The sequence below is a fragment of the Saccharicrinis sp. GN24d3 genome, assembly GCF_052400645.1.
Taxonomy (GTDB): Bacteria; Bacteroidota; Bacteroidia; order Bacteroidales; family Marinilabiliaceae; genus Saccharicrinis.
The window spans coordinates 115,344-173,014 of the sequence record NZ_JBQTGI010000007.1; the positions used below are offsets into that span (position 1 = coordinate 115,344).

At 39.1% G+C, this 57,671-nt stretch carries 54 protein-coding genes (2 of these 54 cut by a window edge); 34 read left to right on the forward strand and 20 right to left on the reverse strand.

All coding sequences use genetic code 11. The features are described from left to right. Both ACT29I_RS10035 and ACT29I_RS10040 read right to left on the reverse strand, forming a co-directional pair. Window positions 1-555, reverse strand: partial view of a DUF6588 family protein gene (locus ACT29I_RS10035; protein ID WP_444793348.1) — the 5' portion only. The gene continues 360 nt to the left of window position 1, outside the view; the window shows 555 of its 915 coding nt (coding positions 1-555); the start codon lies at window positions 553-555; its stop codon lies beyond the left edge, outside the window. 233 nt (window positions 556-788) lie between these two features. Continuing rightward, the gene (locus ACT29I_RS10040; RefSeq protein ID WP_430932543.1) at window positions 789-980 is read right to left on the reverse strand and encodes a cold-shock protein; all 192 of its coding nucleotides are present in this window, start codon (window positions 978-980) and stop codon (window positions 789-791) included. A gap of 462 nt (window positions 981-1,442) precedes the next feature. Here ACT29I_RS10040 and ACT29I_RS10045 point away from each other — a divergent pair, with 462 nt between their 5' ends. Next, window positions 1,443-1,685 carry a Nif11-like leader peptide family natural product precursor gene (locus tag ACT29I_RS10045; RefSeq protein WP_430932542.1) on the forward strand — a complete coding sequence of 81 codons (243 nt, stop codon included), beginning with the start codon at window positions 1,443-1,445 and terminating at the stop codon, window positions 1,683-1,685. Window positions 1,686-1,744: 59 nt separating this feature from the next. Next, on the forward strand, window positions 1,745-2,059 hold the full coding sequence (locus ACT29I_RS10050) for a hypothetical protein (RefSeq protein ID WP_430932541.1): 315 nt from the start codon (window positions 1,745-1,747) through the stop codon (window positions 2,057-2,059). Between the two features lie 50 nt (window positions 2,060-2,109). Here ACT29I_RS10050 and ACT29I_RS10055 read toward each other — a convergent pair whose 3' ends face one another. Continuing rightward, entirely contained in the window at window positions 2,110-3,450 is a 1,341-nt protein-coding gene (locus ACT29I_RS10055; RefSeq protein ID WP_444793349.1) for a deoxyguanosinetriphosphate triphosphohydrolase, read from the reverse strand. Window position 3,451: 1 nt separating this feature from the next. Next, on the reverse strand, window positions 3,452-4,168 hold the full coding sequence (locus ACT29I_RS10060) for a M48 family metallopeptidase (RefSeq protein ID WP_430932538.1): 717 nt from the start codon (window positions 4,166-4,168) through the stop codon (window positions 3,452-3,454). A gap of 209 nt (window positions 4,169-4,377) precedes the next feature. Here ACT29I_RS10060 and ACT29I_RS10065 point away from each other — a divergent pair, with 209 nt between their 5' ends. Continuing rightward, entirely contained in the window at window positions 4,378-6,834 is a 2,457-nt protein-coding gene (locus tag ACT29I_RS10065) for an FAD-dependent oxidoreductase (protein WP_444793350.1), read from the forward strand. Between the two features lie 136 nt (window positions 6,835-6,970). On the opposite strand, the gene ACT29I_RS10070 is transcribed toward ACT29I_RS10065, so the two are convergent. Together ACT29I_RS10070 and ACT29I_RS10075 are read right to left on the reverse strand one after the other, a co-directional pair. Then, window positions 6,971-7,780, reverse strand: a complete 810-nt coding sequence (locus tag ACT29I_RS10070; protein WP_430932534.1) for an alpha/beta fold hydrolase — start codon at window positions 7,778-7,780, stop codon at window positions 6,971-6,973. A gap of 84 nt (window positions 7,781-7,864) precedes the next feature. Continuing rightward, window positions 7,865-8,584, reverse strand: a complete 720-nt coding sequence (locus tag ACT29I_RS10075) for a pyridoxine 5'-phosphate synthase (protein ID WP_430932532.1) — start codon at window positions 8,582-8,584, stop codon at window positions 7,865-7,867. Window positions 8,585-8,817: 233 nt separating this feature from the next. Between ACT29I_RS10075 and ACT29I_RS10080 the strand changes: the two genes are divergently transcribed. The 4 genes from ACT29I_RS10080 to ACT29I_RS10095 all read left to right on the forward strand — a co-directional run bounded on the left by ACT29I_RS10080 (window position 8,818) and on the right by ACT29I_RS10095 (window position 13,068). Beyond that, complete coding sequence (locus tag ACT29I_RS10080) at window positions 8,818-9,483, forward strand: CBS domain-containing protein (protein ID WP_430932530.1); 666 nt, start codon at window positions 8,818-8,820, stop codon at window positions 9,481-9,483. Between the two features lie 198 nt (window positions 9,484-9,681). After that, the gene (locus ACT29I_RS10085; protein ID WP_444793351.1) at window positions 9,682-10,932 is read left to right on the forward strand and encodes a hypothetical protein; all 1,251 of its coding nucleotides are present in this window, start codon (window positions 9,682-9,684) and stop codon (window positions 10,930-10,932) included. 48 nt (window positions 10,933-10,980) lie between these two features. Then, window positions 10,981-11,709 carry a DNA repair protein RecO gene (recO, locus tag ACT29I_RS10090; RefSeq protein WP_444793352.1) on the forward strand — a complete coding sequence of 243 codons (729 nt, stop codon included), beginning with the start codon at window positions 10,981-10,983 and terminating at the stop codon, window positions 11,707-11,709. A 225-nt stretch (window positions 11,710-11,934) separates the two neighbouring features. Then, on the forward strand, window positions 11,935-13,068 hold the full coding sequence (locus ACT29I_RS10095; RefSeq protein WP_430932524.1) for an aminotransferase class I/II-fold pyridoxal phosphate-dependent enzyme: 1,134 nt from the start codon (window positions 11,935-11,937) through the stop codon (window positions 13,066-13,068). On the opposite strand, the gene ACT29I_RS10100 is transcribed toward ACT29I_RS10095, so the two are convergent. Beyond that, the gene (locus tag ACT29I_RS10100; RefSeq protein ID WP_430932522.1) at window positions 13,065-14,660 is read right to left on the reverse strand and encodes an aspartate:alanine exchanger family transporter; all 1,596 of its coding nucleotides are present in this window, start codon (window positions 14,658-14,660) and stop codon (window positions 13,065-13,067) included. The two genes, ACT29I_RS10095 and ACT29I_RS10100, sit on opposite strands and share 4 nt — an antisense overlap. Window positions 14,661-14,993: 333 nt before the next feature. Here ACT29I_RS10100 and ACT29I_RS10105 point away from each other — a divergent pair, with 333 nt between their 5' ends. Beyond that, window positions 14,994-15,581: a hypothetical protein gene (locus ACT29I_RS10105; protein WP_430932520.1), complete on the forward strand. Its 588-nt coding sequence runs from the start codon at window positions 14,994-14,996 to the stop codon at window positions 15,579-15,581. Window positions 15,582-15,829: 248 nt separating this feature from the next. Here the strand turns inward: ACT29I_RS10105 and ACT29I_RS10110 are convergent, their stop codons facing one another. After that, window positions 15,830-16,297: a YehS family protein gene (locus tag ACT29I_RS10110; protein ID WP_430932518.1), complete on the reverse strand. Its 468-nt coding sequence runs from the start codon at window positions 16,295-16,297 to the stop codon at window positions 15,830-15,832. A gap of 266 nt (window positions 16,298-16,563) precedes the next feature. Here ACT29I_RS10110 and ACT29I_RS10115 point away from each other — a divergent pair, with 266 nt between their 5' ends. The 5 genes from ACT29I_RS10115 (at window position 16,564) to queA (ending at window position 20,562) form a co-directional block, all read left to right on the forward strand. Then, window positions 16,564-17,445: a cell division protein FtsX gene (locus tag ACT29I_RS10115; protein ID WP_430932516.1), complete on the forward strand. Its 882-nt coding sequence runs from the start codon at window positions 16,564-16,566 to the stop codon at window positions 17,443-17,445. A gap of 9 nt (window positions 17,446-17,454) precedes the next feature. Further along, window positions 17,455-17,706 carry a DUF3098 domain-containing protein gene (locus ACT29I_RS10120; RefSeq protein ID WP_430932514.1) on the forward strand — a complete coding sequence of 84 codons (252 nt, stop codon included), beginning with the start codon at window positions 17,455-17,457 and terminating at the stop codon, window positions 17,704-17,706. A gap of 33 nt (window positions 17,707-17,739) precedes the next feature. Then, a complete protein-coding gene (locus ACT29I_RS10125) occupies window positions 17,740-18,531 on the forward strand; it encodes an undecaprenyl-diphosphate phosphatase (protein ID WP_444793353.1) in 792 nt (263 codons plus the stop codon). Window positions 18,532-18,607: 76 nt separating this feature from the next. Further along, window positions 18,608-19,315 carry a tRNA pseudouridine(55) synthase TruB gene (gene truB, locus ACT29I_RS10130; protein WP_430932510.1) on the forward strand — a complete coding sequence of 236 codons (708 nt, stop codon included), beginning with the start codon at window positions 18,608-18,610 and terminating at the stop codon, window positions 19,313-19,315. 197 nt (window positions 19,316-19,512) lie between these two features. Beyond that, complete coding sequence (queA, locus tag ACT29I_RS10135) at window positions 19,513-20,562, forward strand: tRNA preQ1(34) S-adenosylmethionine ribosyltransferase-isomerase QueA (RefSeq protein ID WP_430932508.1); 1,050 nt, start codon at window positions 19,513-19,515, stop codon at window positions 20,560-20,562. Window positions 20,563-20,612: 50 nt separating this feature from the next. Here queA and ACT29I_RS10140 read toward each other — a convergent pair whose 3' ends face one another. Beyond that, window positions 20,613-21,908 (reverse strand): cryptochrome/photolyase family protein, encoded by a 1,296-nt coding sequence (locus ACT29I_RS10140; protein WP_444793354.1) that lies wholly within the window; start codon window positions 21,906-21,908, stop codon window positions 20,613-20,615. Window positions 21,909-22,068: 160 nt separating this feature from the next. Between ACT29I_RS10140 and ACT29I_RS10145 the strand changes: the two genes are divergently transcribed. From ACT29I_RS10145 to ACT29I_RS10160, 4 genes are all read left to right on the forward strand, one after another. Beyond that, a complete protein-coding gene (locus ACT29I_RS10145) occupies window positions 22,069-22,935 on the forward strand; it encodes a universal stress protein (protein ID WP_444793355.1) in 867 nt (288 codons plus the stop codon). A 354-nt stretch (window positions 22,936-23,289) separates the two neighbouring features. Further along, the gene (locus ACT29I_RS10150) at window positions 23,290-24,309 is read left to right on the forward strand and encodes a 6-phosphofructokinase (RefSeq protein WP_430932505.1); all 1,020 of its coding nucleotides are present in this window, start codon (window positions 23,290-23,292) and stop codon (window positions 24,307-24,309) included. A gap of 76 nt (window positions 24,310-24,385) precedes the next feature. Further along, window positions 24,386-25,111: a phosphoadenylyl-sulfate reductase gene (locus ACT29I_RS10155; RefSeq protein WP_444793413.1), complete on the forward strand. Its 726-nt coding sequence runs from the start codon at window positions 24,386-24,388 to the stop codon at window positions 25,109-25,111. Window positions 25,112-25,317: 206 nt separating this feature from the next. Next, on the forward strand, window positions 25,318-27,033 hold the full coding sequence (locus tag ACT29I_RS10160) for a S41 family peptidase (protein WP_430932504.1): 1,716 nt from the start codon (window positions 25,318-25,320) through the stop codon (window positions 27,031-27,033). 401 nt (window positions 27,034-27,434) lie between these two features. On the opposite strand, the gene ACT29I_RS10165 is transcribed toward ACT29I_RS10160, so the two are convergent. Together ACT29I_RS10165 and ACT29I_RS10170 are read right to left on the reverse strand one after the other, a co-directional pair. After that, window positions 27,435-28,148, reverse strand: a complete 714-nt coding sequence (locus ACT29I_RS10165) for a tRNA threonylcarbamoyladenosine dehydratase (protein ID WP_430932503.1) — start codon at window positions 28,146-28,148, stop codon at window positions 27,435-27,437. Window position 28,149: 1 nt separating this feature from the next. Beyond that, window positions 28,150-28,794: a TatD family hydrolase gene (locus tag ACT29I_RS10170; RefSeq protein WP_444793356.1), complete on the reverse strand. Its 645-nt coding sequence runs from the start codon at window positions 28,792-28,794 to the stop codon at window positions 28,150-28,152. A 323-nt stretch (window positions 28,795-29,117) separates the two neighbouring features. Between ACT29I_RS10170 and ACT29I_RS10175 the strand changes: the two genes are divergently transcribed. Together ACT29I_RS10175 and ACT29I_RS10180 are read left to right on the forward strand one after the other, a co-directional pair. Further along, the gene (locus ACT29I_RS10175) at window positions 29,118-29,273 is read left to right on the forward strand and encodes a hypothetical protein (RefSeq protein ID WP_430932497.1); all 156 of its coding nucleotides are present in this window, start codon (window positions 29,118-29,120) and stop codon (window positions 29,271-29,273) included. A gap of 413 nt (window positions 29,274-29,686) precedes the next feature. Beyond that, complete coding sequence (locus ACT29I_RS10180) at window positions 29,687-31,015, forward strand: sigma-54-dependent transcriptional regulator (RefSeq protein ID WP_430932496.1); 1,329 nt, start codon at window positions 29,687-29,689, stop codon at window positions 31,013-31,015. A gap of 38 nt (window positions 31,016-31,053) precedes the next feature. Here ACT29I_RS10180 and ACT29I_RS10185 read toward each other — a convergent pair whose 3' ends face one another. Further along, on the reverse strand, window positions 31,054-33,594 hold the full coding sequence (locus ACT29I_RS10185; RefSeq protein ID WP_430932495.1) for an ATP-binding response regulator: 2,541 nt from the start codon (window positions 33,592-33,594) through the stop codon (window positions 31,054-31,056). A gap of 326 nt (window positions 33,595-33,920) precedes the next feature. Between ACT29I_RS10185 and ACT29I_RS10190 the strand changes: the two genes are divergently transcribed. After that, window positions 33,921-34,190, forward strand: a complete 270-nt coding sequence (locus tag ACT29I_RS10190) for an acylphosphatase (RefSeq protein ID WP_430932494.1) — start codon at window positions 33,921-33,923, stop codon at window positions 34,188-34,190. 263 nt (window positions 34,191-34,453) lie between these two features. On the opposite strand, the gene ACT29I_RS10195 is transcribed toward ACT29I_RS10190, so the two are convergent. Continuing rightward, window positions 34,454-35,815 carry an MFS transporter gene (locus ACT29I_RS10195; RefSeq protein ID WP_444793357.1) on the reverse strand — a complete coding sequence of 454 codons (1,362 nt, stop codon included), beginning with the start codon at window positions 35,813-35,815 and terminating at the stop codon, window positions 34,454-34,456. A 422-nt stretch (window positions 35,816-36,237) separates the two neighbouring features. On the opposite strand from ACT29I_RS10195, the gene amaB reads away from it, so the two are divergent. From amaB to ACT29I_RS10240, 9 genes are all read left to right on the forward strand, one after another. Further along, window positions 36,238-37,824, forward strand: coding sequence for an L-piperidine-6-carboxylate dehydrogenase (amaB, locus tag ACT29I_RS10200; protein ID WP_444793358.1), 1,587 nt, complete (start codon window positions 36,238-36,240; stop codon window positions 37,822-37,824). A gap of 564 nt (window positions 37,825-38,388) precedes the next feature. Continuing rightward, the gene (locus ACT29I_RS10205) at window positions 38,389-38,931 is read left to right on the forward strand and encodes a dihydrofolate reductase family protein (RefSeq protein WP_444793359.1); all 543 of its coding nucleotides are present in this window, start codon (window positions 38,389-38,391) and stop codon (window positions 38,929-38,931) included. Continuing rightward, window positions 38,928-39,641, forward strand: coding sequence for a GNAT family N-acetyltransferase (locus ACT29I_RS10210; protein WP_444793360.1), 714 nt, complete (start codon window positions 38,928-38,930; stop codon window positions 39,639-39,641). The genes ACT29I_RS10205 and ACT29I_RS10210 overlap by 4 nt, the downstream gene beginning before the upstream one ends. Window positions 39,642-39,722: 81 nt before the next feature. Further along, window positions 39,723-40,319 carry a ribosome biogenesis GTP-binding protein YihA/YsxC gene (yihA, locus tag ACT29I_RS10215; protein ID WP_444793361.1) on the forward strand — a complete coding sequence of 199 codons (597 nt, stop codon included), beginning with the start codon at window positions 39,723-39,725 and terminating at the stop codon, window positions 40,317-40,319. A 146-nt stretch (window positions 40,320-40,465) separates the two neighbouring features. Further along, window positions 40,466-41,404 (forward strand): ribose-phosphate pyrophosphokinase, encoded by a 939-nt coding sequence (locus ACT29I_RS10220; protein ID WP_430932487.1) that lies wholly within the window; start codon window positions 40,466-40,468, stop codon window positions 41,402-41,404. 216 nt (window positions 41,405-41,620) lie between these two features. Continuing rightward, window positions 41,621-42,217: a 50S ribosomal protein L25/general stress protein Ctc gene (locus ACT29I_RS10225; RefSeq protein ID WP_430932486.1), complete on the forward strand. Its 597-nt coding sequence runs from the start codon at window positions 41,621-41,623 to the stop codon at window positions 42,215-42,217. Between the two features lie 140 nt (window positions 42,218-42,357). Further along, entirely contained in the window at window positions 42,358-42,921 is a 564-nt protein-coding gene (pth, locus tag ACT29I_RS10230) for an aminoacyl-tRNA hydrolase (RefSeq protein ID WP_444793362.1), read from the forward strand. A gap of 4 nt (window positions 42,922-42,925) precedes the next feature. Then, the gene (locus ACT29I_RS10235) at window positions 42,926-43,318 is read left to right on the forward strand and encodes an RNA-binding S4 domain-containing protein (RefSeq protein ID WP_430932484.1); all 393 of its coding nucleotides are present in this window, start codon (window positions 42,926-42,928) and stop codon (window positions 43,316-43,318) included. A 125-nt stretch (window positions 43,319-43,443) separates the two neighbouring features. Then, window positions 43,444-43,995 (forward strand): DUF4924 family protein, encoded by a 552-nt coding sequence (locus tag ACT29I_RS10240; protein WP_430932483.1) that lies wholly within the window; start codon window positions 43,444-43,446, stop codon window positions 43,993-43,995. A gap of 72 nt (window positions 43,996-44,067) precedes the next feature. On the opposite strand, the gene ACT29I_RS10245 is transcribed toward ACT29I_RS10240, so the two are convergent. Together ACT29I_RS10245 and ACT29I_RS10250 are read right to left on the reverse strand one after the other, a co-directional pair. Beyond that, window positions 44,068-45,381, reverse strand: coding sequence for an OmpA family protein (locus ACT29I_RS10245; protein ID WP_444793363.1), 1,314 nt, complete (start codon window positions 45,379-45,381; stop codon window positions 44,068-44,070). A 10-nt stretch (window positions 45,382-45,391) separates the two neighbouring features. Then, on the reverse strand, window positions 45,392-46,714 hold the full coding sequence (locus tag ACT29I_RS10250; protein WP_444793364.1) for an OmpA family protein: 1,323 nt from the start codon (window positions 46,712-46,714) through the stop codon (window positions 45,392-45,394). Window positions 46,715-47,011: 297 nt separating this feature from the next. Here ACT29I_RS10250 and ACT29I_RS10255 point away from each other — a divergent pair, with 297 nt between their 5' ends. Beyond that, window positions 47,012-48,121, forward strand: coding sequence for a M4 family metallopeptidase (locus ACT29I_RS10255; protein ID WP_430932480.1), 1,110 nt, complete (start codon window positions 47,012-47,014; stop codon window positions 48,119-48,121). Between the two features lie 84 nt (window positions 48,122-48,205). Continuing rightward, window positions 48,206-48,511, forward strand: a complete 306-nt coding sequence (locus tag ACT29I_RS10260; RefSeq protein WP_444793365.1) for a protealysin inhibitor emfourin — start codon at window positions 48,206-48,208, stop codon at window positions 48,509-48,511. A gap of 157 nt (window positions 48,512-48,668) precedes the next feature. On the opposite strand, the gene ACT29I_RS10265 is transcribed toward ACT29I_RS10260, so the two are convergent. Both ACT29I_RS10265 and ACT29I_RS10270 read right to left on the reverse strand, forming a co-directional pair. After that, complete coding sequence (locus ACT29I_RS10265) at window positions 48,669-49,550, reverse strand: NAD kinase (RefSeq protein WP_430932478.1); 882 nt, start codon at window positions 49,548-49,550, stop codon at window positions 48,669-48,671. 160 nt (window positions 49,551-49,710) lie between these two features. Then, window positions 49,711-51,267, reverse strand: coding sequence for an endonuclease (locus ACT29I_RS10270; RefSeq protein WP_444793366.1), 1,557 nt, complete (start codon window positions 51,265-51,267; stop codon window positions 49,711-49,713). 246 nt (window positions 51,268-51,513) lie between these two features. On the opposite strand from ACT29I_RS10270, the gene ACT29I_RS10275 reads away from it, so the two are divergent. The 3 genes from ACT29I_RS10275 (at window position 51,514) to ACT29I_RS10285 (ending at window position 54,580) form a co-directional block, all read left to right on the forward strand. After that, on the forward strand, window positions 51,514-51,837 hold the full coding sequence (locus ACT29I_RS10275; RefSeq protein WP_430932476.1) for a nucleotide pyrophosphohydrolase: 324 nt from the start codon (window positions 51,514-51,516) through the stop codon (window positions 51,835-51,837). Further along, window positions 51,837-52,736, forward strand: coding sequence for a deoxyribose-phosphate aldolase (gene deoC / locus ACT29I_RS10280; RefSeq protein WP_430932475.1), 900 nt, complete (start codon window positions 51,837-51,839; stop codon window positions 52,734-52,736). The genes ACT29I_RS10275 and deoC overlap by 1 nt, the downstream gene beginning before the upstream one ends. Before the next feature lie 329 nt (window positions 52,737-53,065). Continuing rightward, on the forward strand, window positions 53,066-54,580 hold the full coding sequence (locus ACT29I_RS10285; protein WP_430932474.1) for an oligosaccharide flippase family protein: 1,515 nt from the start codon (window positions 53,066-53,068) through the stop codon (window positions 54,578-54,580). A 6-nt stretch (window positions 54,581-54,586) separates the two neighbouring features. On the opposite strand, the gene ACT29I_RS10290 is transcribed toward ACT29I_RS10285, so the two are convergent. The 3 genes from ACT29I_RS10290 to ACT29I_RS10300 form a co-directional block, all read right to left on the reverse strand. After that, entirely contained in the window at window positions 54,587-55,441 is an 855-nt protein-coding gene (locus ACT29I_RS10290; RefSeq protein WP_444793367.1) for a sugar transferase, read from the reverse strand. 68 nt (window positions 55,442-55,509) lie between these two features. Further along, window positions 55,510-56,688, reverse strand: coding sequence for a polysaccharide pyruvyl transferase family protein (locus tag ACT29I_RS10295; RefSeq protein ID WP_444793368.1), 1,179 nt, complete (start codon window positions 56,686-56,688; stop codon window positions 55,510-55,512). 3 nt (window positions 56,689-56,691) lie between these two features. Next, on the reverse strand, window positions 56,692-57,671 hold the 3' portion of the coding sequence (locus ACT29I_RS10300; protein ID WP_444793369.1) for a nitroreductase family protein. Its footprint extends 88 nt past the window's final position; 980 of the gene's 1,068 nt are visible here — the last part of the coding sequence; its start codon lies off the right edge, out of view; the stop codon is at window positions 56,692-56,694.

The window sequence follows — 57,671 nt, forward strand, 5'->3', positions numbered from 1 at the left end:
CGGTAACTTTGGAATATACTGGTCGATACTATGGCGCAAACCCCAACCCAACAATTCAACATCACCAAAATCCTCAACGTTAGTAGAAATCAACCTAAGCGTAAAATCTGTTCCGTATAAGGAGCCAATGGTTAATTGGGGCATGGCAAGAGGAAAATAACTAACATCCAGTCCTGCAGGTAGATACTGGCTAAGTCCATTCTCGCTATTTTCAACCAAAACGCCCTCGGTGGGTCCAAAAACCGTAGGGGCATTGGGTACATCCCTAGGGCCTCCGAAGGCAGGGTCATCAATATGGGCGGTAAATGTTTTGGCACGGCCCGGAATGACAGCTACTTGACCTACAACTCCCATATAAAGCTGAAAGCCCATCTTTTTTATCTTGGCATTATGAAACAATCCGCTGTTTAAATCAGCAGAAAAGGCATCGGCAAATGGTTGCAGGTACATTTCGCCGTTTTGGGAAGTATACTTGGATAGATAATCTTCCAAATCTTGTGCTATCAGCCACAACGGACACAGCATCAAAATAAAAACAATTGCACATTTTCTCATACCGCATTTATTTACATGTTTTTGCATGTAAGAAGTTAATACCGAAACAAGAGCAAATCAATACCTACTTTGATAAATGGAGAAATTTACAAGATGAATGTGCCTGTAATTGTGATTTAAGGAATCGAACTTATTTTCAGGAAAGTTATGTAACGAAAAAAGCCCTGCTAAAATAGCAAGGCTTGGATAGTGCGTAATTACATTGAAATATCAACTCTATATTTTCTATATCGTTAAGCCAATTTAACGTTTACCGCATTTAATCCTTTTTTACCTTCTTTAAGCTCGAAGGTTACTTCGTCGTCTTCCTTGATATCATCAATAAGACCGGTTACGTGAACGAAATACTCGTTGTTAGATTCGTTGTCTTTAATAAATCCAAAACCTTTGGACTCATTGAAAAATTTTACTGTTCCTTCTTTCATAATAAATTGTAAATAATAAACCAATATTACAAATGTATCATTTAAAGTTGGATATCGACAAATAAAAATTAAAAAAACAGGCTATTCTACATTAAATTTATGCAAACTTCAAACTAGCTATATATCAGACTGATAAATATTACATTATTTTCTGTCTTATTTTTCCGAAAAAAAAGAATCCGGTGAAGTTTAGCGCTACCCCGGACAAGCTACAAACCAAACCAGTTTTGCACTACACTCCTATATTGTATAAATAATGATTTGGTCATTGCTCCTTTCAATAAAACTTTTTGGCAAGCTTAAGATTGCGGAATAGATCTTGTTTTAATTAAAACAGGTCTGTGCATTATTATTGGAAACCTTTGCCAAATAAAGGTTTTAGCCCATAAAGCTGCATACAAAATAGTAATAAGGCCGGTAAAAATGTTACAATTATGTAGGATGAAATGAAAAGGAGGTAATATGTCGATTCAAAATGCAAAAAAATTTATTGAACGGGTTAAGGATGATACTCACTTTAGAAAAGAGATGTACAAGGTAAAAGGCCTGGACGGTCTTAACCAGTTTTTAACAGAAAAAGAACTGACTTTTTCCGAAGCCGACTTTGAGGAGGCATACAGCATGATGATGTTTAAATGCCAATTGGCAGAAGAACATGACGAACTGGAAAATACAGTCAACCTGATTAAGTTGGTTGTAGTATGATATTTTTTAACGCGAGATTAATTTACAATTAATAGATTATTCATTTAAAATTCAATGCCATGAGTTTAAATTACAGACCATTGGGATATGTGATGGAAATTTTAGAGTCAGTCGGACTGCCCGTATCCTATAGTTACGACGATCTTGTTTTTGTGGAGAACAATTCAGTTTTAGTTAAATTTAACGATGAGGACGAAAAAATGCTATACTTATATTTTAACAAGGATTTAGATTTAGATGCCGCTTACGAAATAGAAAAAACATTGATGGAAGCCGGGCTGGATAAAGGATATTCGTTTGTTAATTCGGGAAAATATTCGGTACGTCAAAAAGAGGAAGCCAAGGAAGAGTTGGAATTAGTTTTTTTGAATTAGGGAATTAGAGATTAGCGATTGGCTTTTAGCTTGCAGCTAAGGGCTAATTGCTAAAACCTCTTATCCGCCAGGCCAATTCCATTAATTTTCCGGTACAAATCGAGCGCGTAAACATCGGTCATGCCGCTAATGTAATCCAGTACCGATTGCAGTTTTTGATAGGGGCTTGCTTCTAATCCAACAGAATACTGATTAGGTATAAACGGTAATAGCATCTTCGAATATTTATCTTGGGGGTTTAGCACGGCCTTGGAAAATTCGTGCAACAATGATCCTAATATTTTAAAACCTGACAGTTCTATTTCAACCACTGATTGATGCCTGTAAATATCATTAAAGGATATCTCGGAGCAATTCTCTGCGGCTTGTTTTGTTTTGCCCTCCAAATGATCGATCAAACTACCAGAAAAATTCCCCGACATGATGCGATCATAATTAGCCTTGAATATCTGCGTACAACAACCTACCAGTTTGCCGATAACCGAAGCCCGGATAAAAGAAATCTGTTCGTTGGTATCGGTCACCTCTGTGCTTACCTCTTCAATTCTATCTCTTGTAGCTTTATCCTCATCTTCTGCCAAAAAAGCCAATAATATTTCCTTGGTTTTTACGGTGTCTAAAATCCGAAGCTTATGGGCATCTTCCACATCCATTACTTGGTAACATATATCGTCGGCCGCTTCGACCAGGTAAACCAGAGGGTGACGACAATATACCCCCGGTTCAGTCTCAATTAATCCAAGCTCTTTTACTACCCGCTCAAACATTTCCTTCTCTGACTGGAAAAAACCATACTTCTTTTTAGATTCAAGGCCTGAGGCATAGGGGTATTTTAAAATAGAAGCCACCGATGAATATGTTAGTCCAAATCCACCTTTTCTTCTTCCTTTAAATTGATGGGTAAGAAGACGAAATGCATTGGCGTTTCCTTCGAATTCAATCAGGTCATTCCACTCGGCATCACTAATTACATATCCATCCTTCAGTTTTCGCCCGTCTCCTTTTACAAAGTATTGCGAAAGTGCAGACTCTCCCGAATGACCAAAAGGCGGATTACCCATATCATGCGCTAAGCAAGCAGTAGCCACAACACTTCCAATTTCGTTTATTAGGGTGTTTTTGAGCCCTTTATTCTCCAACAAAAACGCTGCGATATTATGTCCCAACGAACGTCCAACACTGGCTACCTCCAAACTGTGCGTTAATCGGTTGTGCACAAAGACGCTTCCTGGTAAGGGAAAAACCTGGGTTTTATCCTGCAGTCTCCTAAAGGGTGATGAAAAAACCAGACGGTCATAATCGCGTTGGAATTGAGTTCGTTGGTGCTGTACGGTATACACGCGTTCTTCCTGTCCGGTGCGCTTTGTCGATAATAATTGATCCCAGTTCATATTAATAAATTACTGTACGGTAATCCTTCATTTTTTTGTCGAGCATTTTTGCCTGTCCATTGGTTACCTTATCCATTAATGCCCAAAAGCCCTTTCCATGGTTTTTTTCAACGGTGTGACATAGTTCGTGCAATAAAACACTGTCGATTAAATGGTCCGGCAAGCGCATTAAATGAAGGTTAAGGTTGATGTTGTTTACATGAGAGCAACTTCCCCAACGTGTTTTTAAATTCTTGATAAATACCCTGTTGTACGAAAACCCATGCTGTTGGGCCAATTGATGCAGGCGCTTGGGTAAATAGTTTTTGGCCGATAATCGCAAAGCTTCTTCTATTGCATATCGGATATTGTCCTGAACATTAGCTGATTTAACATCCATATGGCCGGGATATTCCACCGATAAGATACCATCTCTTAACTGCATTCTCATCTGCGAAAGCGGGGATTTTTTGATACGCAATGCGAATGATCGGGTTCTGAAATCTGTTTTTTCATCAAATATGGTCAGATCGTTTTCTCTTTCCTTCACCTTGGCCATGTTCTGCAAAATCCATTGCTTATTGCTTTCGACAAACTTAAGGGCCTCCCGGGGATGCATATCTACAGGTACAACAACCTTGACAGGCTCGAATGGCTTTAGCTTAATAGACAGTCTCTTTGCCCTTTTGCTTGCCTGAAACAACACAGGCCCCACCCCTTTTATGTCTATTAATTCCATACTTGCAAAATAAGCGAAATATGAAAGGAATCCCAATTAAAACAATAAAGTATTACCTGCATTAAAACATGTTCAATAACATACATATCCATATTTGTAGATATTGCAATATGCATATATTTGTATCCTTGAAAAATAAATGTAGACATAAACCCTGCACGCATTATATATTACACTGATAATGAATATAAAAGATAGATAATTATAAAATGAAATACGTAATTGTAGGAGGTGTTGCCGGCGGGGCTACCACGGCAGCCCGATTAAGAAGAGTGGATGAAAAAGCCGAAATAATCATGTTTGAAAAAGGCCCACATATTTCATATGCCAATTGCGGCTTGCCTTACTATATTGGTGGCGTAATCAAAGAACGGGAAAAACTGTTGGTACAAACGCCTGAATCATTTGGTACACGTTTCAACATTGATATCAGGGTGTATTCCTTGGTTACCTCCATTAACCCAGATAAAAAACAAGTCACCATTACATCGGTAAAAACAGGCGATAGTTATACCGAAAGCTATGACAAACTGGTTTTATCACCTGGAGCTTCCCCGGTAAAACCACCTATCCCAGGAATTGACTTACCCAATATTTTTACCTTACGCAATGTTCTGGATACGGACAAAATAAAAGCTTTTGTTGATGATTCAACACCTCGCACTGCAGTTGTGGTAGGAGCAGGCTTTATTGGACTCGAAATGGCAGAAAACCTGCATCATCGTGGTGTAAACGTTTCTGTGGTTGAAGCGTCCCCGCAGGTTATGAACATGATGGACAGTGAAATTGCAGCTCCCTTGCATCACCATTTCAAAGATAAAAAGGTTGGTCTGTTTTTAAAGGATGCCGTTACTGAGTTTAAACAGGTTGGCGATATCATTCAGGTAGCTCTTTCCAGCGGGCGGATTATTCAGGCCGATTTTATTATCCTGTCTATCGGTGTTAAACCAGATACAACTTTGGCCAAAGAGGCCGGATTAAAAATTGGCGAAACAGGTGGAGTATGGGTAGATGAATATTTACAAACTTCAGTTAAGGATATCTATGCAGTTGGAGATAGCATTGAATTCCCTCATCCGATTACGGGCAAACCTACCATCGCGTTTTTAGCAGGCCCGGCAAACCGTCAGGGCAGAATCCTGGCCGACAATATGGTTTACGGACACAATAGAAAATACAAGGGTTCAATAGGAACTGCCATTGCCAAGGTTTTTGACATGACAGCCGGAATAACCGGGATGACACATCGAGGACTTAAAGCCCAGGGCATTAAACACGATTGCACCATTGTTCATGCAGGTTCTCATGCCGGTTATTATCCCGGATCTATGCAGATGATGCTTAAAATTAGTTTTGATCCGGAATCGGGTAAACTATACGGCGGTCAAGTAATCGGATACAAAGGCGTGGATAAACGACTTGATTTACTGGCAACCGTTATTAAGAACAACGGAACCATATACGATTTACAGGAAATAGAGCATGCCTACGCTCCCCCTTTTAGTTCGGCTAAAGACCCGGTAAACCAAGCCGGTTACAACGCAGAAAATATAATAAAAGGTTTATTTAAGCCACTTTCGCCTTTTAATTTTCACAAAAGAATTAAAAAGGATGTTTTTGTTTTAGACGTTCGTACTCCCGAAGAATATGCCATTGATGCCATTGAAGACTCGGTAAACATCGAATTAGATAAAATCCGCGAGAATCTGGACCGTATTCCTCATGACAAAAAAATAATGATTTATTGCGGGGTGGGGTTACGCGGATACGTAGCCGCCAGAATTTTAAAGCAAAGTGGGTTTGCGGAAGTCTTCAATCTTTCGGGAGGTTTAAAAGTATATAAACAAGCCATGGCTGAACAATCGAATGCTATCTTTTTTACCCATGACCAAATCCAAGCTGAAGATGTAAAAGCAGAAATGCCGAAGATCGAGGTCAAGTCGATGGCCGTTGATGCCTGTGGCTTGCAATGTCCCGGCCCTGTGCTAAAACTTAAAGAAAGTATTGATTCCATTGAATATGGAGACAGGCTGGAGGTAAAGGCTACTGACCCTGGATTTTACAATGATGTTGCTTCGTGGTGCAAGGTAACCGGACACCGCTTGGTGAAAAGGGAAAACAATGCAGGGGAAATTACTGCCATCATCGAAAAATTTAAAAAAGATTCCGAAAACAGCACGCTGCCAAAAGCAGGAACCGACCACAAAACCATGGTGGTGTTCAGTGACGACATGGATCGCGCATTGGCTTCCTTTGTTATCGCCAACGGAGCTGCCAGCATGGGCAAGCAAGTAACCATGTTCTTTACTTTTTGGGGACTTAACGTTATAAAAGATATTAATCGACCCAAGGTCAAAAAGGATATGATGGGCAACATGTTTGACAAGATGATGCCCGGGCATGCCGGAAAGCTGAAACTATCGAATATGAACATGGGTGGTATGGGTCGTCGTATGATGAAACTTCGCATGAAGGACAAAAACGTGGATGCACTGGAAACCATGATTCATCAGGCCAAAAAAAGTGGCATTAACATGATTGCCTGTCAAATGAGCATGGACATCATGGGTGTTCAACAAGAAGAGCTGATTGAAGGTGTTAATATTGGTGGAGTCGCCAATTACCTTGAAGAAGCTGAGCAGTCCAATTTAAATCTATTTATCTAGAACATTTTGGTACCTTATCCCCGATATTTTGCCAAAAAATGGCAGAATATTGGTGCTAAGGTACATACGTAAAATTGATAATATATTATTTTTTTACCAATTAACAGGCAACAATAAAGGGTTATCTTATCAGGATTTAAACATCCAAAAAATACCTTACTGTTTTTATAAACAACTCGGTTTGTTCTGCATGAAGCCAATGACCAGCATTAGGAATATCGGCCAATTGTGCCGAGGGGAAATATTTGCGTACCTGCTGCATGTCCTCATCCAGCACGTACGTTGAATTAGCACCCCGAATTAATACGACTGCCTTCTCTTCAGGAAACGCTTTGGCTGCTTCAAATTCGGCAACGCCATCCATTATTTTAACCAGGTTATTGGAGATAGCTTGAATATTCAATTTCCATTTCAATTGTTTATTCGGGTCTCTCCCGATATTTTTTAGCAAAAACGAACGTACCATTTGGTTTGGAATTTTGTCCTTCAAAGCTTTGTCGATCGAACTTCGCGATGTATATTCCGATGGATTAATCGAGAGCAAGGCATCAACAATAGATCTGTGATCATTAGTAATTTTCGCATAGTTGCTGAAACTACCATACGATTTTGGTGCAATGTCCAGAATCACCAGTTTCTCTACCAAATCCGGGTACTGCAAGGCAAAAGCCATAGCGGTTTTTCCACCCATGGAGTGTCCCATAATTATAGTTTTGTCCAGCTTTTGCTGTTGCATAAAACGCTTGATGTCATCCGCCATCAGCGAATAGCTCATATCATCGCAATGGGGCGATTGCCCGTGATTTCGTTGATCGATAATAAATATCCTGAACTTATCCTCCAACAACCTTGCTATGCTCAACCAATTGTCGGAAGACCCGTAAAGTCCGTGAATTATAACCAGGTTTGTATTTCCCTGTCCCAGTTCCCGAAAGAATAGTTCCATAATCGTATCATTAAAAAAACGGTTCTTCACTTGCACTATGCAAACAAACAACCGTTCCTGAATATTTTCTGTTTCAGAAATTCACTACAGCCTACGCAACTGCTGTTTGTATAGCTGTATCGTTTTCTCGAGACCCATATACAGTGCATCACAGATTAATGCATGACCAATTGATACCTCCGCCAAAAAAGGTATTTTCTCAGAGAAGAACTTCAGGTTCTCCAAGCTCAGATCATGACCCGCATTGATTTTCAGCCCTCCTTTTCTGGCCATTTCAGCAGCTGCAACAAAGGGGGCTACTGCTGCTTCCCTGTCTTTAGCGTACATAGCGGCATAAGGCTCTGTGTACAGCTCTACCCTGTCGGCATTGGTTTTGGGGGCATTAGCAATATTAACCAAATCGGTATCAATAAAAATTGAAGTACGAATACCGGCCTCACTAAATTCAGCAATAACCTCCTGCAAAAAAGATTGATTCTTTATAGTGTCCCAACCTGCATTTGAAGTAAGTGCTTCCGGCGGATCGGGCACTAACGTAACCTGATTGGGCTTAACCTTTTTCACCAAGTCGATAAATTTCGCTGAAGGATAGCCTTCAATATTAAATTCCGTTACAATAATAGGCTTAATATCAATCACATCCTGGTACCGAATATGTCTTTCGTCCGGTCTAGGATGAACCGTAACACCTTCTGCACCAAACTCCTGAACATCAATGGTAGTTTTTAGCACGTTGGGTTGATTACCACCTCTCGAGTTTCTTAAAGTGGCTATTTTGTTAATATTTACACTTAATTTTGTCATCTTATTCTATTCTATTTTGTCATCATCCACAGGACGTTAGTCTAAAAGTCATAAATAAACCAATCAATCATTTGATTGTTTCATATTATGCAAGTAAATTTATCCTGAGTACTATAAAAAAAGGAGAAATCAAATGCCTCTCCTTCGTTCCGTTTAAAATGGCTCCAGCTAAAAGGTAGCAGGAAACAATTTAAATAGAACACAAAGTTAAGAGTATTTCTTGAAACTGTTGTATGTTAGCAAAAGATTTGATATCAGATATAGTTCCCGCATTACGAACCTCAGATTCCGGCCTGGATGCCTTGAACTGGATGGAGGTTTTTAGGGTCTCGCACCTGCCCATTGTCAACAACAAGCAGTTGCTTGGCCTGGTGACCGATACGGATATTTTTGACCTGAACAAACCCGAAGAACCGTTGGGAAACCATCAATTGTCGTTAACCGCCCCATACGTAACTTACGATCAACATATTTACTCTGTGATCGAAGTGGCTTCGAGACTGCAATTGACAGTGGTTCCGGTATTGACCAACCAAAAAGAATATTTGGGTTTGATAACGCAAACCGATTTGTTAAAGAATTTTGCCGATTTAATTGCGGTTCATACGCCAGGTGGAATTGTGGAAATAGAAGTGCCCTCGTATGATTATTCAATTTCCGAAATAGCCAGGATCATTGAAGACTCTGATACCAAAGTATTAAGCTTCTACCTGAACCATGACGAAAAAAGCGATACCTTAAAAATTACCATCAAACTTAACAGGGAAGACATAACCCCTGTGCTTAGAGCTTTTGACCGATATGATTATACGGTGACAGCCTCATATTCAGAACATAATACTGTTGATGAAATTATTAAGAAGAACTATGATGCCTTGATAAGGTATCTGAATGTATAAAGATAACCTGTGTAGTTGACATATTTCTTAATATATAAAAAGTTTAAAATTTTACTGTTTTGTTTTTTTTGCCTTTTCGCAAGCCAGCTACATGCAAATAATAATACGGTAGCTATCGATCTTTCCAAGGCTGCAGACACCCTGCTGGTTGCAAAAATATATTTGGCGGGCAATAAAAAAACCAAAGCTAGAGTAATCTTGAACGAACTGCTATTCAAAAAAAACTCTCGGTTACCTACCTCCAAATTATACGATTTGGTTGGCGGATCGCGTCAGAACCTTCACAATACCTCTCTGTTTAATTTCGTGTACATCGACTATTGGCTGATCTCCAATAACGAGATCGCCTTTGAAGTAAAAGTGGACGAACGCTGGTATTTATGGGCTCTACCCATTTTTGAACACGCCGGCCGAAATTTCAGTTCCTTTTTGGAAAACGGAGACTGGTCGAGGATAAATTACGGCCTTTACCTTAAGCGGCTTAACTTCAGGGGCATGAATGAGACCTTTAAAATGAAATTGAGGCTGGGTTATTTGAACGAGGTTGTTCTATATTATAAGTCCGCCGATTATAACAATCGTATTAGTTGGGGCTCGGCACTGGGATATCACGTTAACAACCAAGTATCCTATGATATTATAAACAATGAGCCCGTATATATTAAATCGAACCATGCCATTCTGCAACAAAAATGGAAGTCACGTTTCATGTTAAATTATCGCCATAAATTCTATCATCGCCATAGGTTAACTCTGGGCCATGATGCCTTTCACATTAAAGACACGCTGGCAGCGCTCAACCCCGACTATTTACCTCACGGAAATACATCCTTAACCTATTTGAACCTGGCTTACACCTATAATTTTGATAAACGCGACAATAAATCTTACCCGATAAAAGGCAGTATGGTTGAAGGAACCATAATGCAGAATGGTCTGGGTATTATCTCCAACAGCTACTCCAATCTTACTTTTATCCTTAAATTCCAACATTACGGAATGATATCCAATCGACTATACTACGGTTGGAATATGGGAGGCATAATGAACACATCCGATAACAAGCCTTTAATTGTTAATTCCGAGTTGGGATACAACGAGTTTTTAAACGGTTATGAGTACAACGTTATCGACGGCACCAGTTTTGCCTATAGCAAACAGAAAATATCATTTGAACTGATCCCGACAAAAACAGCTTACCTCAATTTTATCGATCTTAATCAGTTTTCGAAATTCCATTACGCTCTGTATCTAAAAGCTTTTGCCGACGGAGGGTATGCCCATAAAGGTAATCCCGGCATTACCAATACATTAAGCAACTCTTTTTTATACAGTTATGGTATTGGATTAGACTTAGTTACCTACTACGACAAAGTTGTCTCACTTAATTATTCAATCAATAAATTTGGTGTAAGTGGTTTCTATATCCACCTGAATTTAGCGATGTAATATATTTTTTGGAAAAATTAATGGTATTTTTGTATTAAATATGCCTAAATGATTGAGTCAACCAAAGGAATAGTTTTAAACTACACACGATATGCCGAGTCGAGTATCATCTCCCACATTTATACCCAAAGATTCGGTCTACAGTCCTATATGATCAATCAGGTTAGGAGCCGAAAAAACAAGGGAAAAAATGTTTTCCTACAACCGCTTACGCTGTTAGACCTTGAAGTGTACCATAACGATAAAAAAACGGTGCATCGAATCAAGGATTTTAAGGTGAACACCCCATTTACGCAAATACCGTTTGAACCTGTGAGGCGAAGCCTGGCTTTTTTTATTGCCGAAGTGCTCAACAAAGCGCTAAAACAAGAGGACAAAAGAGAAGAAAGTTTATTTGATTTTTTGCATCAGTCTATATCCATCCTCGACAGTCATTTGCTTGGGGTCCAAAATTTTCATCTTTTTTTATTGTTCCGATTAACGCGCCCATTGGGTTTTTACCCACATTTCCAGAATATTGAGGGCTGCAAATATTTTGATTTGAAAAAAGGCTTGTTTCAGCAATCCGAACCTGCACACCCGCATTATATGAACCACTCCGAAACTGCTATTCTACTCCTACTGGAAAAAACCGGAATTGATGAGCTTGAGCGCATTCGAATTAGTCAGGATGAGAGAATAAATTTTATCGAGAAAATGTTGGAGTATTACCAGCTGCACCTTGCCGGTTTTTCCAACATAAAGTCACTTGAAGTATTAAAGGAATTATTCCGATAGTAGAAAAAAACATGCCTTTGGCGTAATATTAATGTAAATCCATCCCTTAAGGATTATTTATAGAAAAAACTTTTGTAAATTGCTTTGCCTTTGACTAAAAATTAGTGCGTAAAAACTATTTTAAGCCATGGTAAAACCCATAACAATAAAGCGTTAACTTTTGTATTTTCGAAAGATTGACGATTAAAACAAATAACCAAACTACGTACTAGAACTATAATTAATATGATTACACACAATACAGATAACCTGACATCGCCAAAGGCTATTATTGAATATGCCCGGGAAACGTCGTTGCTAAATTTAGCAGAAAGCCATTCGTATGTGAAATGCAACTCAAAGTTGGAGCAAATATTGCTTAACAAAGTTCTTCCTAATGCAAACTATCCTTCGCCCAGGTTTGGTTTGATGGACTTAAGAGCGTCCATTTCAGCCAAGACCTCCAAGTTATACGATCACAGATACGATCCGGAAACGGAGGTTACCATTACCTCCGGGGTTAAACAAAGTATTTTTGCTGCCATTATGGCCTTTCTGAAAGAAGGAGATGAGGTACTGGTGTTTGAACCCACCCACAGAAGCTACGAGCAAGCCATTGAAACGACAGGTGCACGTCCTGTAACCGTTACCTTACGTCCGCCCGATTTTCATGTGGAATGGGAAGAGGTACAAAAATTAATTTCCACCACCACCCGCATGATTATTATTAATTCACCTCACTTCCCTACTGGTTCAACCATGTCTGAATTGGACATGATACGTCTTCAGAAAATCCTGAACGGCACCAACATTGTGGTTATAGCTGACGAATCGTTCGAGCATATCGTGTTTGACGGTGAAATGCACCAGAGTATCGCACTTTACCCGTTGTTAAGGGAACGTAGCATTATTGTATCCTCGTTCAACGAAACGCTGAATATTCCCAATTGGCATATTGGATATTGCATGGCTTCGGCCAAACTAACCAATGAATTACGTAAAATAATTGACATTGTTGGGGAAGGCATTAATTTGCCTTACCAAATGGCAATCGCAGAATATATTAATCAGCAAAGTAGTTTCAATCAACTTGCAGCATTTTACCAAAAGAAAAGGGATTTATTTCTGTCTATCATAGAAGACTCCAAGATCAAAGCCATCCCTAGCAAGGGAACCTATTTTCAATTGATAAGTTTTGAAACGCCTATTGACAAAAGCGATGTGGACATGGCCTACAAATTGATTCGGGAGCAGGATATTGCTACAGTTCCCATCAGTTTCTATTATCGCGAGAAAAGCAAAAAGAAATTCCTGCAAATTAATTTATCATTAAGCGACGAACAAATTATTGATGCAGCAAATAGATTAAAAAGCATTTAACCCAACGAGGCTAATATTTGAACGCAAATAATCAACAACACCATTGCTACTGGATAAACCGTGGCATATGCTATGGATGGCGCATTGGTTTCTGTCATGGGATCCACGGCCGCCAACCCGGGCGTACTTGTCATTGATCCGGTTAATGCCCCCAACATTGAAAGAACATTAACCTTAAATGCCCATTGCGCAACCGCAGCCCCCAGTATCATGGGGATAAGTGTAAGTCCGCCCCCAACTAAAAACAAAGTGAAGCCATATTGATTAAACGTTTCGACAATATGAGCACCCGCTTTTGTTCCGACGCCAGCTAAAAAAAACATCAGTCCAAGCGTCCGCAGCAGTTGGTTAGCGCCCCCCGACATGGACCAAATGATCGGCCCTGTTTTTCCAATCCGGCTTAAAATCATGGCTACAGTTAGCACACCCCCTGTTAACCCTAACGAAAAAGTAAAGGAATGGCCGAAATTGAGCGAGAATTTACCCAGGAAGAATCCCAACACTATACCTGCGGCAATGGGAAAAAAGTTAGTATCTGATAGCTTTTTACTGTTACCTCCAAATATTTTGGTTACCAATTGCATATGCGCCTTGCTGCACGATATTTTAATTTTATCGCCCATTTGTAAGCGTAGGTTTGGGGTTGGTGTTATATCAATACCTGAACGTCGTACCCTGGTGATCGTAACATGGTAAGTAGCCGTCCACTGATATATTTCCTTAATGGTTTTGTTAACCACGTTGGCATTAGATACAAGTATCGACTGTATTTCGTAGCCTTGTTTCAAAGGAATTTCCTCTTTTGTTTCGCTTCCAATCAAAAGTTCCACTTTTTTTAGAGCCTCTTCGGTACCAACCACCTTGATAATATCTCCCTGGTGCAGTATAGTTTGGGAAGAAGGAACGTGTGGTTCCCCATTTGTTTTAACACGGGAGATCACACCTTGCGTCATCGTCCTAACCCTTAGCTCACCGATCGATTTACCGGCAACGTTATCGTTTTCTACCTTAAAATGTCTATAAAATATTTCGGGAAAGCTTTCTTCGGATGATTTCTCGTAATCTTCCTCTGCCTTTTGAAGATTAACCCTTGTAAATTTAGGGTACAGACGAACAAACAAAATTACACCAATCACCCCAAAAGGATAGGCGATACCATAACCAATGGAAACACCTGTGGAGCCCGTACTTTCGATGGCCGCAGCCAAACCTGGCGTACTTGTAAGCGCACCGGTTAAAAGACCAATGGCCACTGCCACTTCAATATCAAATAAAACTATAGCTAAATAAGTAAGTGCCGAAGCGGAAATAATTACAACGGCAGCCATTGCCACTAAGGTTCTGCCTTGTTTTTTAAAGGAATCGAAGAAACCCGGCCCAGCCTGAATACCTATAGTATACACAAAAAGTATTAACCCTATTTTTTCGATAATGGGCGGCATGACCAAGCCATAATGTCCGAACACAAGAGCTACAAAAATAATTGCTGAAATATCGAGTGATATTCCCTTAAATTTGGCATTTCCAATAATATAGCCCAAACAAATAATAACGAATAGGGCAAAATACCCTTGCTGCAAAAACTCCCACATAATTAAATCAGATTAGGCCGCCAAAGATAACTATTTATCAGGTATTCATTATAGAGCATACCTTTTTGTAATGTTTATTAACATTAGTTAAAAATTGAACATTGTAACATCTGAAAATATGTGCATAAGTTACATATTTTCATATCTCACTATATATCTGCACCTTAAATATTAGCTTAAAACACCAGGGAATAAATTTTTAACCATTAGCCGATCCGTCGGCATAGGTGGAGTGCTAATTATTGTTAACAAATATGGTGTGCAATAACACTTAAAAGCGATTTCTCTTACATTTGCCGTCCGTTAAATAAAGCCCCTATAAAAAAAATAAAAATGAGATTGATTAATTTAATTGCACTTAGCCTGGTTTTAGTTTCAAGCAACAATTTAGTTGCCCAACATCATGAGGGTGAAAATATTCACGTCGGTAAAAGCGGCCCCGAAAATGTTCACGGGAAACATAAAGTTGCCTTTTATGCCGGTTTTACCCATGTTGAAGCAGCATTTTACGAACACGAAACTCACCAGGAAAGCACCGGGAAATGGATCCCGACTATCGGAGCGGAATATTATTATACCTTATCCAAAAAATTTGACCTCGGTGTATTAGCCGATATTGAGCTGGATGAATATTACATACATACCGACCAACATAATGAATTGTTACGAAATAATATTCTGGTAACAGCAGCTGTTGCACGTTACAAGCCATTGCACAGGTTGGGGATTTTTGCTGGTCCAGGCATTGAAACCGAATTTATTGAAGGTGAAGATTCAGAAATGTTTATGGTGTTAAAAGCAGGTATCGATTTTGAAGTTGAGATTGCACAAGGATGGGAATTAACCCCTATTTTCTCTTATGACTTTAAAGAACATTACTCTTCCTATTCTTTCGGTGTTTCAATCGGAAAAAGATTCTAACCATATTAACAAAAGTTGTCCTAAATGCTAATAAAACCAGCAATAACCAGGGCAACTTTTAAACTTTTATATCTAATCCTATTTTTCATTGCATACCATTAGACCTAAAGCAAAGCAGTGCCTTAAATTGCTGGATGCCAATTGACAATTTTCTATCTCAACTTTCATAGCCAGGCTGCCTTGTAAAGCTACCTTGTAAAACCATGTTCCGCATTTTTTTACGACAACACAGAATTAAAAAATATTGGTTATTCGACTTTAGGCCTAAATTTTTTCTGTAAGCCAAACATAAACTTCCTCAATATCTGATCCTTACAAACCCTATACTGATTCTGTCCGGGTTTACGAAAAAAAGCGCTTAACTCATGCTTGCTTATTCTAAAATCCGACAAGGAAAGAATTTCAATCATATCAGCATCCTTTAACTGAAGGGCAATCTTAAGCTTTCGCAGGATTAAGTTATTGTTCAACCTTTTTTCGTTTACCGGTATTTCACCATCTTTTTTTCCTCTTTTTAAAATAATAAAACCATTTAAGAACGCCGAAAAAAATTCATCCACAATTGTTGTAAACGATTCGTCTTCTTCCTTCTTTAACCAATCGCTTACCTGAGCGCGGCTAACGGTAACGTTCGCCAAGGCAAACAACTTTATCATATTATCGTCGTCAATATCAAAAGTATATCTTAAACTTCTTAAAACGTCATTATTATTCATCCTGCCAACTTTATATTTAGCGCGCCAAGATAATAATAGATCAATAGATTTTAGAAAAAAGACCCGATAATTATCACATATACTTACAATATATGGCGCTCAAAATCTCACGAATTGCTTCAGTTTTTCAGCGAATCAGTAGGCGGAAAAACATAATATCCCAGTCCGCACAACTCAAATTACTCGCTATAAACAAAGATTGCCAAAACAAAAGAGAAAACCTTACTTTGCATTGGTTCTTTTTTTTATCTTTACGCCCAATTTTTATGATGAAAAAGAAAGATAGCCAACATACACAACGACAGCTTAGAAACTCATATTTTACCACTGTAATTAGTATTGCACTGGTATTATTTTTATTGGGGTCGGTGGGATATCTGATGTTGAACGCACAACGTCTCTCGACATATGTGAAGGAAAACATTGGTTTTAACATTGTATTAAAGGATAACGTCAGGGAAGTAGAGGTTCGAAGACTTCAGAAATATCTGGATGCCTCCTCCTATGTAAAATCCACCGAGTATATCGACAAGGAAAGAGCAGCCAAAGAGCTCCAGGATCAATTGGGCGAAGACTTTGTGGAATTTCTGGGATACAACCCACTCCTTTCTTCGATAGAGGTTAAATTATTTGCAGAGTACGCCAATCCTGACAGTATTAAAAATGTTGAGGAAATTTTCAGTTCGTTTTCACAAGTCAAAGAGGTTTTTTACCAAAAAAACCTGATCCAGAAAGTAAATGAAAATGTAAACAAAATAAGCTTGATATTACTAACGTTCAGTATATTGCTATTACTAATAGCAATAGCACTTATCAATAATACCATCCGTTTGTCGGTTTACGCCAAAAGGTTTCTGATTAACACCATGCAGCTGGTTGGCGCAACCAAAGGGTTTATCAGACAACCGTTTGTGAGCATCAGTGTTTTTCATGGCTTTATAGGCGCGGTTATCGCCAATGGCATGTTGGCCGGAGTCATTTATCTGTTGCACCAGGAATTAGGCGGTTTTATCGGATTCGATAATATTGAATTAATCGGGATATTATTTATTTTGGTTATCATTGTGGGAATCCTTCTTTCGTTGGTTTCAACCTATTTTGCGGTAAATAAATATTTGCGATTAAAAACTGACCAATTATATTTTTAACTTACAACTATGTCAAGCAACAAACAGGAAAAAAAATTTGAGTTTGCCCTATCTAGGGAAAACTATGTTTTAATGGCTATTGGTTTCGCCATTGTTATATTAGGTTTTGTTTTAATGATTGGAGGTAGAAGCGAGGACCCAAATGTTTTCAACGAAGAAATATATGGCTTTCAAAGGATTACTTTAGCCCCCATGTTGGTGCTGGCAGGTTTTGCTTTTGAAATTTATGCCATCATGAAAAAACCTAAGAAAAACGAATAGCCATTTCTCTTACCTATTTACCAAGAATACAAAATGAACTGGATAGAAGCATTAATCCTTGGCATAGTGCAGGGATTAACCGAATTTTTACCTGTTAGCAGCAGTGGTCATCTGGAAATTGGCAAACACCTGTTGGGTGTTGAAGCCACCGACAACCTAACTTTTACAGTGGTGGTTCATGGAGCTACCGTATTAAGTACGATTTTTGTTTTCAGAAAAGATATAGCCCAATTAATAGCGGGCTTGTTTGCGTTTAAATGGAATGAGGAAACCCAATATCTTTTTAAAATCGCGGCGAGTATGATTCCAATCGCGATTGTAGGTGTTTTTTTCAAAGACCAGGTAGAAGCACTTTTCGGTACCGACAATATAATGCTTTTGGTGGGATGTATGTTGCTCATAACAGCTACATTGCTGGCCTTTACGTTTTATGCTAGAGCAAAGGACAAGGACGTTTCGTTTAAAGATGCGTTCATCATAGGAATTGCACAAACAATTGCCGTACTACCTGGCATTTCCAGATCAGGCTCAACCATTGCTACAGGTCTGTTACTGGGAAACAAAAGAGAAGCCGTTGCCCGGTTTTCATTCTTAATGGTACTGATTCCAATTCTGGGCGAAAACGTGTTGAGCCTTTTAAAAAACGACTACTCAAGTTCAACTTCGATTGGAATCCTTCCTGTAATGGTGGGTTTTACAGGAGCGTTTGTGTCGGGTTTGTTGGCATGTAATGCCATGATTCAACTGGTAAAAAGAGGAAAACTGATTTATTTTGCATTGTACTGTGCCGTGGTAGGTGTAATTGCCATAGCCTTTTCATTGTAAAACACAACATAACAAAAAATAGCAATTGTCAGTGGACATTACCCCAGGCATTTGTTGCGTATAAAAAATGTTGAAAATGGAAGTGGAAAATATAAAACCCGGAGGGTACGATTTTAAAGAAGGGGAGGTTTTATTGTTTGATAAACCGTACGAATGGACATCCTTTGATTTGGTCAACAAAATACGGAAGCTGATCAGAAATGCATTAGGCGTTAAAAAAATAAAAGTTGGCCATGCCGGAACATTGGACCCATTGGCAACCGGACTTTTGATTGTTTGCACAGGAAAAGCCACCAAAACCATCGACAGCTATCAAGCCAAAGAAAAAGAATACATTGCTACACTTAAATTAGGCGCAACAACACCTTCCTTCGACTTGGAAACCGAAATTGATGCCGAATATCCCACGGAACACATCAACCGCGAACTTGTTGAAGAAACCTTACATGCATTCATAGGCGAACTGGACCAAATACCCCCGGCTTTTTCTGCCGTGAAAGTGAAAGGGAAAAGAGCTTATGAATTCGCCCGCAAAGGAAAAGACCCGGGGTTAAAACCGAAGAAACTAATTATTACCGAAATAGAAATTCTTGAATTTGATCAGAACCAATTGATATTAAGAATTGTTTGTAGTAAAGGAACATACATACGTGGTTTGGCACGTGATATTGGACAGGCGCTTAAAAGCGGAGCCCACTTAACAGCCCTAAAAAGAACCCGTATCGGTCTGTTTATCAACGAAAATAGCATGAATATCGAAACCTTTGAAAAAAAATTAAAATAATTTGTAACCTTTGGCAAATCTCTGCGTATAAGGTTGCTCCTATGCGCATATTTACCTTAAATAACACAATCTCAATTACATCAATAGGTTTAAATAGCATTTTTACCCAATAAGTTACTACGTATCAAACGACAACGCGTTTGTACCGTATAAAATAGAAAAGAACCGTTGTTGACTAAAATATAAAGCAAACACAAATGAAGTTATCGAAGTTTAAGTACAATCTTCCTGAAGAACTAATAGCCTTACACCCAGCCCACAATCGCGACGAAGCCCGCATGCTTGTCCTGGACAAAAAAACCGGAGAGATAGAACATAAGGTTTTTAAAGACCTGGTTACATATTTCGAAGACCAGGACGTAATGATCTTTAATAACACCAAGGTTTTTCCAGCACGGCTGCACGGAAACAAAGAAAAAACAGGAGCAGAAATTGAAGTGTTTTTACTTCGCGAATTGAACCGTGATCAGAAACTTTGGGATGTATTGGTTGATCCGGCACGAAAAATTAGGATAGGCAACAAGCTTTACTTTGGCGAAAGCGACGAAATGGTAGCCGAAGTTATTGACAACACTACCTCACGTGGGCGTACGTTGCGTTTCTTGTACGACGGCCCTTACGATGAATTTAAAAAAGCACTTTTTGGTTTGGGCGAAACACCACTTCCTAAAATTATCAACCGCAAGGTAGAACCTGAAGACAAAGAACGTTACCAAACCATCTACGCTAAGCACGAAGGTGCGGTTGCCGCACCTACTGCGGGCATGCACTTTAGCAGGGAGCTGATGAAGCGCCTGGAAATCTTAGGCGTTAACTTTGCGGAAATAACTTTACATGTTGGATTAGGAAACTTCCGTTCGGTAGATGTTGAGGATCTAACGAAGCACAAAATGGATTCGGAGCAAATATTTATCACCGAAGAAGCCTGTAACATTATTAACAAAGGGAAAGATGACCGCCAAAAAATTTGTGCTGTAGGAACAACGGTTATGAGAACCATCGAAAGTTCAGTCTCTACTTTTGGCCACGTTAAACCTTTTGAAGGATGGACAAACAAGTTTATTTTTCCCCCATATGAATTTAATGTTGCTAACTGCATGGTCTCAAATTTCCATCTTCCATTATCCACTTTAATGATGATGACCGCAGCATTCAGCGGTTACGACAATTTGATGAACGCCTACGAAGTAGCTGTTAAAGAAAAGTATCGCTTTGGTTCATACGGAGATGCCATGTTGATATTATAACCTTGTTAATAAAATATCCAAAGCCGCATTACATTGATAATGCGGCTTTTTTATTTCACTATTCCTTCTTTGTACGTCCTTATAGCCCTTTCCCTGGCCATGGCATGGTCCAACATGGGTTTAGGGTAATCCCCCGTCCCAAACTCCGGAATCCATTGCTTGATATAAATAAAATCAGGATCAAATTTTTCCTGTTGACTAGTGGGATTAAAAACCCTAAAATAAGGTGCCGCATCACATCCTGTTCCTGCTGCCCATTGCCAATTGCCTATGTTCGACGCCATTTCATAATCCAACAGCCTGGACGAAAAATAAGCTTCGCCCCAGCGCCAGTCAATCAATAAATGCTTGCACAAAAACGAAGCTACCACCATACGTGCACGGTTGTGCATATAACCGCTTTCATTTAATTCCCGCATTCCCGCATCTACCATAGGAAAACCAGTCTTCCCATTGCACCAAAGCTCAAATTCCATTTCATTGTTTCTCCAGGAAATAAAATCATATTGTTTTTTAAAATTGCGAGTTGCCGAATGAGGGAAATGATATAATGCCTGCATAAAAAACTCCCGCCAGATCAATTCCGAGAGAAACACCTCGCTTTTTCCCATCGCCACCTCCACCGCCTTTCGTATACACGTAGTACCATAGCGCAGGTGTGGCCCCAGGTTTGACCCTGAGTTTTTAAACGGGTAGTCGCGGTTTTTACCATAGTCTTCCAACCCTTCGAGGGTAAAATCCTTCACCGTTAACCTCCCCCTGTCAAATCCCAGCGAACGTAGGGATGGAAAAGGTAAAACCCCATCTAGAAAAACAGGCCTCCATTCGCTCCTTCGAATCGGCTCCATATCCTGATACCGCCTTAGCCACTGCCTTTTATACGGTGTGTAAACAGAATATGGACTTTGGTCTTTCTTGACCACTTCGTCCTTGGCAAAAATTACACGGTCTTTTAAGAGCTGAAATCCCACACGATGGGCTACACACAAATCTGCAATCATACCATCACGTTTTATTCCGTCCGGCTCATAATCTTCAGCTGCATAAATGGCATTTACGTTATATTTTTGAAAGATAGTTTTCCAAATCTCTACTACATTCCCTCTTGCTACCCAAAGCGAGCTACCGTGCCCTTTCAGTTCTTGATATATAATATTCAGCCGATCGTGAATAAATGAAATTCTGCTATCATCCGAATCCAGCTTGCAAACTGCCGACTCATCAAAAATATACACGACAAGAATGGGCTGTTTTTCCCTGGCAGCTCCTTGTATGACCGCATTATCGGCTAACCTCAATTCATTTCTGAGCCAAACGATGTTTATTCTGGTAGTTGTACTTTTCAATTTGTTAAATATTATATTATTCTATTTTTTTTTACGTTATTGTTTAAACCATAAACCTAACAGTTCCTAATATTTGAAACACAATTGGTACCATTCTGTTTAAATATTGATAACTTTATACAAACACAATATCAAGAAAAGCTGACTTGGAGGATTACTTATGATTAGATTTTTAATTCCAGTTAATTTTGCGCCGTACACCTTAAAGGCAATTGAGTATTGTACCGCAATAGCAGAACATGTGGGTGGTGAAATTACTTTACTTTATTGTTATACCAACTTTTTGAGTGAAAGCGACGGAGAAAGCGACAGCGAAACCGACAGTGGAAACGAAAAATCTGAAACCACAATACTTTCGCACCAAGATGCTTATACCGAACTTGAAAAATTAAAGGCACACGTTCTTAGCAATACCAGGAGAAGCAATAACCTCCAAATCAAGCTGCGGGTTTTAGATGGATATCCGGAGGTTGCGATTCAATTGTTTTGTAAGGAATATTACCCCGATTTAATTGTAATGGGAACAAAAAGCAAGGGCGAAACTATCAAGGAACTCCTGGGCAGTGTAACACTGGATATCATTAAAGGTGTGTCCTTTCCGGTTATGGCAGTCCCTATCAATTACAGCTTTAATCTTGACAAAATCAACAACATACTATTTGTAACCGATTTTGCGAAGTGCGAATACACCTCACTCCACAAATTAGTCCGACTAGTGGGTACTTTTAAAACCAAAATACATAATGTTCAATATTGTCCTGCTGGAAAAGAAAAAGTAGACGCAGAACAATTGAAAGAATACAGTGAATATTGTAAATCTACCTACAGGAACCAAAGCATGATTTGCGATTATATTTGCGGACACGATATGGTTGCAGCATCCATGGAATACATTGAAAACAACAATATTGATTTAATGGCTATTACGCGTAAAAAGCGTAACTTTATTGCTAAAATGATGCACCCCAGCCAAACCAGGAAAATTCTCTTTAGCGCAGAAATCCCTACCTTATTCTTTCACAAATAAACATAAATAATACTTAAGCGGAATAAATGCTTTAATACCATTTTTCTTTTCCCCTGGCAAGGAATACGCACAAAGCTTGTTCCGTCGCAATGAAAGCCCAAGCTAATGCGAAGAAGTTTAAGAAGGTGAATAAAAATAGCGTATAATCAGCCCGGAGAATGAGCAATACCCAACCTACTTATAAAAAAGTAAAGCTTTTTTATAACATCTGTGCAACATTAGTTCCTAAAAAGGGATTTTTAAATTAAATTTACCCGTCATTTTATGATGACTTTTATCATGGTAGTCCCGTGGTTTACCAAATAGATGTTTTGCTACAAGCAGCGAAAATCTCTTAATATCAAATTTTACGCAATGAAAGTAGGAATATTATCAGCAGGCGGGGACTGTCCCGGAATAAATGCAGCCATAAGAGGAGTAGGAAAAACAGCCATTGTTCAGTATGGTATGGAAGTAATTGGAATCTCAAACGGTTTTAGTGGGCTTATCGATATGGATTACGAACTGTTAACCGAAGATAAATTATCCGGTATACTCACATTGGGAGGAACCATCCTTGGCACTTCACGAATGAAACCCTTTAAACCGCAAGAAGGGGACACCGTGGAAGACAAACCTCAGGTAATCAAGGAAAATTACCATAAAATGGGATTGGATGCGCTGGTTTGTATTGGAGGTAACGGAACGCAGCGCACGGCCAACTTACTATCCAAGGAAGGACTCAACATTGTTGGACTGCCAAAAACGATTGATAACGACGTTTGGGGTACCGATGTCACATTTGGTTTTGATTCTGCGGTCAACATTGCCACCGATGCGATTGACCGACTTCATACCACTGCCAACTCTCACAAACGCGTTATGGTGATTGAAGTAATGGGCCACAACGCAGGCTGGATAGCATTGCATTCGGGTGTTGCCGGAGGCGGCGACATCGTGCTGCTTCCTGAAATAGAGTACGATATGGATGTGATTACCAATGCACTCCTTAGACGTTCCGAAAGAGGCAAACCTTATTCCATTGTGGTGGTTGGCGAAGGCATTAAGGTTCCGAAAAAAAAGAGCGCCGCCCGATTTATCGGAAAACAAATCCAGGAACGGACAGGTCTTGAAACACGCGAAACTATTTTAGGCTACACACAAAGAGGTGGCACTCCTTCTCCAGCCGACAGGGTTCTGGCAACCCGCTATGGTTCTTACGCAGCCAAAATGATCAAAGACAAAAATTTCGGCTCGATGGTTTGTGTTAAAAACAATCAAATCAACTCTGTTGCATTGGAAGAAGTAGGGGGGAAAACTAAATTAATTGAACCGAACAACCGGTTAGTCATGAAAGCTCGAAATATGGGCGTGTGCTTTGGCGATAAATTATAGTTAAACTTAAGTTAAAAAACTAACAGTTAAACCAATTGCGGTTGTTTGGTGTTAATTTTGCTGCATCAACAACCGCATTTTTAAGCTTAATAAGAGGATGACAAAGGAAGAAATTGCCGGACTAAATGCGCAATTTGCGGATAGCAATCCGGTTGAAGTAATCAGATACTTCGTAAAGAAATATAATGATAAAATAGCATTGGCTTCAAGCTTGGGTGCCGAAGATCAGGTATTAACCCAAATGATAACTTCGGTTACAGACCAGGCCCATATTTTCACCTTGGACACAGGTAGATTATTTTCTGAAACTTATGAGCTCATTGATCGTACTTCTAAGAAATACAAAACAAACCTAAAGGTATATTCACCGAAAGCAGAAGCCGTTCAGAAAATGGTTGAAGCAAAGGGGATTAACCTGTTTTACGACAGTATCGAAAACAGAAAGGAATGCTGTTACAACCGTAAACTGGAACCATTAAAACGAGCTTTTGAAGGATTAGAGGCATGGGTTTGCGGGCTGCGGGCCGATCAATCGGTAACACGTACCCATGTTCAGGTAGTGGAATGGGACGAGAACAACAATATTTTAAAGATCAACCCTTTGGCTAAATGGAGCGAGAAAGATGTTTGGGATTACATCAAAGAAAATGGTATCCCTTATAACCCGCTTCACGACAAAGGTTATCCAAGTATTGGCTGCCAGCCTTGTACAAGAGCTATTATGCCGGGCGAAGACATTAGAGCCGGCCGATGGTACTGGGAAAATCCGGATACAAAGGAATGTGGATTACACAAAAAGTAAGAAAAATTGTTATATCGGGGTATTCTTTCATACAGAAAACACGATATAGCAGATTAATATTTAAAACATGAAACCGGCATGGCCGGAGCAAATAATTAGGTTATATACCCTTCCAAATCAAGTTCGGAACAGGTCGTACCGTCAGAGCGGGAGGAGCATGACTGAAAATTGCACTGGTTATTAGAGTTTTGTTAAATTTTAAACAGATGAGTATTTTTAATAAACAAAGCCGACTTAGGTGGATAAGCGGAACACTGATTGTTTTGGTTGTTTCGGTGGGATTGGTAGGCTTTAACAACGACGATAACCGTAACTTCTCCATCGTTAAGAACCTCGATATCTTTTATACTCTTTTTCGTGAGTTGAACAGTTATTATGTGGACGAAACCAACCCGGAAAAACTGATTAAAAAAGGCATTGATGAAATGCTTGAATCGCTTGATCCGTACACAACTTATATCCCCGAGGATGATATGGAGGATTTTAAGTTTATGACAACAGGCGAATATGGAGGTATGGGTTCCCTGATTTCCAGACAAGGCGATTACATTGTTATTGCAGAACCATACGAGGGTTTTCCCGCTCAATTAGCGGGTCTAAAAGCGGGCGATAAATTAGTGGAGGTCAACGATGTGAATGTGGTTGGAAAATCCAGTTCCGAGGTAAGCGATATGCTGAAAGGTCCGGCCAACACACCGCTTAAACTGAAGATTGATCGTCCCGGCCAAAACAAACCAGTGACCATAGAATTGATCCGCAAAAAGATTTCCATCAATCCAGTTCCATATTACGGAATGGTTTCCGACAAAACAGGATTAATTATCCTGAATAACTTTACACAAAGCTGTTCAAAACAGGTAGCTAAAGCACTTATGGATTTAAAAGAGAACCACGGTGCCGAAAGCTTTGTGCTTGATTTAAGAGGAAACCCGGGCGGTTTGTTGGACGATGCTGTTAAGATTGTAAACTTATTTGTGAAAAAAGGAAGCGAAGTGGTTTCTACACGCGGTAAAGTAAGTCAGTGGGATAAAGTATATCGTGCTACTTCGGAACCTATTGACACAATTAGCCCGATGGTTGTCCTAATCAGCCGAGGTTCCGCTTCGGCATCAGAGATTGTTGCAGGTAGCATTCAGGATATGGATAGAGGGGTTTTAATTGGACAGCGCTCATTTGGTAAAGGACTGGTTCAAACCACACGCCCGTTGTCGTACAATGCCAAGCTTAAAGTTACCACAGCCAAATATTACATACCCAGCGGTCGGTGCATTCAGGCAGTTGATTACAGCCATCGAAACGAGGACGGTAGTGTTGGGTTAATTCCCGATTCATTGATTACGGAATTTAAGACCTTTGGTGGCCGTTCTGTTTATGATGGGGGCGGTGTTTCGCCTGACATTAAGGTTGAACCCCAAAAATATGGCAACATTGCCTATGCACTTGTAGCACAGAACATGTTTTTTAACTACGCTACCGAATTTGTTTTAAAACATGATGAGATTGCTAAACCTGAAAACTTTAAAATTTCGAATGAAATATTTGAAGAATTCAAGCAATTCGTAGCTGCGAAAAAAGATTTTAAATATAAATCGGCAACACAAGAAGCTTTAAAGGAGCTAAAGGAAACGGCCCAAAAGGAAGATTACTACGAAAAGTCAAAAACCGAATTCGAACAACTCGAGAAACTGTTGACATTAGATGTTCAAAAAGACTTAAATATCTTTAAATCTGAGGTTAGTGAGTTATTGGGTAACGAGATTGTAAAAAGATATTATTACCAAAAAGGGGCCATAAAATTCTCCTTGCAAAACGATGAAGAGTTGGAAAAAGCGCTTGAATTGTTGGGTGATGAAACTAAATATAGCGGTATTTTAAACGGTACTGTATTAAGCCACGCCGGCGACAAAAGAAGTATGAAGTAAATAAATAATTGAAATAAAATATTCAAAGGGCTTCACACGCAGTGGAGCCTTTTTTTTAACCCAAAATTGTCATCAAACCTCACCAAAAGGCCAATTCGATGATCAAAACCTAAACATTACCGAAACACAGCAATGTAAGATTTTTTAAATCGGGATTCCCTCGATACAGCTGATGCCTGCGATTATTAAGGAATTTTTCGAATGCCTAATGACAGATCTCTGTATAACCCCGAATATGCATCAGAAATCCTGTTGTGTAAATCAACTACTTCAAAACAAGGCGTTTCACTAACTTGCTTCAACTCACCGCAGCGGTACTATGCCTCGTTTCAGTAACCCCGATTTTTATGGTATTTTAAATACTCATTACTTACCTCTAATACATCATCCGGGTTTAACCTCTATTTCCCTGCCAAATCCTTGATAACCTTGCTGGCTGCAAAACAACCAAAAATCGCGGGCATATACGAGATGGTCCCAACCGTTGTCTTTTTATTCCTTTCACCTTCCGTTTTAATGATGTATTCCTTGGGCACCATTTCAGGAGAATAAACAACGGGCACACCCTTCCTGATGCCATCTTTGTAGATACGCTTGCGCACCATACGTGCCAAATTACAATACTTAGAATTTGAAATATCAGTGATCTCTACTTGTGAAGGATCGAATTTACCTCCTGCTCCCATGGATGAAACAATAGGAATTTGTTGTTGAACCGAAGCACGAATCAATGCTACCTTCGGTGAAAGGGTATCAATGGCATCCACCACATAATCAAAGTCGTTCTCTAATAGCTCCTCAAAAGAATGTTCATCTATGAATCGCGCAATAGCAGTAAGTTTTAAACTGGGGTTAATATCTAATAGTCTGGCTTCCAATACTTGGGCTTTTGACATGCCCAGAGTACTGCAAAGTGCCGGCAACTGTCGGTTCCTATTACTCTCGTTAATTGTATCACCGTCAATAATGGTCATTTTTCCAATCCCTGCCCTGGCAATCATTTCAGCGGCAAAAGCACCAACGCCACCAAGCCCGACTACCAACACATTTTTTTCCGATAACTCTTTAATTTTATCCTGACCTATAAGCAGTTCTGTTCTCTCTAACCAGTTCATCTTAACCAAATACACTATTAAAATTTGCTTCTATTTTATTCTCAAGTAATCCCATATCAAGGTTTAAAAGTTTCGCGGCTTGCCTATAAACGTCAACAATAGAAATATCGCAGTCATCGGTTTCAAGTAATACGAAATCCATATTTAGACGGCTTAAAATTTTTTGAAACTTATCAGGTCGTTTGATTAAATCTTGCCCAAAAGAAATAAAAATATTTTGCTTAACGAACTGTTGCCCCATTTCAATTGATCCATTAAAACCATGAATTATCCACGGTTGTTTCACATGGCATTTCTTTCTGATTTCGGATATCAAATGATGTGTTTTTACCGAGTGAATGACAACAGGCAGCTTATATTGTTCCGAAAGCCTTATTTGCGGCTCAAAAACGTTTTTCTGAAATTCAATATTTTCTATGTTTTTATCTAAACCACATTCTCCAATGGCTACAATCTTTTTTTGTTGGCAAAGTGTTACTAATACATTGAGCCAACTTTTAATTTTATCTTCCTGAATAAACCAAGGGTGAATGCCACATGAATATTTATGCTTTTCAGAATCAGATTTGAAATCGTAAGGATATTGATTGATAATGGCAATATCTGCCTTAGGTGAACGTTGATGTGTATGGCAATCAATAAGCATGGAATAATATTTCTCGCTAAAAACGTAAAGTTATGAAACGCAAATTACGACTTATATTTATGTTTTCTAATTTATATTTAGGTTACTCTCAACTTAACTGGTAGGTACACATAGGGAATTTCCACACTTTGGGGTATCAAAGTGTAGAATTATTTCCACACTTTTTAATTCGAATCAGCTTCTCCATCCTTAAAAAGACAACGTCTGCCAAATTTTAAAGCTGTATATCAACGCATTATAAAATAACGGCTCTTATACACACTTTTATGGCACAGTTTTCACATGTACAGTTATCGAATAACAATTAAAAAAGAAACAGATCAATGGATCAATCATTCATAAATAAACTAACAGCACTTATAATTACCTCTTTGGTTGTAGTGATCGGGCTGGTTCTGCTTAAAACAGCAGATCTTCCAGAAGTAACCTATCCATATTCTGAAGGTCAAGGTGTTACGGTTTATGACAATTTGAATTAGTAAGTTTCTCATATTACAATAGGTATCGGTATCAAGCAACACAACACACACAACACAACACAACACACACAACAAATTAAACGATACCACCCAACTCTAGACTATTGTTACCATATATAGTTAAATGTAGTTCTAGGCTAGCGGATCAAAACGTTGATCCGCTTTTTTTTGCCCTATTTTTTCTGTTAAATGATATAATTATTTTGTTTTTTAACAGTCAGCCTCCAAACCCAAATAGTTAAGTACCATGAATAACTCAACCACTTTCAGACAATAAATCACAAAAATCTTTTAAACTACCAGAAGATTTGCTCACTGCTCCCAGCATTTGATTAAAAAGTAATTTATTTCCTGTTATTCGTTATAATCAAAAAGATGTTTTATAAATTTAACAACTTTTGTAATTTTCGGTAATGGCAAAGATTTTAATTGTTGATGACGACACTTCCTTTGGATTGATGATCGAAGGCTTTCTGAAAAGAAAAAGCTTCGAAACCGTTTTTGTGAGTAGTTTCAGCTCCGCACTGGATGCTATAAAGACTTCATCATTCGACTTGGTTTTAACCGACTATAGGTTAGACAGCGGTACAGGATTGGATTTAATTCCCGAAGTCAGGAAGAAAGATCTTAAAACTCCCGTGGTACTCATTACCGCCTATTCCGATATTAGAGTAGCTGTAAACGCTATAAAACTGGGGGCATTCGAGTATATTGCCAAACCTGTTAATCCCGATGAGCTATTACACGTCATTAAAAGAGGTATCGCTAAAACTACTTCCGAAGCCAATAAGCCCGTACTGGCTCCTGTTTCAAATTACATTAAGGGCGTTAGCCGATTTGCGGAACAAATAGACCAGCAAATTGAATTAATAGCTGGCACCGAACTTTCCGTATTGGTGTTGGGCGAAAGTGGTGTTGGTAAGGAGTTTGTGGCCCAGCGTATTCACGAACTTAGCCACAGAAGCATAAAGCCCTTTGTGGCAGTGGATTGCGGCGCCTTACATACCGACATTGCCTCCAGCGAACTCTTCGGACATAAAAAAGGTTCGTTTACGGGTGCTTTGGACGATAAGGAAGGACATTTTGAGAACGTTAAGGATGGCACTATTTTCCTCGACGAAATCGGAAACCTGAGTTACGATGTGCAGGTAAAATTACTACGAGCCATCCAAGAACGTAAAGGTCGCCGATTGGGCAGCAACGAGGAATATCCCATCAATTGCAGGATAATAGCAGCCACCAACGAAGATTTGCGGACGACTTCGTTTAGTGGGAAATTTAGAGAGGATTTATACCATAGACTTAACGAATTCTCCATTAACCTATTGCCCTTAAGAGATAGAAAAGAAGATATACCCGTGTATAGCGATCGGTTTTTGCAGATGGCCTCCAATGAATTCAACAAGGAAAATATTTATTTTGGTTCTGAGGTGGTAAAAATTTTCCTGAGCTATGAGTGGCCCGGAAATTTAAGGGAACTGCGTAATGTGATCCGACGAGCGGTTCTGCTGGCAAAAAGTAACGAAATAACTTTGGCGGAATTACCTCCGGAAATTCAGTCACCTCTCGAACAACCCGATATACCGCTTCAATTAAAAGCTGCCAAGGAAAAATCAGAGAAAGAAATTATTGTAGAAACCTTGGAACAGACTCGGTATAATAAAGCCAAGGCAGCCCGTATTCTAGGGATTGACAGAAAAACCTTGTACAATAAAATACACAAATACGGTATTGATGCCTGAAATGGTGTTTTCGTAAGGTACAACAAGAATTTGCGGTTCTAGGCTACCAGTGATTGTATTTGGTTTTTAACTTCGTCCCAAAAAGTTTCCAATTCCTTCACTTTGGTTACTATTTCTTCTTTGGTAAGTTTTTGTTCCCGGGCTTTTTCAAGCAACGTAAGTTTCGCAATCCCTTTTTTAATTTTAAACTGACGGAACCCGGTCAGAAGTTTATGTGCCCTTTCCGATACAACATGGTAAAACTCCGGATCCTCCGAAAGCGCCTTTTTAATATCCCAAATTCCTCTATCTGAGTTCTCAACAAATGTTTTTATCACCGAGTTTAAAAATTCTTGATCATTGCCAGTAAACGACTTCACCCCATCTAAACTAAACAACTGGTCATTTTCTTCATCTTTTGGCGCCATAACTTTAGTATCTGCAACTTTACTCCTTTTCAAATTAAAAATCTCCGCCAATTTCTCCATAATCTGCTTTTGCGTAAACGGTTTGGCCATTACCCAAATATTGTCTTTTTTATTGGCTTCTTTCAGCTCTGAATTAACCATATCCGCTGTCAGGAACAAAACCGGTGTGGTCAGTTTCTTTTCGTTTCGAATAATGTTTAACAATTGTAATCCATCCACCTTGGGCATATGCAGGTCCACCAGAAAAAGGTCGTATTTCACATGCTCGATGGCCTGCATAGCTGGTTCGGACGAAGAAATTACATCCAAACGTTCAACCCTGTCGTGCAGAATACCGTCAATCAATTGGCAAATCATCTCATCATCGTCCACCGCCATTATCTTTTTGTCTTTAAACAGGTAAGTTACTCCCTCCATTGGATCGGCCTGCACAACTTCACATTTAATGTAAGGAATATCAAATGTAAAGGTACTTCCTTCGTTCGGTTTACTATCAAGGTGTATGCTCCCTCCCATGGCTTCAATAATTTGCCGGCTAATGGAAAGTCCCAAACCTGTTCCCGAGTATTTTCGCGACAAACTGATATTTACCTGGTTAAACATTTTAAATACCGATTTCTGTTTATCCTTCGGTATACCTATACCCGTATCTTCTACCGTAAAAACAAGTTTGTCTTTACGAATATTTACATCATAATATACCGAACCCTTAGATGTAAATTTTAATGCATTGCCAATTAGATTAATCAACACTTGCTTGAGTCGGAGATTATCTGACTCAAAACCTGTCAGGTCGGGGTCAATATTATACGAAAAGGTCAAGCCTGATTTTTGCGCTTCGAATTCAAAAAGCTGGAAAAGTTCATCCATCAGGGCTTTAGCATCAATCCTATCTTTATAAAAAGCAATATTTCCCGATTCCAGCATCGACGAATCTAAAACGTTATTTATAAGGCCGTTTAAGTGTTCGGCCGATAACAGTATCCGCTCCGAAACAAGTAGATTTTCTTTTTTACTAAGCATTCCGGATAATTGTTCCGAAAAACCGATGATGGATGTTAACGGGGTTCTGATCTCGTGACTCATGTGTGCTACAAACTGCTCCTTGACCCTTAGAAGCCGGTCAACTCGTTCTTTGGCTCTGATAATATCATTTTTAAGTTTCTGGCTTCGGGTGATATCCCTGCTAATCCAGAAAATAAAAAACAACATCATTATTACAGCGGTGCCCACCAGCAGCAAAATACGATCGATCATCTCGCTCCGTAAAACTTCAAGCTCCGATCGCTTGTTTTCGTTTCGCTTTATGGTAGTATCATGCAAATTAGTTACGATGTTTTTAATCTGGTCGGTCAAACGCCTGTCGAGTTGAATAAGTTCATCTTCATGTTTCTGAACAATAATATTCAATCTCTCTTCCCTTTTTTCGGCACGTTCTATTCTCGATTTTAATTCCCCGATATTTTCGTTGGGCCTGGTTTCCTGTATGACGGTGGAATCCACCTTTCTACTAACAACGGCCTCCAACTCCACGAGTGGTTCCTGTTTCTTTTTACTTCCTCCAAACAATTCGCCCATTCGTTTAAAAAAACCTTTTTTCTCATCTTCGGGTTGTTGCTGGATTACCAGCACGGTATCTTCTACAATCACATCTTGCTGCGCAGAATCAACCTGCAAACTGGTATAGGTAAACTGAGTTACTTCATAATTTAAAGAATCTGGAATAGAGGCTATTATTTTCTCTGCAGATTCGGCATACAACTTTTTAAGATTCATTTTAGTCAGTTGATCCATCAACTCTTTCTTCTGAAAATACAATCGTTCAATCTCCTTAATCCCACCTTGCGAAACCGTATCCGGGAAAAGCAGGTTTAGGTAATTAAGAACGGCTAGCACCGAATCGTGGTGTTGCAAATATTGTTCGTGGTATTCCTTTTTCCCTGTGATACCATAAACCCGGCTGAGTCCTTCTGTTTCGATGATCTCAAATATAAGCTGGTTCAAATATGTAAACTCATATTCGTGACTGTATTCCTCGTTCTGCACTTTTATAATGGAGATTACAGAAAAGTAGGTGATGGAAAAAATAACAATTGCAATAGCCACTATGATGATAAAACCTATAGCGACCTTTGTCTGAATCCATTTTTCCGGTAATATTTTATTGGACATGGTTTTACGTTGATTTTAGCGATACAATTTACCTATTTTTTGTGTGTATACCAGATTTGTTATTATAAAAATAGTATCTGTCCATCAGAGTGACGAAATTTTTGACATTCTAAACTTTCGTCAGGATTATTTCAAATCCAGATTGAAGGCTTTAATAATATTTAAGCTTACAATGGGGCAAGCGGCATAAAAAATATTATTGATATCGAAATTAAACCAATAGGTGATAAAAAACTAATAGTTCGAATGATAGAGTATAAATTAAGGGGAATTCTCTTTTATATTTGATTCTTTGCCTGTAAATTTATACATAAAAACTGAATGGGATGAGAAGGGTTAGAATGATAGTTTGCGGAAGGGTTCAAGGAGTAGGATATCGATATTTTGTTTTGGCCCAAGCGCAGGAACATGGCATTAAAGGCTATGTAAGAAACCTGCCTGGTGGCGAGGTTGAAGTGGATGCGGAAGGTGAACGTAATAATTTGGCCAATTTTATTTTGGGCTGTAAAAAAGGCTCCAGGATGTCAGATGTTCAGGGTTGCTTCATACACGACATTCCTTATTTTGGCTTTCAACATTTTAATATAAAAAGATAATAGGCTAGTGGATAAAACAAGAAGTAAAGCACGGTTTTTCTTTGTTATACGTAGATCAAGAACCCTTATTTTTTGATAAAATTTAAACTAACCCACAAAAACAATACATTTCAATGGCAAAAGTAAAAAACACTACATGGTATCTGCTGCCGCAGTACTCCGCCTGTTTATGACTTAATTTTTTCTTTCAACGAAAATAAAAAAGCCGGAAAACGGTGGGAAGTTTTCCGGCTCTCAGTAGTTGTGCAAGTGGAATAAAAAAATTATTCTTGGGCCTTAAATATACGACCATAAATTATTAAAGCAATAGCCGAAACCATGGCTATTGCACCAAAATAGTACCAGATATAATGCGCGTTGGCACTCACCGCATGCCATTCAGCTGTTCTACCACCAAACTTTATTGGGTCGGGACAATATTTATCCAGTAATACCCCTGACATCAAAAAGCCAACAATACTGGATAAAAACGAATGCAAGTGACTAAAGCCTAAATAAAGGCCTTCTTCACCTTTAGGAGCCTGAAACGAGAAATACTCCAGGAAACGAGGCGAAATAAACGACTCAGCCAAGCCTTGAAAAGCAATACCGACAATCATCATAAAGGCCACCGGATGCATTCCAACGATCGCTGATCCTCCATCAAAAAGATTTCCCGCCGCCATACAAAAAGCCGAAACAGGCATAATAAACATACCTACAGTCATCGAAAACAAGGCTGTTCGTCGCCTCATTAAAGAGGTAATTATTGCTACAGTGGAAAATACAACCAGTGGGTTAACGTTTGCATACCAGCTTGGCGAAGCACTCTCGCCTGCCATACGCAATACGTACTTTGGCATAGTAGCATATAACTGATGTTGCACTAACCAAAACCCGGTTACAATGAAAATCAAAACGATTAATCGAACATTGAATAGTACCTTTACAAAAGCTTTCCATATTTCACCGAAAGTCTTTCCATCCCGCTTTTGGACGGATGGCTTAAAAAAGAAAAACACTGCGATTAAAGCTAACAAAGTCATCCCGGCCGAGAAGTAACTAATGTTAATAAGACCCACATTACCCATGGCATCGCGCAAAGGCTTAACGATGGTTTTCCCCGAGAACGCCCCAATGTTCACAATGGTATAAAAAATCGAAAAACCTGTAGCCCTGTTCTCCTCGCTTGTTTCAAGAGAGACCGTGCCAGTGATAACCGATTTAATAAAACTTCCCCCAAGAATAATTAAAGCCATCACCGGTAGGATAGCGTACCTGAAATTACTTTTGTCAAGCCCTTTAAATACAGTTTCTGTGCCGTATTCTGCCAAACCTGCATTTTGAATAAACGTAGGTAATAAACCAAGGCCTAAGTAACCTAGCGTAAGCAAACTGAAAGCGACAATAAGGGATTTTTTAAATCCTATTTTATCGGCGTATGCTCCTGCAAATGTGGGTAAAAGATAAAGCAAGGCCGAGAATGTTCCTGCAATAGCCGCAGCCTCAATATCATCAAATGCTAAAATCCTTGATAAATAAAGGGTAATTACGATAAAAACCCCGTAGTACGCGGCGCGCTCCAACAACTCGGCAAAATTTGCTGTCCAAAACGCAGGTGTAAATTTCCTTTTACTGTTGCCCATGTAGTTATGTTTTTCTTTTGAAAGCGCATAGATATACATTGCAGCCAACATACAAAAAGACAAAAATCATAAAACAATCATCTTCAATTTCATTTATCCCTTATTTTTTACGAAAAACTACTGCTTCCAGCATCGATTATGTGTCACAACCAATTTTGATGATCCATAATTGGCACTACGAATCCTGCTTGGCACAACCTCCCAAAGTCATTCCGTCCAGTTGTTCCAAATTCTTACCGGACGGCTCTCGCCCATGACCAGCCTTACGCTTGAACTAGAAGCTTCGGCGCAGGCGCATAGCAATTAAAGGCTTAACACGCATCAACATTTATATCCTGGAAAATATATGAATTAGGTGGGCTCATCTCTTAAAAAAAAGCCGTAAATTGAATTATCGATCTAATCAGATAAAAAATATTACTATGCCACAATTTTATTTAAAATATCGTTCACACCACAAACAGGATTTCGGTATTCCGGAAATGTTGAAACATCTCGGCCTTAAAACCGACAATATGGGTTTATGCACAGGCTCCAAGTGGGTTAAAACAGATGGGCAGCTTCTAACATCACATTCGCCCATCGATGGTCATCCTATTGCAAAAGTTCATCAGGCCACCTCTTCGGATTACATCAACCTTGTTGACAATGCATCACATGCCTTTAATAGCTGGCGAACAATACCAGCTCCCAAACGTGGCGAAATTGTCAGGCAGATGGGGAATGCGTTACGCCACCAAAAGGAAAATTTAGGCAAGCTAATATCCTTGGAAATGGGCAAGATATACCAGGAAGGACTCGGTGAAGTCCAGGAAATGATCGACATCTGCGATTTTGCCGTAGGGTTGTCGCGACAGTTGTATGGTTTCACCATGCAAAGCGAACGCCCCGGCCACCGCTTGCTCGACCAATATCATCCACTGGGCATTGTCGGTATCATTTCAGCCTTTAATTTTCCCATGGCAGTTTGGGCCTGGAACGCCATGATCGCATTGGTATGCGGCGATGTTTGCATCTGGAAACCAAGTTCAAAAGTACCCCTTTGTGCCATAGCTGTTCACAAGGTTCTGGAAAAAGTGCTGAAGGAAAACCATGTTCCCGAGAGCGTATTAAACCTAATTATTGCACCATCATCCGAAATTGGCGACTTGATGGCCGAGGACAAAAGAGTTTCGCTGATATCGGTTACAGGGTCGACCCGGGTAGGTAAAAAAGTAAGCGAAAAGGTAGGCGCCCGCCTGGGCAGAACTATTGCGGAATTGGGTGGAAACAATGCCATTATCGTAACACAAACAGCCGATTTGCAATTGGCCATCCCGGCTATTGTATTTGGTTCCGTAGGCACTACCGGGCAACGTTGCACCTCCACTCGCCGCCTAATTATCCACCAAAGTATTTACACTGTGGTAATTGACATGCTGAAAAAAGCATACCGACAAGTTGAAAACAAAGTAGGGAACCCCCTGGATGAGAAAATGTTGGTAGGACCCCTTATTGATATTGGAGCGGTTGAGATTTACAAAAACACGATCAAAGCAGCCCAAGAGCAAGGATGCACAGTTTTATTTGGGAACAAGTTGATAACATCCGGCATACCCGATAAAGGCCATTATGTATTGCCCACCATTATACAGGCGGAAAACCATCTGCCCATTGTTCAGCACGAATCTTTTGTGCCTGTTTTGTATGTGATGAAATACGAAAGGTTCAATGAAGCCATTGCCATGCATAATGATGTCCCGCAGGGATTGTCTTCTTCCATTTTTAGCAGAGACGTACAGGAATGCGAAGCGTTTATCTCGGGTGTAGGAAGTGATTGTGGCATAGCCAATGTAAACATTGGAACATCAGGTGCCGAGATTGGCGGTGCCTTTGGCGGCGAAAAGGAAACCGGCGGTGGACGCGAGTCCGGTTCGGATGCATGGAAAGCCTACATGCGCCGACAAACAAACACCATCAACTGGAGCAAAAATTTACCTCTGGCACAAGGCATTAAGTTTGAGTTGTAAGAATCCAGTATCATTTACGAAATGCAACTGCATACATTTCCTAATATCACACCGGTTATCCAACTTTGATAGCCCTGAGATTATACATGGGTGCTGGAAAACCTAATTAATGTCTCATAAATAGATATTACCATGTAAATCTATTTTAATGTAACCCGGATTTTGCATTAGAGCTACATAATAGAACATTGTTTTCATGTGGAATTCCTGGAAATGCAATGCAGTTATTCAGCAACACCTAGTTTGTTCTTTTTAAAGGTATTGTTGAACTCCATAGTGACTTCGTAAAGGGAAAGAAAGCAAACTGAACGATCATTCTCATTATAAACTCCTTAGTTTATGGTTTACGAACACCTATGGGTTACAACCCAAGGTATTTCAAGTAAAAAAATATTGGCACATAAAGTCCGGCAGGTAATTGAACTAGATTAGAAATTCACTTATGGCTTCGTTACAAACAAGTGCTGAAGATGGTGTTCTGAAGATGGCGTAAATTTGTAAAATGATAAAACCCTGAACCCTTTTCTGTCAAAAACCCTTTCTTTGTAAAAAACGATACAAAACATGGAAAACAAAAATTACGTGTTTATAGCAAAAAGTTTGGATGGTTATATTGCCGATATAAATGGCGGAATTGATTGGTTGGAAAATACAGTTCCCAATCCGGCGGGTAAAGATTTAGGATATGTTGATTTTATTCATAAAATTGATGCTATAATCATGGGAAGAACAACTTTTGAAAAGGTGTTGAGTTTTAATATTCCATGGCCATACCATTTACCTGTTTTTGTTGCATCCCATACTTTAAAAAAAATTCCCGTGGGATATACGGAACATGTAGAATTGGTGAAAGGTGCACCAAACGAAATTGTTACGCAATTAAACAAACAAGGATACCATAAACTTTATATCGATGGGGGCAACACAGTTCAGGGTTTTCTAAAAGAGGATTTAATTGACGAAATGATTCTGACAACCCTTCCCATATTAATTGGAGGCGGCACACCGTTATTTTCGGAATTGCCAAACCCCATGTTGTTTAATCACGTTAAATCAGAAGTGTTTTTAAATGCGATAACCCAGGATACCTATACAAGAAAAAGATGAATCACTTGATTATAAATAACCTTTACGAATTCTGGTCCTACATAGGAATCCAGTCAAATTTGTTCATGGTCCGGGATGAATTGAAGGCTGTGGCTGTTTCAGGTTCCGATTGGCCCAAAAGAATATTTGACGTGTCCCCTAAAGCTGATTTTTCAGATATTCTTAAAAAAATACACCAGGGAAAATTGCCAAACCTCGTAACCATGCCCCAACCAAATAATCTAAACGAAAACCCTCAAACAGAACTAATATCCGGACAAAAGAATATGGCATTAAACTTAAAGTCATATGATCGGCATACTACTCCAGACCCAAACATTGTTCAGGTGAAGACCAAACAGGACGCTGATAAATTTGCCCAGACCGCATCGTTAGCTTTTGGTTATAATGTAGATGGTGAAATTGTGCATGCCATCTGCAATGACAACAAAAAAATACAACTTTACAATTACGTGTCGGACAGCCATTACCTTGGGTGCGGTGGTATCTTTTTTGATTCAGGAAAACTTGCAGGATTGCACATGATTGGTACCATACCGAATAGTAGAAAAATGGGAATCGCTAAAAGTATGACACAATACTTAATACAAATCGCTAAAATTAATGATTGCGATTTTTGTGTGCTTCATGCCTCAAAGGCAGGAGAAGCTGTTTATTTAAAGCTAGGTTTTAAAGGATATGGCGATTTAGAAACCTACAAGGTTAGATAACCGATAATTTGTTCAGAAAAATTTAAAAGCGACACAAAAGGCATACTTTTTAGATATTGTAACTTACCTTTGCAAACAAAAATGCAAATTACAAAAGCTGAGTTCCTTACTTCAAGTTCCAAAGCCAGTCAATGCCCCGAAGCAGACAGACCCGAGTACGCGTTCATAGGCAGATCAAACGTGGGTAAATCTTCATTAATTAACATGTTATGCAATAAAAATTCCTTGGCAAAAACTTCGTCCACTCCTGGCAAGACACAGTTGATTAACCACTTTACCATAAACGACAAATGGTATTTGGTGGATTTACCAGGCTATGGATATGCCAAGGTATCAAAGACACAGCGCAAGGAATTTAAACTTTTAATTGATAATTACCTTCGTCACCGTTCCAACTTAATGTGTCTTTTTGTATTGGTGGATAGCCGGCATAATCCTCAAAAAATAGATTTGGAGTTTATGCATCAGATGGGTATTTGGGGGATCCCATTTGTAATAGTCTTTACAAAAATGGATAAGTTAAAACCTTCGGAAAAAGAAAAAAACATCGAAAGTTTTAAAAACGCCTTGTTGGAGGAATGGGAAGAATTACCGCAAATATTCATCACTTCGGCCGAAAAAGCTGAGGGTAAAGATGAGATTCTAAATTTTATCGACCAGGTAAATGAACAATGGTAAGGTGAATAGAGCTGCAACCACAAATCTAACCCTGGCTTCAAGATAAGGAAACATATTAAATTATGGTCGGGCAACGATAAATTCAGTCATGATTTTTTATCTTTGCAGCGTCTTTTTAATAATAAACAGAAAAACAACTATTTACGATGCCACCAAAAGCGCCCATTAAAATTTTTTCGGGATCATCGTCCCGTTACGTAACCGAAAAGATTAGTCACTATTCCGGAAGGGATCTTGGGAACATTAAAAAATTAAATTTTAGCGACGGAGAATTTGCTGTGGCTTTTCAGGAAACAATTCGAGGGTCGCATGTTTTCCTCATTCAATCCACTTTCCCGCCTGCAGATAACTTGCTGGAATTGCTAATGATGATCGATGCCGCCAAAAGAGCGTCTGCCTACAAGGTGGTTGCTGTTATACCTTATTTTGGGTTGGCCCGTCAGGACAGGAAAGACCAGCCTCGTGTTTCTGTCGGCGCCAAATTGGCTGCGGATATGCTTACCGCTGCAGGTATCGACCGTTTGATTACGATGGATCTACATGCCGATCAGATTCAAGGATTCTTTAACCTTCCTGTAGATCACTTGTACGCATCCTCCATCTTCTTGCCGCATATAAAAGGTATGAATCTGGAAAATCTTGTTATTGCATCTCCAGACGTGGGCGGTAGCAAGAGAGCCAACACCTATGCAAAGTTCTTAGGGGCCCCAATGGTAATATGCCATAAGTCGAGAGCCAAAGCGAACGTTATTAGCGAAATGAGAATCATCGGTGATGTAAAAGGCAAAAATGTGATTATCGTAGACGATATGATTGATACGGCCGGCACCCTGACGAAAGCAGCTGACATGATGAAGGAAGATGGCGCTTTAAGTGTAAGAGCTTTTGCTACCCACCCGGTACTATCCGGAAACGCCTATGACAACATTGACAATTCGGCATTGGAAGAACTGTTTGTAACGGACTCTATACCGTTACGTCAGGAATCGGAAAAAATTAAAGTATTGTCCATAGCGGAACTTTTGGCAGATACCATAGAAAAAGTGTACTATTATAAATCAATCAGTAATCAGTTTTTGATTTAACAGGTAAAAACATCCTGGATACAAGCTCCCTTTAATTGTGGAAGTCAGTATCTGTGAACGCACAAACCCACATTGTTCATTAAATTTTAATAGATTATGAATAAAATGTGGGTTTATTTTTTTACCTTTGCAGCCGCCTTTGGCAAAAAAGTGTGATGGGGAGTAAACCTGTTCATTACCAGTGATTTATTTTGAGTAGCACAAAAAATTAGAAAGATGCAAAAAATTGAATTAAAAAGTTCAAAAAGAGAAGTAATTGGTAAAAAAGCAACCAAAGAGCTTCGTAAAGAAGGAAAAGTACCCGGAGTACTTTATGGAGGAAAAGAAGTAGCACACTTCGTAATCGAAGAAAAACAACTAAAAGGTTTGGTTTACACACCAAATGTTTACATCATCAGTTTAGACATTGATGGAGAAAAAGTTGAAGCTATTCTTCAAGACATCCAATACCATCCGGTAAGCGACAAAATTCAACACGTTGATTTCTTACAAATCTTCGAAGACAAGCCTGTTATTATTGAAATCCCTGTAAAACTCAACGGTTTTGCAGAAGGTGTTAGGGCTGGGGGACAATTGTCTCTTGTTCAACGTAAACTACGTGTAAAGGCTTTACCGGCCAACTTACCCGATACTTTAAACATCAATATCGACCACCTTAAGCTGGGTGATTCTGTAAAGGTGGGTGCTTTGGCGTTCGAAAACCTTGAGTTATTAAATGCTAAAAACTCGGTTGTTGCCGCCGTTAAACTTACCCGTGCCGCTCGTGCTGCACAGACTCCAGGCGGAGAAGAAGCAGAAGCAGCAGAAGAGTAAAACGCATTTTAAGCATATAATCAGCCTCCATATTATGGTAATATGGAGGCTTTTTGTATTATTGCCACAGCAAAACATACCGTATGTGGTTCTATTTAAAAAAATTATTGTTTAGTAATAAGCCCTCGAAAATTGATCCCATGAAGTATTTAATAGTTGGGTTGGGTAATATCGGTTCGGAATACGAAGACACCCGTCACAATATAGGTTTTAATGTGTTAAACGAACTTGCAAAGCAAGAAAACCTAACATTTGAGAACTTACGCTACGGTGCGGTAACAGAATACAAATTCAAAGGAAAAACTCTTATCCTCCTCAAACCCAGCACTTATGTAAATTTGAGTGGCAAAGCCATTAGGTACTGGATGCAGCAGGAAAAGATTAAACCGGAAAACCTGCTTGTTATTGTCGATGATCTTGCATTGCCGTTTGGATCGATACGGATGCGGCAAAAGGGAAGTGATGCCGGCCACAACGGTTTAAAAAACATCCAGGATATTTTTGGACATAGCAATTATAATAGAATCCGATTTGGAATTGGCGATAATTTTAGCCGGGGAAAGCAGATTGACTATGTGCTGGGAAAATGGAGCAATGAGGAGCTGGCCGGCCTGCATGAAGGAATTGATATAGCCATAAAAATGATTAAAGGATTTGCCACCATTGGTGCCGCCAGAACCATGAATCAATTCAATAAAAAGTAATACCATGGACGAAAGTGTTAGGGTAGATAAATATTTATGGGCCGTGAGGGTTTTTAAAACCAGGAGTGTAGCTGCCGAAGCCATAAAAAAAGGACGCGTTCTCATTGGTGGTCTTCCCGTAAAAAACTCAAGGTTGGTCAAAGTGGGCATAGTTATCGACGTAAAGTTCCCTCCTATCACCCGCTCATTTAAAGTGCTGACTATTACCGGCAAAAGAATGGGTGCTAAACTAGTGCCTGATTTTATGGAAGAGGTAACAGCAAAAGATCAAATAGAACTGCTGGAACTAACCCGCCTGGCTAATTCTATGGGCCGAAGAAAAGGCCTTGGCCGCCCTACCAAAAAAGACCGGCGCGACCTGGATAAGATGGAAGAAGAAGACGACTGGGATTTTTAATAGACGAAAGCTTTCCTTTCAAAAGAAAGTAAGTAGTAATAAAATACTAATAAGCATCGACTGTTGAACTATATACCAACCACCGATTACTGATAACCGATTACTGATAACTGATTCCTGAAAAAATGATTATAGCTAAAGAAAAACGTCACAGCAACATTGTAGAGTACATATTGTACATGTGGCAAGTTGAGGATTTGATTCGTGCATATCAATTCAATATCGAAGCCATTAAACAAGGGATTATTCCCCAATATAATTTGAGTGGCGACACCTTGCAAGAATGTATTGACTGGTACGACAACCTGGTTGAAATGATGACGCTGGAACAAATCAAAGAAAAGGGTCACCTACAGGTAATTACCAATTTGGTGAAAGATTTGGACCGGTTGCATCGCGAACTACTAAATGATCCGAAAGAAATAGCCTACCGTCATATTTACAATGCGACCCTCCCCTTCATTAACGAATTTGACGAAAAAACGGGCAAAACACTCAACAACGAGATTGAGCTCTGCCTAACAGGCATCTACAGTAAATTCTTGCTTAAATTGCAGGGGAAAGAAATTTCGAAAGGTACGGAAGAAGCCATTAAAGCTTTTAGTAGCTTCCTCGCTTTTTTGGGAGGTAAATATCACGAGGAACAAGACAAGGAAAAAACGCAAAGCCCGGAGTAGTTCGGTCAACAGTCATCAGTTTGGCAGTCAAATATTTCATCAGACTGCTGACTGAGGACCACGAATCAAATACTACTCACTGAGATTTAACTTTTGTTTTATCAGTACAATATCCGCCCTCCTATCCACATGGATAAGACCTGTCTTTTTCTTAATGTCATCGGTGCTTAGCTGTTCGGCATCTCCTTTAGCCACCACTTTAATATGCTCATCGGCCACACCATAATGCTCCATCAGGTAGCGTTTCACGGTTTCTGCTCTTTTCTGACTTATAAACATCGGATTGTTTTCCGCTGAATCGGCGTATCCAATTACCTCTAGTGTCCAGTCGGCATGCTTACGGAGCAAAACCGCTATTTGAGCCATCGTGATCTGATTTTCGTAATCCTTAAACGTAGACCCCCCTGGCATAAAATAAATGGGGAATATATTATCGGCCGAATAAATTTTTGTGTTTTTCTCTTCGGTAATTACAGAATCTACTTGCAACCTCAATATTCCGGCTTGTTGTTGCACCATCCGCTCAAACTTATTTACTTCGTCCTCCAGAGGATCTTTCCTTTTCTTTCCGAAAATATTAAATCCGTAAGTTCTGTATGTCCATTTGCTGTGTCGTTTGTCTTTTTTACCGATTTTATAGCTTACATTAAAAGTAGTATGCCAATAGTTGTCGTTGGTTGCACCTGATAAAACACCGTCTAAATTATCTTCGAGTCCAAAATGAATAGTACTTTCCACACCTATATCAAAACTACGGTTTATACGATACAGCACCCCAATTCCGGCGGGTAAAACAAGTTCAGTGGCTCTGCTTATCTTTTTATCAGGGTTATTCGAATCGTAACCCAAAACAAAATAACCTTCATAAGTACTGCCTTCAATATCATTGGCATGTAACACCTGATCATCTTCGTTTTTGTAAATTCGGTTTCTAAAAGCCTGAACCCCGAAACCTACATTAAAATAGAAATTCCATTTATCATTCACCGGTCCGGGATTGGATAACATTTGGTTAATGTAGAATCTCGCACTTCCTGTATATTCCGCAAAATTCCCTTTAAAATAATGATGGATTCCTTGCCCTTTAATATCCCCTTGCATATACCTAAAATCGAATGCCAGTGCGGGAACCAACTGATAACTCAATGCAACAGTGGGGCTAAAATGCCATTTGTCATCGGGAAACAAAGCGTATTCGGTAAAATCTGTGAATAGAATATTTGGCCCATATCCAATCATAATATCCCAACGATTAAAAGCTTTTTCGCTGGAATACCGCATGTGTTCCTGAATCAATCGTCCATCCGTAGTAAATTGGGCCTTGGCCAAAGTTATCCAAACCAAACCCAAAACACTTAAGATGATGTCTTTCGGTATATTTATCATTGGGTTTAATTTATTCCTCGTTAACAATCATCAATAGATCTACCCTTCTATTGGCCATGTGCAGACCTTTTATATTCATATTTTGGGTATCTGATAGCAATTCCGACTCCCCTTTGGGATCCAACCTAAATCGCGACGAATCGATACCGAAATCTGTGACCATGGCCTTTAAAACGGCATTACACCTGCGCTCACTTAGTTTTAAATTGTATTCGTAACTTCCTCTGTCATCGCAATACCCCGCTATTACCATGCTTATTGACTTGTCGCGTTTTAACGCTCTTGCTACTCTTGCCAATTGCCTGTGTTCGCTCTTTTTAATATCCGACCTATCAAAATCGAAGAACACCGAAGCGGAAACACCTTCTTCATAAATTACTTGTTCAAATTTCTGATAAGACTTAGTTGTTATGATTGAGTCCAGACCGGCCAACCTGTCCAACTCGCTTTTCAAGGAGTCGAGCCTAATAGCCAAAGGATCCGAAGCACGCTGGGCTTCGTAGGCCAGGTTAAAATCTTTATAGGTCCATCGAGCGTGACGTTTATTCTTCTTACCAATTTTATAGGTCACAGAAAACGAAGTATGCATATAGGTATCGTTATCTGCACCGGTAAGATTCACATCAAAGTTATCAGCAGTAAGATTTCGCATGGTCATCTCCACCCCTAAATCGAAACTTTTATTAATCCTGTATTGGGCACCAACACCAATAGGCACCACCAGTTCGGTTTCCCTGCCAGTTTTATCCGTTGGGTCTTGCCGGTCATATCCTACCACCAAATAATCATCATCGTCCCACCCCGGCGGGTTTGGATACCCTCCCAGATTCTTATGTACGTCGTTCACCAGCATAAAGCTGTCGTCATCCAACCTGCGCAACCTACTTCTAAAAGCGTTAATACCAAGGCCTACCTTACCGTACAAATCCCACTTATCGCCCAATGGGCCAAAAGCCACTAACTGATTTATACTAAAACGAAGGTTCAAGGAATAATCGCGAAAGCTTCCCTTAAAATATCGGTTGTTTTTTTCTCCATACATACTACCTCCAAGAAACTGGGCTTCTAAACCCCAGGCTCTTCCCCATTGTTTGGATACAATAACCGTAGGGGCAAACCTATAGTCGCTTTTTGGAAAAACAGTATAATCTATCACATCGGTATAAAAGAATACAGGTCCGTAACCTAACGTAACCGACCAGGTATTATATTTATTTTGTTTTCGATAGATCTGTTCTTCGGTAAGATTGCTAAAATCGATTTGAGCCAGTGCCATACTTGTACTTATAATATATAGTATAGCAAAAGCAAGGGTATATTTAAAGAATTTCATACATCATATTATCTGATTGGCAAAATACTGATAAAGCTATAATTAATCACATAAAATCATGCTCCCGTTTTATTAAAGGTTATATTTTTTCCATAAGAAAGGAATAAATGATGACAGACATGGAGGTATTTTTGCTAAAAGCAATGTTCATGATAATTAAGTATATTCATATATGATACACCATATTGGTCCCAATCTAGTTTCTTCTCAAAAACAAACCCGCTTAATTAAATGCTTTCACTATTGACCTCCTCGTGCATATTCCTTAAATTAAGAATTTAATATAAAACAACTAATATGTGTCAATCGAACTATCATTCCATTCTTTGCGCGGTACCACCATATGTTTTAGAACGTATTTTGGACAAAGGCTCCGAAAAGCAAAAAGAAAAAGCCAAAAACACCATTGCTTTTGCCGGACAAATGAGAGGGCAGCGCCAGTCTTTTGCAGACATAAGTCTAACGCCACAAGCCACGCAAGGCGATAAAAACCGTTTGGTTTATGATGCCCAGAACCTGAATACTCTGCCCGGCGTTTTGGCACGTAGCGAGGGAGATGCTGCCACTGGTGATGCACAAGTAGATGAGGCCTACGATGGCGCAGGAGCCACATACGATTTATACGATCAGGTTTTTGGCCGGAACTCTATCGATAACAATGGGATGGATCTGATATCGACAGTACGGTATATCAGTGGTTACGACAATGCCTTTTGGAATGGAACACAGATGGTATATGGCGAAGGTGACGAAGATTTGCCCGAAGAAGACCGTATATTTAACCGCTTTACAATTGCCATAGATATTATTGGACATGAACTCACGCACGGTGTAACCCAGTACGAAGCCAACTTGGTTTACCAAGGGCAAGCAGGAGCTTTAAACGAATCTTTTTCAGATGTTTTTGGTTCGCTCGTTAAACAACGGGAAAAAAACCAAACTGCTGCTGATGCCGACTGGATTATTGGTGAAGGCTTGCTAACACCCAACGTAAACGGGGTTGGAATACGCTCCATGAAAGATCCTGGAACTGCGTACGATGATCCCACTATCGGCAAGGACCCACAACCGGGACATATGGACGATTATGTAGATACTACCCGCGACAATGGTGGTGTTCATATCAACTCGGGAATTCCCAACAAGGCTTTTTATTTGGCTGCGATGGAAATTGGCGGTCATGCCTGGGAAAAAGCAGGTAGGATATGGTATGTGACTTTAAAAGATAAACTGAAGCAAACATCAAAGTTTGAAGATGCCGCAAAACTAACCTATGAAGTAGCAGGTGATTTATATGGTAACGATAGCGCCGAGCAAATAGCGGTGAAAAACGCATGGGCTGGGGTTGGACTGCCCATAAAACTTGAGGAGAACAGAGGCTGTTTAAGTCGTTTTCTTGGTAAATAGAATGATTGATCCTTTCTAATATAGCAATGAGCTTTTAATATTTGGTATGAAATGCTGAAACTTCCATCAATTAATTTGTTTTAAATGGCAGACAATTATAAAATTATTTACGAACGTTCGGGCGGCCTTATGGGGCAAACTATTAGTTGCGAACTAAACAGTGACGAGCTGCCCGAAGAGCTTCGCAGCAACTTTATTAATTGGTTAGAATTAACCAATGCTGATGGTTCTTCGGGAGTGCCTGAAACGGATGCTTACCCCGATCAATTTCAATATATTTTAACGGTTAAAGGAAAACATGCGCACGCATTTACTTTCTCAGAATCCAATTTACCCAAGGACTTAATATCCATGTTTAATTTTTTAAACCGGAAAGCCAGAAAAAAATAAGGTAATGTTGTTTTCGGATTAAGAATAATGTAAACAGTAACCCCACACATTCAAATGAGTATTTAAACCCAAATTCCAGTTTCAACGCCTAGTAATTTGGTGGCATGAAGCGAGCAGGAAGCAGAAGTTATTCATAAAAACGACCTTTTATGACCCATCAATAATTCCTTTTATCGGCTCCCCACATTAGTTTATTGCGGAGCGTTGAATTAAAATTGATTCCGGGCAGGTCAATCACATTGACGTTGAAATCCGCTTTTCGGATATTTAACTCCAAACCGACTTCAAAGATACGGCTGCGCGAATCCAAGGTCGCCAAATACTTATCGGCGCGACCTTCAACTTTTAATGTGATAATCATATCGTTGGGCACTACGATGGGCCTAACGGTAAGGTTGTGCGGGGCAATAGGGGTAATTACCAGACTTTGTGATTTGGGATGAATAATTGGGCCACCAACACTTAGGGAATATGCCGTTGAACCAATTGCTGTGGAAACGATAAGTCCATCAGCCCAATAGGAATTGAGAAACTCTCCATTCAAGTAGGCATGTATCGTAATCATTGATGCACTGTCGCGACGATGCACAGCAAGCTCGTTCAGTGCAAAATTCATATCGCCAAACAAGTTGTTTTCCGTTTTGAGCTGTAGCAGGTCCAGCGAATTTAACTGGTAATTTCCCGCAAAGATATGTTCTATGGCACTTTCAATTTCCTCTTGGCCAATATCAGCCAGGAATCCCAGCCGACCGCTATTGATCCCCACTATTGGAATACCTGAGTCACGTATAAAAGTAACTGCTTCTAACATGGTTCCATCACCTCCAATACACACGAATAAATCAATATCCACCAGATCCTTTCGGTTTTCAAAATAACCATCCACCATTGGTTTAACATCAATATTACCTACCAAAAACGTATAAAATGGCTTGTAAATAATGATTTCTGTTCCGTGTTGATGCAGCTTACGGAACAAGTTGCTGCAACTTTCCCTAAAGAGTTCCGAAAACTGTTTTCCAAAAATGGCTATCCTCATCGCTTTATAATTTATTGCAAAAGCAAATGTAACTACAGTAGGGCAGCAAAGCAAAATTAGCTTGCTTTTAATAGCGGTTGCGCTCCATTCATAGCAATAAATCCCAGTTGAACCATAAAATTCAGCGGGATTTACAATTATGATAAAATCACGAAAGCTTTTATTTCACCAATAATTTTTCGGTCTTCGTATAACCGTTGATGTCGGTTATCCGAACATAATACAAGCCAGTACTGAATCCATTAATTCTAATGATCGAATAAGTTCCATAGTCAGTAACAAATTTCATTAATTGGCCACCTTGATTATAAATCCGGACCTCTTTTATCGGTTCTCCGTCACCTTCCAACGAAATATTGTCCTTTGCAGGGTTCGGATAAACTTTTATATATCCGCGATGGTTATCATTAATTGCAGAAATGATCTCCTTTCCCTTAACGAGTATATTATCCACTTGCATTGTGGTGGTTAATCCTGTTCCTCCGGTATATTTAAAAGCAATATAAACCGTTCCGGAATATCCCGTTAAGCTGATATCTCCCGAATTGGTGAAGTTATTGGCAAACCCTGACGCAGAACCACTGGCTAAAGTAGGATTTAGCTTCACCCAACTTGCCGTATTTACATCGCCCCCATAGTCCTCTGAAACAAAAACTTCCAAAACGTCACCAACATCAAAGCCATCTTTCGTGGCGAAATTCAAAACAACTTCTGATTTACCGGATAAATCAATTGATGGAGAAACCAACCAGTCTACCTCCGATGCGTCTCCCTGATAAGCTGTCATCTGGGCATATTTATTCGAATTATATTCTTTTCCCAACCATTCGTTTGCCCCCAATGAATTAACCACTGTCCAATTACTTAATGTAATAGGATTATCTACGCTAACCGACTCAAAATCCTCATAAAAAAGGTTGGTAAACCCATCCCCACCATTATTTCCGTTATCGCCCCAGATCATACCTACATATTCGGGGTGATTGATAAAAGGATTACGGTTACCCTGTTCGATATAAATCTTTTCGTTACGATCCCATTCCCACTGATCCACGGGATCATCTTCGTGCCATTTCAATAAAGTGGAAAGTTTACCGTGCAATCCTGAACTCGTAGAATATTCAGCCAATTCAAGATCAACCCTATCGCCTTGCTCATAACGAACTGCCATATAAAAAAGCATACGGGCCACATCGCCTTTTACCTCATCCCGTGGCTCCCAACTGTCACCATCGTAATAACAACCGGTAATACCGCTGATTCCGCCATAGGGTGACGGATCCGTATAGGCTGTTCCTCCGTCATCAAAATATAGATTTCCTCTTTTACTGTTTACCGTAACATCGGTGGGCCGCAAATGATGGATATCAGTTCCCGGGCCAGGATCCGTATCAAAGTCACCCATCGATTTTGCCCAGGTATGCTCCCTGTTCCACTCTGTGGCTCCCCCCCCATTATTATCTTTAGGATATGACCATCCAGTGTATAAAAGTATGACGTTGCTGCTATTATCCGGATCTTCATCGGTGTTTTTTAATGCTTCCCAAACCTCACTATAACTTAACACGGTTTGTACGCTTATTTTTGTGTGTAACGCTGCCTTCAGTTCGCTTCCGGTTTTTCCCGCTGCATTGGCATAATACTGCTCTATGGTTTCTGATTTAAGATGTACGCCAAAAACCAATAAAACGGGTATTAAAAAGAATTTGTAATTCATGGGTAAAGCTTTTGGGTTTATTATAGTAAAGATGATTAAATAAAAATCGTAGACCAAATGGTCGGCTTATGAAAATTACATATACTAGTATATATCATCACTTTCCAATGCAATGATTAACGATAAATTAATCATGGCATTGGAAAATAAAGATTGATGCACCAAGTAATAAAATCATATTTAACGTTCTATTATTTTTATATTTGCTCAGTTAATTAAACAAATGAAATTAGAATTTGCTCAGTTATGACCATTAAAGATGCTCAAAATAAAGTGGATGAATGGATAAAAACCATTGGAGTCCGATATTTCAGTGAACTTACCAATATGGCCATTTTAACCGAAGAAGTTGGCGAATTGGCACGGGTAATGGCTCGTAAATATGGGGAGCAATCTTTTAAGGAGGGCGAAAAAGAAAATCTGGCAGATGAAATGGCCGACGTGTTGTGGGTACTGATATGCCTGGCCAATCAAACCGGGGTTGATCTTACTGAAGCGCTCGAGAAAAATATGAAGAAGAAAACCAATAGAGATAGAGACAGACACACGAACAATAAAAAACTACAATAATGATGCAATCGGAAAATATACTTGAAGATTATAAAATCAATTTCAATATAGAGAACATAAATGCAGAAATTGAGCACATTACATCTACAAACCAAGATTTACAAAAGAATGCCGAAGTACTAAAAAACATATTCAGCTGTATTGATTTAACCACCCTAAAAGAAACTGACTCGGCAGAATCGGTTACAGCTTTTGTTCAAAAGGTAAACGAATTTAGTGACAAATACCCTACTTTTCCTTCTGTGGGTGCCGTTTGTGTATTTCCGGTATTTGCGCCCATCATAAAACAATATCTAAAGGTGGATAACGTGCAACGTGCGGTTGTTTCGGCCGGATTCCCAGCATCTCAAACATTTCTGGATTTAAAGGTTTTGGAAACTAAAAAAGCGGTGTATTTCGGTGCTAACGAAATTGATGTGGTCCTATCCATTGGTGAGTTTCTGGAAGGCAACTACGAATTTGTATATGAGGAAATTCGCCAATTAAAAGAAGCCTGTGGGAGCGCCCATCTTAAAGTGATTCTGGAAACAGGAGCCATTAAAGATCCTCAACTTATCTGGAATGCCTCGATCATTGCCATGGACGCAGGGGCTGATTTTATAAAAACGAGCACTGGTAAAATACCCACCGCAGCCACATTGGATGCCGCTTATGTGATGTGCCATGCCATTAAAGCCTATCATGCAAAAACAGGTAAACTTATTGGTTTCAAACCTGCCGGAGGAATAGCAGTTACTGCCGAAGCAATTGGTTTTTATGCTGTGGTAAAAGAGGTTCTGGGAAAAGAATGGTTGAACAACAAACTTTTTAGAATTGGTGCCAGCAGACTGGCCAACAACCTATTAACTGATATCTTAAAGCTTGAAAATGGCAGCTCGGAGGACATAAAATTCTTTTAATTAAACAGTAGAATTGTTTGAACATCGAAGATAAAACTTTGGTAACCTGTGACAAACAGAATCTAAAAAGAAATTACATATTTATGAAGCTATAAGGTTGGAACCTCAAGAAACTCTCTGGCAGATGCCCAAACGGGGGATATGTATTTTAGAACGGACGGTAAACTACAGCTATATGATGGCACCAACTGGAACACCGTCAATATGATTCCCGTAGAATAAAGATTAAAATATAACATATAATAAAATGCTTTCTCAATTAAAACGAGGTGGCATTTTTTGTTTCCATTTGTTCTTTTCTTAAGTTTGAAGTTCAATTATAGCTTCCAATGAGTGATATTTTTAATCGTTTACGGTCAACGGTAATTCAATCCTTCTTTTACAGTTTAGGTAACTTTTTTGGTAAGTTTTCCGGCATAATACTTTTACCCATTTATTTATTATACCTACCGGTTGAAGTATTTGGGCTCTTCGCCTTATTTGAGGCATTGTTTCAAATTTTTCAGGTATTTTCCGGACTAGGTGTTAAACTTGGCTTTGCCCGATGGTATTGGGATAAGGGAAACACTCCCAACCAAAAAAGTTTGTTCTTTACGGCATTTACCTTTAATGTTATTGTCTGTGTGCTCTTTAGTATTCTTTTATACCTTGGATTCGATTTAGTCTCCAGATACTACCTAAAAACTCCAATAGGCAATTATTTGGTAGTTCTGTTTATCGTGGGCAACCTGATAAAACTATTGTCCGAAATCCCAATGCTGCTATTAAGAGCACAACACAGGGCAAAAAAACACTCCGTAGTTCAATTAGTTCAATTAATTTCATTTGTAGGTTTTGTATATGTGTTTTTAGCTTGGTTTAAAATGCGACTGGAAGGACTATTTTGGGCCACCATTTTATCGGCTTCCTTTCAGTTTTTGATACTAATTCCTGTTATTGTAAGAAATATAAAGTTAAAATTAGAGGTTAAAATAATCAAAGACATATTAAAATACGGATTTCCTGTTGCTCTGGGAAATATGGTTAATGTGCTATTCAATTTTACCGATAAGTATTTTATCAATCTCTTTTCTAATTTAAAAAACGTAGGAACATTTACAATAGCCCATAAAATTTCGAATATTGTAAATTTGTTAATTGTCAATGCTTTTATGAACGCCTATATGCACAGTTATTTTAAGGGTGCCGATAAGGAAGAAGGAGAAAAGTTTTTCACCAGGTCGTTTACTTACTTTTTAATGGTGATTTCGTTTTGTAGTTTACTACTTATCCTTTTTATAGAAGAAGCATTAATGCTATTCAATACACAACAAACTGATTATAAGGATTCAATCATTCTAGTTCCCATACTCACCATCGGTCTTATTTTCGGTGGAATACGGCAAATGCTTACATTACCCATTAATAAAATAAAAAAAACAAAAATTATTGGAACCCTTTCGGTTGTTGCAGGAATGTTAAACGTCATTTTAAATATTTTGTTTATTCCAAGATGGCATGCCATAGGAGCTGCCTACGCAACGGGTATAGTTCAAATAATATCATCAGGGGTATTGGTATATTACACGCTGAAACTAACCCAATTACACCTGGAATGGAAACGCATACTGATTCTGTTCGTCAGTCTTTCTGTATCAATTATCCCATTATATGTTATTCATATTGAGAATTTTATGGGTGCACTCACTTTTAAAATTAGCTTATTGTTATTATGGCCTTCCATTATATACTTCTCGGGTTTTTTATTAGCGGCGGAAAAAGACAGGATAAATACATTCTGGATAAAATGGAGTAAACTTTCCAACTTAAAAAACAATATCAACTCACTTAAAAACAACCATTAAACACATTCAACGACACTTAGTTTTGATAGATCTAACTTCCCGTCTGGAGTAATACCAATTGATGGCCTTCCTGTATAACGAAGTATTATAGAATTTTTTAAACCTAACTGAAATCCTTGAATCAATTATATTACTCGGGGCAAATAGCATATTAGAATTATCAGAAAAATTTAATTCAGAATCGTACTTCCCACTTTTTTTCATATGGGTTCCACTGCCATCAACCCCCATATTTTTAACGTAGGACTGAGTAGGATAGACGCTTGGTAAGTTATTGTTAAAGGCCGCATAGTTAAATCGTATGGACCAGGAATGAATAATTTTTTTCTGCTGTTTCAGAAGCATGATGGAAAGATCATTTCCTCCTCTTTCAAAATCACTCCTTTTGTTTTTATCCACGAAAAAATCGTCAAAGTCATTGACCTCCCAATCTGTCTTCTCCCAATTTTGTTTCCAGGTTGCCCAACCCCAGCTGCAGTTTCTGTGGGCCAAATAAGTATCATAACAATAATCCTTGGGAATTGAAATCTTGGGTGTATATCCAGCCACACTCCAAACCTCTTCATGCGAGTAATTATCCAATGCTTTGTTCATAAAAGTCAGGAAATATGGAGATGTCTCCAAATCATCCTCCAACACAATGACGCTTTCATATTCTTTTAAAACATCGCTAACACCATCCATAATAGAAGCAGCCAGGCCTTTGTTTTCATCATGAAAAACTTTTGTTATTTTTTTAAACCCTGATATCTGGTTTAAATACGCTCTGACCTTATTTACTTCTACAACATCCTGATCATACTGTGCCTGGTCGGAATAAATAAACAAACGGCTTTGGTTTGCAAGTTTATTGTTTTGCAAAGCTTCAACTGTTTTTTGCGTATGATGTAGCCTATTATATGTAAAGAGAACAATGGGAGCAAGCATGATTAATAAATGTATTTATAGATATCTGACGATTTTATTTCGTTTAACTTGTCTTCTATTTTCATTTTATATTCTTCAACGCTCTTCAACATTTTTAGCGATGCAAAATTAATGTTATCCACTTCCATTTTTCTAATGTCAAAGTAAAATTCATTTAAACCAAACGTGTTCATTACATGGCTATATTTGTTAGCCCACCCAATCACCAAACATGGTTTTCCTAATTTTAACGCGTGAATCAAACCATGATACCTGGCCGCGATCACCATTTTAGATGATTCGAATAACTCTTGCAACTCCAAGGGGTCCAAATCTTCATTCATTAAATAAACATTTTCGTTTTTAGATGCTTTGGCTATCAGGTCACACATTTCCTTGTCATCGGCAGAATGACGTAGTATAACCACTTTCTGATCCTGGTTAACCATCGTCTTCACTAACGAAGAAAATAAATTAATCATTTCTTCTTGAGATTTCAGTCGCGTTAGCTGTTTATTAGGAATAAGAAGTATTGAATTTTCAGGTATGTTAAAACTTCTGCTATTATAAGAAGAGGAGTCTGCAAAAATATTTTTAGCTTCAATTTTAGATGATTGCAATACCAAATCGAAAGAATCAATTACCTGCTGCGTATTAATTTTATCGAGATGTGTTCTACAATCCGGTTCACGAATAAAAATAGTTTTCGGATACTTAAGGTACTTTTTAATTAACGGCCAAACCACCAGTTTTTTCCATCCGGTAAAATCAAAAGGTCCAATGGACTGAGGGAGAAACACAAAGGGAACATCATACTTTTTAGCATACCTAACCGGAAAAAGTGTTGCATAAGTCCAAATAGCTTTCTGGTTATGCGAGCTCACACCATAACCACTAATGTCGAGTACCATATCAGCCGTGCTGAAGTGTTTTTCAATTTCATTTTCCGGGTTACTAATTGGCTTTGGTTTAACCAATATTTTCAGAATCGGGAATGCCATCCGTAATACAGTACGAATATGCATATTCACTATTTTGAAAGTATACTTGTTTTTTTTATCCCCATGCTGGCTCGGGAAAATGTCTATCATGACTAAATCCGCTTGCGGGTATTTTTTCTTTAAACCATCCACCAAACAAAACAGCATGGATTGAGCTCCTTTATTGATGAAATTACCTCCGGTAATCAATATCTTTTGCATGCCCTAATTGTATCTCCTTAGTTGATCTAATGGCTTTCGAACCGAATAAGCTAACTTTCCATCCTTCGCTGCATAACCATACGCTATCATCAGAATTGGTCGTTCAAAATCACCCAACGATAACAATGCTCTAACTTTATTATCTTTATTTTTATCCTCTGGCCAGTTTAAGGGGCATGATGCGATACCCAAACTTTCCAACGCCAACATAAAATTCATGGATGCCAGACTACCATCAATATACATTAAATGCCGGTCGGAAATAGATGGAGAGACGTTCATTTGGCCAACTACCGCCACCATAGCAACTATCTCATCAGAAAAACCTTTGGTACCTCCTGGTAGCACCGCCATTTTTTTTACCAATTCTGGGTTATCCACAATCCTAAAACTAAAAGGCTGACGGTTACAACTACTGGGTGCCAGTGCTGCCAGTTCAACCGCTTTATCCATCAAAGATCTTTCAGGGATATTATTGGGTTCAAAAAACCTTACAGACTTTCTTTTTTTTGCCAACGCAGCAAAGGAATATTGATCTTCTTTATTGTTTTCTGGCACTATAAACGGCCCAAAACTCCTGTCTGAATTTCTATTGGCCGATATGGTACTAAATATCTTTAAAGCATTATCTCTTTTAGGATGCGCATCTGTCACCTCAAAGTATTGGTTCAAAATGTCACACGCCCAATTTATCTGGTCGTTATCGTTTTTGCTGGCTATTAAGCTTTTAAGCAACGTAACCGTTTCCTCTATATAATCCAATGCGAATATCTTTCGGCGGTTCTTCATTATCAAACCTTTTTCAAGGCGATGAATGTTTCTCCTCAGCAAAAACAGGTTTTCTGTTTTATGATGTTGTTTTTTTATGTAATCCATTCTTGCACCAACAAACATCTTCATTTCAGATCCGAACGACTTGGAAAATAAAAAATAAAAATTTGGAGCAAAAGGGATTTTCAACAATATTGGATATATAATTCCAT

Bases quoted from the DNA above. Each gene is read 5' to 3' on its own strand.
- ACT29I_RS10040 (WP_430932543.1), bottom strand. From the start codon at position 980: ATGAAAGAAGGAACAGTAAAATTTTTCAATGAGTCCAAAGGTTTTGGA.
- ACT29I_RS10045 (WP_430932542.1), top strand. From the start codon at position 1,443: ATGTCGATTCAAAATGCAAAAAAATTTATTGAACGGGTTAAGGATGAT.
- ACT29I_RS10050 (WP_430932541.1), top strand. From the start codon at position 1,745: ATGAGTTTAAATTACAGACCATTGGGATATGTGATGGAAATTTTAGAG.
- ACT29I_RS10055 (WP_444793349.1), bottom strand. From the start codon at position 3,450: ATGAACTGGGATCAATTATTATCGACAAAGCGCACCGGACAGGAAGAA.
- ACT29I_RS10060 (WP_430932538.1), bottom strand. From the start codon at position 4,168: ATGGAATTAATAGACATAAAAGGGGTGGGGCCTGTGTTGTTTCAGGCA.
- ACT29I_RS10065 (WP_444793350.1), top strand. From the start codon at position 4,378: ATGAAATACGTAATTGTAGGAGGTGTTGCCGGCGGGGCTACCACGGCA.
- ACT29I_RS10070 (WP_430932534.1), bottom strand. From the start codon at position 7,780: ATGGAACTATTCTTTCGGGAACTGGGACAGGGAAATACAAACCTGGTT.
- ACT29I_RS10075 (WP_430932532.1), bottom strand. From the start codon at position 8,584: ATGACAAAATTAAGTGTAAATATTAACAAAATAGCCACTTTAAGAAAC.
- ACT29I_RS10080 (WP_430932530.1), top strand. From the start codon at position 8,818: ATGTTAGCAAAAGATTTGATATCAGATATAGTTCCCGCATTACGAACC.
- recO (WP_444793352.1), top strand. From the start codon at position 10,981: ATGATTGAGTCAACCAAAGGAATAGTTTTAAACTACACACGATATGCC.
- ACT29I_RS10095 (WP_430932524.1), top strand. From the start codon at position 11,935: ATGATTACACACAATACAGATAACCTGACATCGCCAAAGGCTATTATT.
- ACT29I_RS10100 (WP_430932522.1), bottom strand. From the start codon at position 14,660: ATGTGGGAGTTTTTGCAGCAAGGGTATTTTGCCCTATTCGTTATTATT.
- ACT29I_RS10105 (WP_430932520.1), top strand. From the start codon at position 14,994: ATGAGATTGATTAATTTAATTGCACTTAGCCTGGTTTTAGTTTCAAGC.
- ACT29I_RS10110 (WP_430932518.1), bottom strand. From the start codon at position 16,297: ATGAATAATAATGACGTTTTAAGAAGTTTAAGATATACTTTTGATATT.
- ACT29I_RS10115 (WP_430932516.1), top strand. From the start codon at position 16,564: ATGATGAAAAAGAAAGATAGCCAACATACACAACGACAGCTTAGAAAC.
- ACT29I_RS10120 (WP_430932514.1), top strand. From the start codon at position 17,455: ATGTCAAGCAACAAACAGGAAAAAAAATTTGAGTTTGCCCTATCTAGG.
- ACT29I_RS10125 (WP_444793353.1), top strand. From the start codon at position 17,740: ATGAACTGGATAGAAGCATTAATCCTTGGCATAGTGCAGGGATTAACC.
- truB (WP_430932510.1), top strand. From the start codon at position 18,608: ATGGAAGTGGAAAATATAAAACCCGGAGGGTACGATTTTAAAGAAGGG.
- queA (WP_430932508.1), top strand. From the start codon at position 19,513: ATGAAGTTATCGAAGTTTAAGTACAATCTTCCTGAAGAACTAATAGCC.
- ACT29I_RS10145 (WP_444793355.1), top strand. From the start codon at position 22,069: ATGATTAGATTTTTAATTCCAGTTAATTTTGCGCCGTACACCTTAAAG.
- ACT29I_RS10150 (WP_430932505.1), top strand. From the start codon at position 23,290: ATGAAAGTAGGAATATTATCAGCAGGCGGGGACTGTCCCGGAATAAAT.
- ACT29I_RS10160 (WP_430932504.1), top strand. From the start codon at position 25,318: ATGAGTATTTTTAATAAACAAAGCCGACTTAGGTGGATAAGCGGAACA.
- ACT29I_RS10165 (WP_430932503.1), bottom strand. From the start codon at position 28,148: ATGAACTGGTTAGAGAGAACAGAACTGCTTATAGGTCAGGATAAAATT.
- ACT29I_RS10170 (WP_444793356.1), bottom strand. From the start codon at position 28,794: ATGCTTATTGATTGCCATACACATCAACGTTCACCTAAGGCAGATATT.
- ACT29I_RS10175 (WP_430932497.1), top strand. From the start codon at position 29,118: ATGGATCAATCATTCATAAATAAACTAACAGCACTTATAATTACCTCT.
- ACT29I_RS10180 (WP_430932496.1), top strand. From the start codon at position 29,687: ATGGCAAAGATTTTAATTGTTGATGACGACACTTCCTTTGGATTGATG.
- ACT29I_RS10185 (WP_430932495.1), bottom strand. From the start codon at position 33,594: ATGTCCAATAAAATATTACCGGAAAAATGGATTCAGACAAAGGTCGCT.
- ACT29I_RS10190 (WP_430932494.1), top strand. From the start codon at position 33,921: ATGAGAAGGGTTAGAATGATAGTTTGCGGAAGGGTTCAAGGAGTAGGA.
- ACT29I_RS10195 (WP_444793357.1), bottom strand. From the start codon at position 35,815: ATGGGCAACAGTAAAAGGAAATTTACACCTGCGTTTTGGACAGCAAAT.
- amaB (WP_444793358.1), top strand. From the start codon at position 36,238: ATGCCACAATTTTATTTAAAATATCGTTCACACCACAAACAGGATTTC.
- ACT29I_RS10205 (WP_444793359.1), top strand. From the start codon at position 38,389: ATGGAAAACAAAAATTACGTGTTTATAGCAAAAAGTTTGGATGGTTAT.
- ACT29I_RS10210 (WP_444793360.1), top strand. From the start codon at position 38,928: ATGAATCACTTGATTATAAATAACCTTTACGAATTCTGGTCCTACATA.
- yihA (WP_444793361.1), top strand. From the start codon at position 39,723: ATGCAAATTACAAAAGCTGAGTTCCTTACTTCAAGTTCCAAAGCCAGT.
- ACT29I_RS10220 (WP_430932487.1), top strand. From the start codon at position 40,466: ATGCCACCAAAAGCGCCCATTAAAATTTTTTCGGGATCATCGTCCCGT.
- ACT29I_RS10225 (WP_430932486.1), top strand. From the start codon at position 41,621: ATGCAAAAAATTGAATTAAAAAGTTCAAAAAGAGAAGTAATTGGTAAA.
- pth (WP_444793362.1), top strand. From the start codon at position 42,358: ATGAAGTATTTAATAGTTGGGTTGGGTAATATCGGTTCGGAATACGAA.
- ACT29I_RS10235 (WP_430932484.1), top strand. From the start codon at position 42,926: ATGGACGAAAGTGTTAGGGTAGATAAATATTTATGGGCCGTGAGGGTT.
- ACT29I_RS10240 (WP_430932483.1), top strand. From the start codon at position 43,444: ATGATTATAGCTAAAGAAAAACGTCACAGCAACATTGTAGAGTACATA.
- ACT29I_RS10245 (WP_444793363.1), bottom strand. From the start codon at position 45,381: ATGATAAATATACCGAAAGACATCATCTTAAGTGTTTTGGGTTTGGTT.
- ACT29I_RS10250 (WP_444793364.1), bottom strand. From the start codon at position 46,714: ATGAAATTCTTTAAATATACCCTTGCTTTTGCTATACTATATATTATA.
- ACT29I_RS10255 (WP_430932480.1), top strand. From the start codon at position 47,012: ATGTGTCAATCGAACTATCATTCCATTCTTTGCGCGGTACCACCATAT.
- ACT29I_RS10260 (WP_444793365.1), top strand. From the start codon at position 48,206: ATGGCAGACAATTATAAAATTATTTACGAACGTTCGGGCGGCCTTATG.
- ACT29I_RS10265 (WP_430932478.1), bottom strand. From the start codon at position 49,550: ATGAGGATAGCCATTTTTGGAAAACAGTTTTCGGAACTCTTTAGGGAA.
- ACT29I_RS10270 (WP_444793366.1), bottom strand. From the start codon at position 51,267: ATGAATTACAAATTCTTTTTAATACCCGTTTTATTGGTTTTTGGCGTA.
- ACT29I_RS10275 (WP_430932476.1), top strand. From the start codon at position 51,514: ATGACCATTAAAGATGCTCAAAATAAAGTGGATGAATGGATAAAAACC.
- deoC (WP_430932475.1), top strand. From the start codon at position 51,837: ATGATGCAATCGGAAAATATACTTGAAGATTATAAAATCAATTTCAAT.
- ACT29I_RS10285 (WP_430932474.1), top strand. From the start codon at position 53,066: ATGAGTGATATTTTTAATCGTTTACGGTCAACGGTAATTCAATCCTTC.
- ACT29I_RS10295 (WP_444793368.1), bottom strand. From the start codon at position 56,688: ATGCAAAAGATATTGATTACCGGAGGTAATTTCATCAATAAAGGAGCT.